Genomic DNA, 56,519 nt, shown 5'->3' on the forward strand with positions numbered 1-56,519 from the left:
GCGGTGGGTGAGGCCGGGGGTGCGGAAGCGGGCGGCGCGTTCGCGTTCGGAGGCGTCGAGGATGGTGTGGGCGTGGGTGACGGGGTGGCCGCCGACGGTGTCGATGGTGGTGTTGAGGGCCCAGACGACGGGTGTGGTGGGGGTGGGTGCGGGTCCGGGGACGGGCGGGCGGGCGCCGAGGTGGTTGATGTACTCGATCACCCGTTTGAGACTAGTCGAGTCGGCCGAGGCTCCGGCTGAGACGGCCGGACGGGCCGGAGGGACGCCCGGCGCCTGATCCGCCGGAGCCCGGATCCCGGATCCCGGAGCCCGCAGCGCCGCCGGCGGCCGTGTATCGGCCGGGCCCGGCTCGCCGCGCACCACGGACCGGCCACGGCTGAGGCCGCGAGCCCGGCTTCCCGGGTCTCGCGGCCTCGTATGCGTCACTGGAACGAGGAACCGTCCTTCCGATGCGGAGGCGGCAGGTGACCGGCGGTCGCTATGCAGAGCGTGCAGAAAGCACAGCCCTTCTTCGGCCGGCCCGCTGCACCTTCCCGCGAGTCGAGCAACTCCATGAACACGGACGACGACCGGGGCGCTGTGGAGCCCGGCGCGGAGATCCTGCTCTTCATGAGGCGTCCTCCCAACATGGGCGATGGAAATTCCCATCCTCTCGGCCCTGGGTGAGAGCGGCCGTCATACGAACGGACGACCCGGCAGGACCCAGCGGGTCCTCCTGCGTCTCCGTGTCGTCCGGCGGACCGTGCGTTCGGCCGACAGAGCGGGCGGCACCGCTACGGCACGGTGGGGGACAGGTGAGCGTGACCCGAGACACCATCGCGAAGGAGCGGGACCATGATCCGCACGGAGAGCCCGGCGCAGTACCAGATCCACCAGATGGCCGACCGCTACGAGGTGCGGACGCGGGAGGGACGGATCCGGGGCGAGTACCTCTCCCTCGACGCCGCCGAGTGGGCGGTGGACCACAGCTTCGCCCCGGTGCCCGCCGCGAACGGCCTCGGAGGGTCCCCCGCGCTCCCGCACCGCTGAGCCACCGGCTCGCCGACCCGCCCGCCCCCGGCCGTCACACCACGTGGACGCCGGGGGCCGGCGCGCCGTCCGCGGGCACACCCAGGCGCCGGGCGTCGCGCTCCGGCCGCAGGAAGACCGCCGCGCACGCCCCCGCGGCCGCCAGCAGTGCGGCCGTCAGCAGCCAGGCCCGCTCGTACCCCGCCACCGCGGTCGGCGCCGCGTCGATCACCCGCCCCAGCAGCACCGGGGAGAGCACACCGCCCAGCGAGGCCACCCCCACGACGAGCCCCAGGACGGGACCGCGCCGACCGGCCGGCACGATCCGCCCGCACGCGGTCTGCGCGACCGTCATCATCACCGCCGACAGCGCCATCGGCCCCACCAGCATCGGCAGCCGCACCCACAGCGGCTCCGCGACGGCGAACACGGCGACGGAGCCCGCCGCGACCAGCATCAGCAGTCCCGCCCCGGCCCCCGAAGGCAACCTCGGCACATGGTCCGGACGCCGCGCCGAGCGCCGCTCCCACAGCCCGTGGCCGAGGAGGACCGCGCCGTTGGCGAGGGCTCCCGCGGCCACCACCGCCCCGGCGAGCGACCCGCTCCAGCCGAGGTCGGTCCGCAGGTAGTCCGGCACCCACGTGAGCTGGGAGCTCATGTGCCAGTAGGCGGCGAAGCAGCCCAGGACCGCGGCGAGGACGGTGGGGGAGCACAGGATCCGGCGCAGCGCCGGACCGGCGGTGCCCACCGCCCCTGCCCCTGCCCCTGCCCCTGCGCCGACGCCCCGGCCCGGCAGAGCGGGCGCCAGCGGCCCCTGCCCCCCGCGCCGTACCCACAGCGCCGCCCACCCGATCCCCGCGAGCCCCACCAGCCCGAACGACCAGCGCCACCCCCACCCGGCGATGACCCACGACAGCACGGGAGCCGCCACCGCCACCCCGACCGCCGCACCCACCATCAGGACGGCCGTCGGCAGGGTCCGGTCCCGCTGCGGGAACCAGCCGTAGAGGTGGTGCACGGCCACCGGTGCGGAGGGGCCCTCCGCGGCGCCGAGCAGGACCCGGGTGGCCACGAGGGTCCCGAAGCCGGCCGCCGTCCACAGCATCGGAAGCTGCGCCGCCGACCACAGCAGCGCCATGACCAGCAGCAGGACCGTCGTGCGCACCCTGCGGGTCAGCAGCGAGACGCCCACCGCGGAGAGCGAGAACAGGGCGAAGAACGCCGACTGCGCCGTGCCGAACTCCTCCCGGCCGAGCCCCAGGTCCCGCATGATGTCCGGACCGGCCAGCCCCAGCACGGCCTTGTCGGCGAAGTTGACGACCATGAACAGCAGGAGCAGCCGGGTGTTCGACCAGGCGCCCCGCTCGGCCGCGGCCGACGGCGGCGCGGGGGCCACGGGGCCGAGAGGGCGCGGCCGCCTCACCCCCGGGGTCCCGCGGCCGCCTCCTGAACCACCCCGCCACCGGTACCGGATTCGGCGTCCGAACGGTCCGTGCCCTCCGCCGCTCCGGCGACCTCCGCCGACGTACCGCCGGGGTCCGACAGCCCGACCCCGATCAGTCCCCCCGCGTGCCGCGCGCCCGCCTCGGTGCGGGCCAGCTCCGTGGCCACGTCCGTCCCCTCCACGACGGCCGCCGATTCCGCGGCCGCCCACGAGAAGACACCCCGGGCCATCGTCGAACTCTCGGATTCGGCCCGGCCGCCGTAGACCCGGGCCCGTACCAGAGCCACCGCGACATCGTCCGGGGCGGCCAGAGCGGCCGTCTCCGCCAGGTGGCAGGCGAGCCGCAGACGCCCCTCCGCGAACAGCGACATGGCCCGCCGGGCCAGTACGTCCGCACCGCCGGCGGCGGCGCACAGTTCGGCGGCGACCTCCGCCTCCGGCGCCGGCTTCAGGTGCGCGGGGTTGAGGTCGTACCAGCCGCCCCACAGCCGCCACAGGTTGCGGACCACGAACTCCGGCTCGTCGTACGCCGGGCGCAGGTACGGCTTCGCCAGCAGGTCCGCCGGGACCCGCACCCGCTGGACGACGGTGTCCAGGCGCGCCCCCTCGTTCATCAGGGCGCGCGTCTGCTCGCACAGGCTCTCCAGCAGCCGCGCCGTGTCCAGGAGTGCCTGACGGACCCGGTCCGCCCCCGTGATCGGTACGCCGTGCCCGGGCAGCAGCACCTCGGCGTCGAGGGCGGCCATGTCCCTCAGGGCCCGGGCCCATTCCTGCGGATACCGCTGGACCTTCTGCGGGTTGCCGGCGTTGGGGGAGTTCCATATGAACAGGTCGCCCGTGCACAGCACGCCGAGTTCGGGAACCCACACGTAGGTGTGGTCGTCGGTCTCGCCCCGTGCGTGCACCAGCTCGAAGGTGAGGGATCCCTGAAGCAGGGTGTGGCGGTCGCGGTAGGTGGTGTCGGGACGGCGGTACTCGGTCGGCCACTCCAGCCACGGCACGCCGAACTGACGCCGGTTGACCCACGCGTTGTAGCCGGCGGTGTCGCGGTACCGGTCGAACCGCGCGGCGACGGCCTCGTGGCCGATCACCTCCGGCGGCGTCTCCTCCTCGTCGAACGGGCCCGTACCGCCGACGTGGTCGACGTGCCCGTGCGTGAACACGACGGCGCGCACCGGCTCGGGGGAGAAGGCGCGTACCGCGGCGTGCCGCGGGGCCGCGCTGATCGCGTCGCCGGAGTCCACCATGACCAGGCCCGAACCGGTGTCGAAGACCACCGAGTTGGCGAATCCCGGGTACATCCCGACGCCGTCGCCCACCTGGACGAGGCGGTCCCCCGAGAAGCGGCCCTCGAGATGGGCGGTGAGGTCCTCCTCACCCCGCCAGACCCGGTCCGCGTACGCGAGGTACTCCTCCGTCCGGTCCGGTCCGGGCGGGTCGGTGGGGTTCGTCGTCGTGCCGTGCATGCCGTTCTCCTTGTCCGTACGGATGGGGTGCTTCTCGTGTGGTGGTCGTGGTCGTGGTGCCGGGGCGGCTCCCGGTGTGACGGATGTGATGGATATGGCGGATCCGTGAGGGGGCGGGGGACGGCGCCGGCGCGCGCGAGCGCACCCGCGCCGCACCCACGCTGTGAGGCGACGGGGGGCGGGGCCGCCTCACCTGCGCCGAGTCTGCGTCGCGGGGACGGGCGGCGACACAGCCCCTCGTCACACCCCGGGGGCGGCGATAGGGTGACGCATCACACCGAGACCCAGGGGGACACGTGGTCACGGAGGACGCCCGCGCTCTGGCCGTGCGCTGCGAGGCGCGGGCCAATTCACTGGCCCGCCGCCTGAGCCGGGAGTTCTTCGAATCGGTCCCGGGCTACGACCGCCTGCCGGCCGACCTGAAGGACCTGGAGATCGCGGCGACCGTCCGCCACGGCGTCCGCACCTTCCTGCGCGGCGTGGTCGCCCCGCCGTCGGCGGCGGACGCGTACCGGATCTTCGCCGAGCGGGCCGGGCAGCGCGCCGAGGAGGGCGTCCCGCTCGACCTGCTCCTGCGGGCCTACGCCGTCGGGGTCCACGGCCTGTGGGAGGTCCTGCGCCGGGAGGCGCGCCCCGGTGAGGAGGCGGCCCTGGCCGAACTCGTCGACCTGCTGCTGCGAACCCAGAGCGAGGTCGTCGGCGTGGTGACCCGCAGCTACCTCGACGCGGCGGCAGCCCTGGCGCAGGAGGACCGCTCGGGCCACGACCGACTGGTCCGCGACGTCCTGGACGGAACGTGCCACCCGGAAGAGGCCCGGGCCCGGGGCCTGTCGCTCGACGGTCCGCTGCTGCTGGTCGCCTTCGCCCCACGGGCTCCCCGCGACGAGGACCCGGGCGGGCACGGGTCCGCAGGCCGCGGCGCCGACGGAGCGCGCGCCCCGCACGGCTCCCCGCACGAGTCCCCGGACGGCCGCGAGGGCGGCGCGGTCGTCCGGAGGCGGCGGCTCCGCGGTGTGCGGGCCGCTCTGGGCCGGTCCTTCGGCACCGACGTGCCCGCCGTCCTGGAACCGGGACACGACGGCCGCGGAACGGTCGGCCGGGCCCTGGTGGCCGGACGGTCCGGGGTCCCCGAGGATCTGGCCGGTTCCCTGTCGCGGGGATACGGCCACCCGGTCCACGTCGCCGCGGTTCCGGCTCCCGATGCCTCCGGGATCGCGGAGGCTTCCCGTACGGCGGTGGAGATCGTACGGATCGCCAGGGCGCGGGGCCTCGCCGCCGAAGGGCCGGGCCACCGCCTGGACGACGTCCTGCTGGAGTTCCACCTGTCCCGGCCGGGCCCGAGCGGCGACCGCATCGCCGCCCTGCTGGATCCGGTGGCGCGCCGGCCCGAGCTGCTCGCCACCCTGCGCACCCATCTGGAACTGTGCAGGGACCGCCGGGCCACCGCGGCCCGGCTCGGCGTCCATCCGAACACCGTGGACAAGAGGCTCGCGCGGCTGACCGCGCTCACCGGTCTGGACCTCGCACTGCCCCACGACTCGGCCCTCGCGCTGGCGGCCCAGCTGCTGCGGGAGGCGCGGGCGGACGGCCCGCGGCGGGACCCGGACGGCGGGTGAGACGAGCGGCGGGGGCGTGGGACACCGGCCGGTGCCGCCCTCGTCCCCCTGCAACCGGTGAGGGCGGCACCGCTTCGCCGCCGCACCGGTACGACGGGCACACCGGCCCGCCGCCTCTCCCCCCGCGGACGAGGCGGCACGGCCGGCCCGGTCCGGAGCGCGACCGGAACAGCTTCGCGGGCCGGCCGCACCGGCACGTGAGTGGTCACCACTCAATCCGGACCCGGTCCGGCCAGGTCCCACCGGGCGGACGCGCCGGCCGGGGGCGGATCGGGATCCGCCCCCGGAACGGCACGGGCGACGCCGGTGCATGCGCTAGCGGGACCGGCCGGCCGCGGCGCGCGGCGGACGGGTCAGGGACGGGTCGGCGGCCTGGGTGCAGAAGACGCAGAAGCAGTTGAAGTCCCGGGGCGGGCCGGACCGGCGGGACGCCACGCCGTCGGGCAGCGGCGTCAGGGAGAGCGCCGGGCCGAAGGCACCGGCGGACGGTTCGGGGAACGTGCTGTTCATGGGAATCCCTCCTCGTCGGAGTGGGTGGACGGGTCGCCTCCAGGACACCGGACGGGCCCGGGAGGACGCGTCATACGGTCGGACGAACCTGGTGGACGAGCGTCGGTACCGCGCGCACGATGTCGCCGGCCACCAGCCGCTCCAGCAGCTCGAGGGCCTCGGCCTCGGGCAGGTCGGCGTCCCGCGCGGCCTCGCGGCCCGTACGGGTGCCGTCGCAGCCGGCCATGAGGAGTCCGGTACCGGCGCCGATCCGGTAGGCCCGCAGCGGCGCGTCCCACGCCCGCTGGAGCAGCACGGTCACCTCCTCGCGGGGCAGCCGGACCGGCGCCCCGGCGTCGGTCACGTCGTGCCCGTACGTCGCCACGCGCACCGCCGGCGACAGGACCAGCGGGACCCCGTCGGCGTGCGGCAGCGGCGCGAGGCGTCCGGGGCGACAGGACTCGGCGGCCGCGGAGTCGTTGAGCAGGAGGTACTGGTCGAGCTCGAACCGGCCGAAGTCGGCCGTCCCGGGCGGCAGTCCGTCGAAGGCCAGCAGGCGCTCGCAGGCCCGTACGATCCCCATGGGCTCGTCCGGGTCCTCGCGGAGCGTGGTCGTGGTCAGGAACGCGTCGAGCACCCGCGGATGGTGCTCGGCCAGCTCCTCCACCGTCCGCGGGATGCCGACCGAGAGGTGGATCCGGCGCTTGGCGCCGCTCTCCTCGGCCATGAACGCGTAACTCTCGCCGTCGACCCCGGCCAGCACCGCCAGTTCCGCGTCGGACAGTCCGAAGCGGGCCTGGACCGCGCCGGGGTCGTCGCGCAGCTCCGGTACCAGGGTCCCGGGGGAGGCGATGACCGAGGCGAACGCCTCGCGCAGGCCCATCACCGCACCCCCGCCCGCGGCCCGCCGGCGCCGTCGAGGATGCGTCGGGCGTGGTCGAGCTCCTCCTGCAGTTCTGCGAAGTCGTCGGGGAAGTTCTGGTCCCGCTCCAGCAGCGTGGCGCGCACCGGGGCCCTGGCCACCAGCTCCGTGAGCAGGTCCCAGACTGCGGGCGGCACCGGTTCGCTGTGCGTGTCCAGGTCCATCCGGTCGTCCTCGCCGCCGGTCCCGCCCGCCAGGTGCACTTGCACGACGCGCTCCACCGGGATCGTGTCGAGGAACTCCATGGCCGAGTAGCCGTGGTTGCGCGCGTTGATGTCGAGGTTCGTCAGGTCCAGCAGCAGCCCGCACTCGCAGTGCTCCATCACCTCGGCGATGAACTGCGCCTCGGAGAGCGGCGATTCCAGATTGATGTAGTACGTGACGTTCTCCAGGATCAACGGCCTGCCGACGGCGGCCTGGACGCGCTGGGCGCGCCGGCCCACCTCACGGGCGATCTCCCGGGTCCGGGGCAGTGGGGTCAGGGTGCTCAGGGCCACGCCCGCGGCGCGGGTGAAGCACAGGTGGTCGCTGAACCAGGGCGCGTCGATCTCGTCGACGAGCCGGGCCAGGGCGTCCACGTACCGGGGCGAGGGCTCGCGCGGGGCACCGATCGACAGCTCCAGGCCGTGCGGCACGACGCGGAACCGGCGGCGCAGACGGTGCAGGACGTCACGGACGTCCGGCGGGGCGAACAGGTAGTGCTCGGTGATCACTTCGAGCCAGTCGACGCGGCTCCCGGGAGAGCCGATGGCGTCCTTGATCTCGGTGCGGTAGCCGATCCCCGAGCCGAGGTAAGGCAGGCCCCCCACCGGCACGGCGGTGGCGGCGGTGGCGGTGACCGGGGCGGCGGGGCGCGAAGGTGCGGTGGTCATGGACGGGTCCTCTCACGGTGCGGGCCGGTGTTCGTACGGCCTCCTGCAGTCACCGTAGGAACGGCGGACCGGCCGCCTCGTCCTGCAGTCGGGCCATCGACGGGACGACGTGCAACGGGACGACGTCCGCGCGGGGCCGGCCGCACACCCCGACGCGGCGGTCGTCCCCCGGTTCGGCCGGTCGGACGACACCGGCGCGGGCCCCCGCGGGCTGCACTGGAGGGGTGGTGCGGCCCCCCGCACCATCCGGCCCGGAGCCCCGGACGCACGCATGCCCGTCCGGGCCCGTGCCGGTCACCGACCTGCGGAGGGACGAAGGACCATGAGGAAGCACCGCAAGCAGACGGACACGACCGCCCCGGACACGACGACCCCGGACACGACCACCCCGGACGGGGCGGACCGCGGCCGGCTCGCCCAGACCGGACGCACCGGCCGCGGCACCCCGCGAGCCGAAGGCTGGCTGTCCTTCTGCGTCGGCCGCGCCATGAACACACCCCCCGCCTCGGCCGACCGGGCCCGCGCCCAGCGCATCGGCATGGCCGTCGCGACGGCTTCGATCGGCCGCTGAGCCGCTGCCCCGGCATGATCACCGCGACGGACACCGGCCCGGCCCCCCGCCCCGCCGACGACAAGGGGCCCGGCCCCGACCACGTGCCGGTCCTCGTCGTCGGCGGAAGCCTCAGCGGCCTGTCGGCCGCCGTGCTGCTCGCCCACCACGGCGTGAAGTGCCTGGTGGTGGAGCGCCGTTCCGGCATCGGCACCCACCCCCGCTCACGCGTGCTCACCGCGCGCTCGGGCGAGGTCTTCCGCTCCGTCGGTCTGGAGCCCGCCATCGACGCCGTGAGCAGCCGCCCCAGCGGCTGGTTCCACGCACGCACCCTCGCCGACGCCACGTACACCCGGCTCGGCGCGCCCGGGGACCCGACCCTGCCCGTCAGCCCCGCCGGCAGCCGGCTCTGCGACCAGAACCGCCTCGAACCGATCCTGCTGGCCGAGGCCCGCCGCCGCGGTGCCCGGGTGCTCTTCGGCCGCGAACTCACCGGCTTCGTCCAGGACCCGTACGGCGTCACCGCCCGGATCCTCGACCGCTCCACCGGCCGGTCCCGCACCGTCCGGTGCTGCTACCTCCTGGCCGCCGACGGCACCCGCAGTCCCGTCCGCGAGGCCCTCGGCATCGCACTGCACGGCCGCCGCGGCGCACCGCGCTTCCTCAGCACGGTGTTCGCCGCCGACCTCGACCCCGTGCTGCACGGCCGCCGCCCCACCGCCGTGGTGTTCCCGGACCGCGAGGTGCTCTTCGCCCGCGGCACCCCGCACGCCCCGCTGTGGGAGTACGGCATCCCCGACATCCCGCTCGCCACCGGAGCACGCGAGGAGGAGCTCGGCCGCTACGCCCGGGACCGGCTGCGCCGGGTCACCGGGCTGCCCGGACTCGAACCCGACGTGCACAGCGTGCTGCGCTGGGGCGCCTCCGCGGTGGTGGCCGAACGGTTCGGCGAGGGCCGGGTGTTCCTGCTGGGCGACGCCGCCCACACCATGCCCGTCATCGGCGGACTCGGCGGCAACACCGGCATCCAGGACGCCCACAACCTCGCCTGGAAACTCGCCGCGGTGCTGCACGGCAGCGCGGACGGCCGTCTCCTCGACACCTACGACGCCGAGCGCAGCCGCGTCGCGGCCCACACCCTCTGGCACGTACTCGCCACCGCCCGCGCCCTGCCGGAAGCCCTGGACCCGGAGACCCTCCAGCTCGGATACCTCTACCCCGACCCCGCCGGAGGTCCGGACGCGGGCCCCTGCGAGGACCCGTACCACCCCACCGGGCGGCCCGGCAGCCGGGCACCGCACCTGTGGCTCCCGCAGGACGGCGACCGCGCCCGGGTGTCGGTGCTCGACCTCTTCGGGGCCGGGTTCACGCTGCTCGCCGGTCCGCTCGGGCAGCGCTGGCTGCCCGCCGGGACGAGGGCCGCGGCCGGATCCGGGGCCCCGTTCCACGCGTACCGGATCGGCGGCCCGCACGCCGGCCTGCGCGATCCGCGCCGGGCCTTCCCCGCCCTCTACGGCATCGGCCCCGACGGGGCCGTGCTGGTGCGGCCCGACGGCTACGTCGCCCGGCGCTGGGAGACGGCGCCCCGCACGGACACCGCCCTGGAACACGCGGTGTGCGAGGCCCTGGCGCGGCCCGCGTACTGCGCCCCGGAGTCCGTCCGCGGCGCGGCGTGAGGCCGCGCCGTCGAAGACGCGACACGCGAAGGGCCGTACGGGCTCCCAGCCCGTACGGCCCTGCTGCGCGCCCCGAGCCGCCTCAGGGGCGTACGCCGGCACAGGCGACGGGCAGCGCGCGCGGGCCGCGCAGGACCGCGTTGCGCCGGTAGGGCGGCGGGTCCGCGAGCAGCCGGGGCCCCTCCAGCCGTGCCGCGAGCCGGCTCAGCGCGATCTGCGCCTCCAGGCGCGCCAGCGGCGCCCCGAAGCAGCTGTGGATGCCGCTGCCCAGGCCCAGGTGCTGCAGGTCGCGCCGGTCGGGGTCGAACCGCTCGGGGTCGGTGAACTGCTCCGGGTCCCGATTGCCGGCGGCGAGCATCAGCCATACCGAGGCGCCCTGAGGGATGGTGGTGCCGCGTACCTCGACGGGGCTGAGCGGCGTGCGCTGCGGCAGCAGCTGGACGGGGGGTTCGTAGCGCAGGAGTTCCTCCACCAGCGGGGCGGCGAACCCGGGGTCCTGCCGCAGGCGTTCGAGCGCCGCGGGATGCCGCAGCAGGGTGAGCATGCCGTTCGCGATCAGGTTGACCGTGGTCTCGTGCCCGGCGACGAGGAGCAGCGCGGAGGTGGTGAGCAGCTCCATCGTGCTCATGGGGCCGTCCGGGCCGTCGCCCGCCGCGAGCCGGGAGATCATGTCCTCACCGGGGTGGCGCCTGCGCTCCTCGATGAGCTCGGCGAGGTATCCGCCGAGTGCGAGCCGGGCGTCGTGGGAGGCGCGCAGGCGCTCGGTCGGGTCGGGTGCGTCCGGGTCGGGGTCGAGGCTCGCCGCGACGGCTTCGGCCCAGACGTGGAACCGGGGTTCATCCTCGCGGGGTACGCCCAGCAGCCGGCAGATCACGGTCACCGGGAAGGGGTAGGCGAACGCGCCGACCAGGTCGATGTCGTCGGGGTCCGCGTCGGACCCGATGCGGTCGATGAGGCCGTCGACGACGGTGGTCAGTTCGGCGCGCATGTCGTGGACCTTGTGCGGCGAGTGCGGCGGGCCGAAGGGGTGGTTGGTCATCCGGCGCAGCCGGTCGTGCTCGGGCGGGTCGAGGCGCAGGAAGCCGGGAGGCAGCACGCCCGAGCGGCCGCCGTCCGGGCCGCCGCTCCCGCCGCTCCCGTCGGCCTCGACCGCCTCGATCAGCGGATCGCCCGTGTCCGTCGTGAGGTTGCGGGCATCGGAGCTGATCCGCGGGTCGTGCAGCAGCAGCCGGATGTCCCGGAACCCGCTGACCACGTACGGGCCGCCGGGCTCGTGCCACACCGGGGTCCGGCGCAGTTCGGCGTACAGCGGGTACGGGTCGGGGCGGCTGGCATGGTCGAGGATGCGGTGCAGCAGGTTCTCTTCCTGGCTCATGGCGGTGCCTTTCCATCGGGCTTCGGGGGAGGGGAGGACGGGCAAGCCCGTCCGGGGCCGCCCGCGCGCCGGCACGGGCGGCCCCGGCGGCCCCGGCCGGGCGTCCTCCTCCAGGGTGGGAACGGCCCCGCTCCGCCCTGTCCTCCGGACGGTCCGTACCGCGACGACACCGTGCCCCGGCCGCCGGCCTCTCGCCGCCCTCGCGCCGATCGAGGACGCCTGGCACCGCACCCCGGTCGAGCAGCCGCGCAAGCCGGTGGGCGGGGTTCCGGGGAGGAACCCCGCCCACCGGCCGGTGCGTGGGCGCGCGGACCGCTCCTCACACGGCGCCCGCGGTCACGGTGTCGCGGCCCGTCACCACGGTGGTGACGCGCGGCACGGGGTGGACCAGCCGGTCCACGCCCGCCGCCAGCGCACCGCCCACCAGCGGGGCCACGAGGAACAGCCACAGCTGGGACAGGGCCGCACCCCCGGCGAACACGGCCGGACCCAGGCTGCGCGCCGGGTTCACCCCGCAGCCCGTCAGCGGCAGTCCGACCAGCACCAGCGCGGAGAGGGTGAGGCCGATCGCGGCGCCGCCCGCACCGGGAGCCGCGCCGCGGCGGGTGACGCCCAGCACCACCAGGACCAGGAGCATGGTCAGGACGGCCTCCGCGAGGAAGGCGCCGGCCCCGTTGATGCCGACGGCGGAGCGGGAGCCCCAGCCGTTGGTGCCGAAGGCACCGTGCACGCTGAACCCGGGGATCGCGCTGACCAGTACGTAGAGCACGCCCGCGCCGACGACACCGCCCGCGCACTGCGCGACGGCGTAACGGACGGCGGTCCGCGGGCCGATCCGCCCGGCCAGGAGCAGACCGAAGGTCACCGCGGGGTTGAGGTGGGCCCCGGAGACCGGGCCGAGGGCGTAGGCGAGGGCCAGCAGGACCAGGCCGAAGACGAGGGCGATGCCGATCGGTCCGATCAGCGGCCCGGCGACGGCGGCGGCCCCCACACCGAAGAAGACGAGCAGGGCGGTGCCGGTGAACTCGGCGGCGATGGCACGGTCGTTCATGATGACGGACTCCCGAAGGTCGTGGAGGGGGCGCGGCGTTGCGCCCTTTCGACTGTGCGGGAGGGGCACGCGCCGGCGCGTCGTCCGGCGGGTCCGGCCACCGAGCGGACCGCCCTCCTCCGCCCTCTCGCCCGAACGAAGGACAACCGGGCGGGCGACGCCCGGATCAGCGCACGGGAGCGGGGATGCCCAGGACACGGTCGCGCAGGACGGGGAGTTCGGCCCGGACGCGGTCCACCTCGTTCGGGTCGATGGCGGAGGTGAGGACCTCCTCGTCCTCGCCCGCCTCGGCCAGGACCGTGCCCCACGGGTCGACGACCATGCTGTGACCGGCCTGCCGGACCCCGCCGTGCTCACCCGCGGCGACACAGGCCAGGACGAAGCACTGCTCCTCGACGGCCCGCGTACGGACGAACAGCCGCAGGTGCTCCAGCCGCCCGGCCGGCCAGGCCGCCGGGACCACCAGGAACCGCGCCCCGGCGTCGAGCAGGGCCCGGAACAGCTCCGGGAAGCGCAGGTCGTAACAGGTGGCCAGACCGATCGGGCCGGAGCCCGTCGGCACGGTCACGATCCGCTCGCCGGCCCCCATCAGGGCCGCCTCCCCGGTGTCGAAGCCGTACCGGTGGATCTTGCGGTAGTGGCCCCGGAGAGCGCCGTCCGGACCGAACACCAGGGCGGTGTTGTAGAGGGTCCCGTCCGGGGCGCGTTCCACGATGGTCCCGGCGTGCAGCCAGACGGCTGCGTCCCTGGCCGCGCCGGACATCGCCCGCGCGGTTGGCCCGTCCAGCGGCTCGGCGTCACGGGACCAGGTGGCATGGTTCCAGGCCCCGGCGGCCCACCCTTCGGGCAGGACCACCAGATCGTCCCCGGCCCGGGCCCGTACGAGGCCCGCCGCCCGACGGCGGCGGGCCGACGCGTCCTCGGTGTCGTCGACGCGGAGCTGGATCAGTGTGGCGCGCATGGCGTCCTCCTCTCGGGACCGCGCTCTCGCGGCCGCGCCAGCGTAGGAAGCGGTCCCGCGCGGGGGCACCACCCGGCCGGGCCGCCCACCGGCCCTACCGGATCCTCCCTCCCGCACCCGTTCGGGGGACACGGCACCCGGCCCGATACGACGACCCGGCCTAAAATGGGACGGTGCACCAGGACGGCAGCGAAGGCGCCGGACGCAACGGGGTCGGGCACTGGCCGCCGGTGGAGCCCGGCGCCGCCGGGGCCGACGCGGTCGCCGCCATCTACCTCGACTTCGACGAACAGGCACAGCGCCTGCGCAGCATCCTGCGGCTCGGCCTCGTGGCCGTCATGGCGCTGGTGGCGTGGGCGGGCACCCCGCCCGACCAGTGGCCCGCACAGTTCGCCCTGGTCGGCGTGTACGGGCTGCTGTCCCTGGTGACCTGGTGGATGTGGCGGCACCGGCCCGTCCGGGCCCGGCGCATCCGTGAGACGACCCCGATGGCGATCATGGACGTGGGTGCCGTGTGCGCCCTGCAGTTCCTGTCCGTCGGCAGCTACCTCTCGCTCGGCCTGCTGGCCTTCCTGCCGTTCTTCACCGCCACCCACCCCGGCCGCAAGGCGCTCCTGCTGTCGCTGGCGGCCATCGCGGGCGGCGGAGCCGTCCTCTCCGACCCGGCCTTCCGCCGGCAGCTCGGCACCGGCCAGGGCCTGGCCATCCTCGCCATGCTGGTCCTGCTGTGCGCCGTCGCGATCGCGGTGTCGCGGGTCCAGGAACGCCGGCTCGCGAGCGTGGCCGCACTGACGATCAGCCGCTCCGTGCTGCTGGAGGACGTCGTATCGGCCGAGAGCCGGGAACGCCGCGCCGTCGCCGAGTCCGTGCACGACGGTCCGCTGCAGACGGTCCTGGCGGTACGCCAGGACCTCGGCCAGGCACGCAAGGCCGCCGACGGCGGCCCCGCGTACGTGGACCGGGCGTACGAGCTGCTCGCCGACGTCGAACGCGAACTGCGCCAGGTCAGCGTGACGCTGCACCCCTCCGTGCTGGAGCAGGCCGGCCTGGCCGCGGCGGTGCGGACCCTCGCGGAGACCGCCGCGGAACGTGGCGGCATCACCGTCGACTGCGCCCTGGACCGCACCCCCAGGACCCCTGCCGACCCCATGCTCTTCGGGGCGGCCCGCGAGCTCCTCGGCAACGTCGTCCGGCACGCCCGGGCCACGCGCGTCCGCGTGGGGCTGCGGGACACCGGGACTGCGGTGATCCTGGAAGTGCAGGACGACGGGGTCGGCGTGGACCCGGGCCTGCTCGCCGACCGGCTGGCCGAGGGCCACATCGGAATGGCCTCGCAACGCGCCCGGATCGAGGCCCTGGGAGGACGCATGGAGCTGCTCCCCGCGGAACGCGGCACCTGGGTACGGGTCACCGTGCCCCTGGACCGCCACCGGGACCCGGACGTCAACCCCGACCCCGCCGCGACCCTGCCCGGCGACTCGGGCGGCGAGACGGCATGACGTACGGACAGAAGGAACGGGTCCGCGTGGTCGTCGGCGACGACCACCCCGTCTACCGGGAGGGCATCGTCTCCGCGCTGACCGGCAGCGGCCGCATCGAGGTCGTGGCGTCCGTCGCCGACGGACGCGCCGCCCTGGAGGCGATCCGTGAGCACGGGCCCGCGGTGGCCCTGCTCGACTACCGGATGCCGGAGCTCGACGGGCTGGAGGTGGCGCACGCCGTCGCCCGGGACGAGTTGCAGACCCGGGTGCTGCTGCTGTCGGCCACGACCGAGAGCGACGTCGTCTACCGGGCCGTGCAGGAGGGCGCCGCCGGATACCTCTCCAAGGGCGCCGACCGCGACGACATCGTCGCGGCCGTCATGGCCTGCGCCAAGGGCGAGAGCGTGCTGCCGCCCGAACTGGTCACCGGACTCGCCTCCGAGGTGCGCTCGCGCGCCCGGTCGGAGGAACCGCTGCTCAGCGCCCGCGAACGGCAGGTCCTCCAGATGATCGCGCAGGGCCTGTCGGTGCCCGACATGGCCAAGGAGCTCTACCTCGCGCCGACCACGGTCAAGACGCACCTGCGCCGGCTGTACGAGAAGCTCGGCGTGTCCGACCGGGGCGCGGCCGTCGCCAAGGCGATGCGGACGCACCTGCTCGAATGACCCCCGGAGCCGGGTGCGCCCGGGGCCGTCCGTGCCCGGGCCACCCCGCCGTCGTCCCGGGCATCGCTCGAACGCATGAAGGGCCCCAGGGGCACCGTGCCTACCGTGAACGCGTCCTGCACGGCGCGACGCGAGGAGGCGCACATGCTGCCGAAGACCCCCCTGCCGGCCGGGCTCCACCCGGCCGCGGCCACCGCCCCGGACCGGGACGCCGGCTACCCGGTCCTGCTCCCCAATGCCCTGGTCGGCCGGTCCCCGGCCGACAGGCTCTGCCTCGTGCGCGGCCGCGGAGCGGTGGTGTGGGACAGCACCGGCCGGGCGCTGATCGACACCCTCGCCGGACTCGGCCAGTGCGCGGTCGGCTACGGCCGCGGTGAACTCGCCGACGCGGCGGCCGCGCAGATGCGCGAACTGATGGCCTACCCGCTGCACGCCGGACCGGTCAACGAGCCGGCGCTGCTGCTGGCCCGCAGGCTCGTGGGCCTCTCACCGGTGCCCGGCAGCCGGGTGTTCTACACCTCCTCGGGCAGCGAGGGCACCGAGACCGCCCTGAAGCTGGCCCGCCTCGCGCACTTCCACCGCGACGGGCGGCACCGGCCGTACGTGCTCGCCCTGGAGGGCTCCTACCACGGCGCGACCGCCGGAGCCCTCGCCGTCACCGCCCGCGACGAGGTCCACCAGGGCCTGGGCGCCGGGTCCTCCCGGTACACCGTCCGGCTCACCCGGCCCGACCCGGCCGCACTCGGCCCGGACGCCGTCCCGTACCTGGTGGCCGAACTGGAGGAGCGGATCCGGAGCGTCGGAGCCTCCCGCATCGGCGCGTTCATCGGCGAGCCGGTCATGGGTGTGGCGGGCAACGTGGTGCCGCCCGCCGGCTACTGGCCCGCCGTACGGCGCGTCCTCGACGCCCACGGCATCCTGCTCGTCGCCGACGAGGTGGCGACCGGATACGGGCGCACCGGCGACTGGTTCGCCTCGCCGGGCCTCGGCCTCGAACCGGACATCGTGGTCACGTCGAAGGCCCTGACGAGCGGCTACATCCCCATGGGGGCGGTCCTGGTCGGCCGCCGAGTCCTGGAAATGCTGGACGGTTTCCCGCTGCGGCACGGTTTCACCGCGAGCGGGCACGCCACGGCCGCGGCCGTGGCGCTGGCCAACCTCGACATCATCGAACGGGAGAACCTGACCTGCCGGGCCGCCGCGACCGGCGCCGCGATACTGGCGGCGCTGCGCCCGTTGGAGGACCTGCCCTGGGTCCGCACGGTGCGCGGCAGGGGCCTGATGCTGGCGGTGGAACTGACCGGCGACCCGGCGATCGCGGAACGGGCCCGCGCGATCCCCGCCCGGGCCGCCGCCGCGGGCGTACTCGTCCCCCGCGCGGTCGGCGCGATCCGGCTGACCCCGCCCCTCGTCCTCACGGACGGCCAGGCGGAGCGGGTGGTGGACGTGGTGAGCGCCGAGGTACGCCGACTGGGCACGCCCCACGTCCCCGCGGCGGGCCCCCGAGTCCCCTGCCCCTGAACGCCGCCTCCGCACGCCCGCCGAAGAACCCCCGGTCCGCGACCGGGGGTTCTTCGGGTCCCGCGGCCCTGCGCCCGTGTCGTCGCCCTGTCGTCCTGGCGGTCCTCCGGTCGGACGACGCCGCGGTGAGCGCCCTGCGGCTTCACTGGACGCATCGGTGCCCGAGGAACCCCCATCTCCCCCCCACGGGACCTGCCGGAACCCGGCACGGCACCGATGGTCCCCCGCATTCGGAGGAACAGACCATGCGCAAGCTCCGTGCTCTCACTGCCACCGCCCTGACCGTCGGCGCCGTCGCCCTGACGGGCACCGCCTTCAACGCACAGGCAGCGACCGTGTCGGCGGCCACCACCGGGGCGAAGGCCCTGCCGGCCGGTGAGAAGGCGATCAACCTGCCCGCAGGCGAGAAGGCCATCAACCTGCCCGCAGGCGAGAAGGCGATCAACCTGCCGGTGAACGGGAAGGCCATCAACCTCCCCGCAGGCGAGAAGGCCATATCCCTCGCCGGCACCACGCTGCCGTCGACCGTGCTCAACGTCCCGTCCACGGTGTTCAAGGCGTAGGGCCAGCCCGCCCGTGAGGGCCCGGTGCCGAACGGCACCGGGCCCTCACGCATGCCGCACGGACCCGCGACCGGACCCCTTCCTTCGATCGGCCGGGAAGAGGACGATTCCGCAGCGGCGCGCGGAGAGGCCGTTCGCCGGACGCGGCCGGAGCCGGTCCGGCCGGAGCGTGGAACGCATGACCACACTGCCCTCACCCACCCCTCCGATCCGGCCGGGCCCACGCCCCCGGACCCCTGCCCGCCACCGCACGGCCGCCCGGATCGGCGGTCTCCTGTGGTTGGCCTCGGCCGTCCAGACGGCCGTCGTGAGCAGGCTCGCCTCCACCCGCATGCACGCGCCGGACCTGGCCCGCGACATGGTGTCGACGCTCGGCGCCGCCGACTGCTCGCACCTGGACGGCCGCTGGGTGTGCTCCCCCCTGTCCACGGCGGTGAACCTGTCCTGGGCCCTGGCCGCGGTCGGCCTGGGCGCCGGGGTGCTGTTCGTCCGCCCGATGCTGCGCCCGGGACGCCGCCGCTCACTGGCGGTCGCCCTGGTCCTCCTGGCCGCGGCGGGCACCGTCGTGATCGCGGCGAGCCCGTACGACGTCCGGCCCGTGCCGCACTACGCGGGAGCCCTCGTCGCCCTGCTGTGCGGGAACGTCGCCGTGACCGTGCTGGCCCCGCTGCTGTCGGACACCGGGGCCCTGCCGCGCTGGTGGGGGCGCTGCGGTCGGACGACCGGCTGTCTGGGGCTGGCGGCCGGCGTCTGCTTCGGCATCGAACTGCACGGGCACGCCTTCCAGGGCGGCTTCGAACGGATCGCCATCTGGCCCCTGGTCCTGTGGGTCCTCGCCAGCGGCCTCCGGCTCGCCCTCCACCGCCCCCGCCGTCCGGCCTGAACCTCCCGGCCGACACGGGACACCGCCGAAAAGGCCGGCCCGAGAGGGCCGGCCTTCGCGCGAACCAGGTGCCGTGCTCAGCCGCGGCGGAACGCCCGCGAGGCCGCCCACAGCATGCACGAACCCGACGCCAGGACCAGCAGCAGCTCCAGCCAGACCGGCACCAGGTAGCCGCCCCACGTCACACCGGGAGCCGCGGTCGCCGCCCCGACGGTGCCCAGGACAGCCCGGCGGATCGGGTCCACCGCGTACGTCAGCGGGTCGAACCGGGTGGCGACGGCCAGCCAGCCCGGCAGCCGGGACAGCGGGAACAGCGCCCCGGAGAGGAAGAACAGCGGCTGCACGACCATCTGGGTCAGCGCCATGAAGGACTGCACCGAACGCATCCTCGCCGCCACCAGCACACCGAAGCAGGAGAAGGTGAACGCCAGCAGGGCCATGTACACGAGCAGCGTGAACATCAGCCGGGGGTCGTAGGGGACTCCGACCGCACCGGCGAGCGCGAGCACGAGCGTGCCCTGGAACAGGCCCGTGGTCATCCCGCCCAGGCACTTGCCCGCCACCACCGCCGTCCGGCTGACGGGAGCGACCAGCATCTCCCGCAGGAAGCCGAACTCGCGGTCCCACACGATCGAGGAGGCCGCCCCGATGGAGGCGAAGACCACCGGCATGGCGAGCGCTCCCGCGTAGACGAAGGTCTGGTACGGGACCCCGTACGCGGACCGGGTCAGCGAGCCCAGTCCGCCGCCCAGCGCGAACAGGAACAGCAACGGCTGGAGCAGCGCGGTGGCCACGCGTACGGGTTCGGACAGCAGCCGGAGCAGGTCGCGGTGCCACACCACGCCCACGGCCCGCAGCTGGGCCCGCACCCCCGTGACCGGGAGCCGGGTGAAGACGGCCGGGGGAGCCGTCACCGCCGGCGCACGCAGGCCGGCGGCGCTCACCGGGCCGCCCTCCTGCTCGCGGCCCACGCCTCCCGCTCGTTCCGGGCCGGCGGCCCGCCCTCCGCGGCCGGCCCGCCGCCCGAGCGGGCGGTCAGGGCGAGGAACACGTCGTCCAGGGTCGGCCGCGACACTTCCATGGACCGGACCGGCACGCCCAGTTCGCAGGCCAGCCGGGGCAGGAACGCCGGCCCGTCCGGTACGAGCACGACCACCGGGCCCCCGCTCGGGTCCGCGCGGCCGGACAGCCCGAAACGGCTCCGCAGGGCCGCGACCGCGGCACCCGGGTCCGGCGTGGTGAACGTGACCACGTCCGCGCCCGTACGGGCCTTCAGCTCCGCCGGGGTGCCCAGGGCCACGACGACGCCCTTGTCCATGATCGCGATCCGGTCGCAGACCTCCGCCTCGTCGAGGTAGTGCGTGGTCATGAAGACGGTGACGCCCTCGGTGCGCCGCAGTTCGCGGATGCAGTCCCAGAGGTGGCGGCGCGTCTGCGGGTCCAGTCCGACGGTGGGTTCGTCGAGGAACAGCACCCGGGGGGCGTGCAGCAGGCCGCGCGCGATCTCCACGCGCCGCCGCATGCCGCCCGACAGCTCCTTCACCCTGCTGCGGCGCCGTTCGGCCAGGCCCACCAGGTCCAGGACGTGGTCGACGCGCGGGGCCACGGCGGACCGGGGCATCCCGTACATCCGGGCGTGGAAGCGGAGGTTGCGTTCCACGGTCAGCTGCGAGTCGAGCGTGGACTCCTGGAAGACCAGGCCGATCCGGCGCCGGGTCGCGTCCCGGTCGCGCACGACGTCGTGTCCCGCGACGGTCGCGGTCCCGGCGGACGGCTCCACGAGCGTGCACAGCATGCCGATGGTCGTCGACTTGCCGGCGCCGTTGGGGCCGAGGAAGCCGTAGATCTCCCCGGGCCGCACGCTCAGGTCCACCCCGCGTACGGCCTCGACGGACCCGTAGGTCTTGCGCAGGCCGCGCGCCTCGACGGCCGGCGCCGCGGGCGGACCCTGCGGTGGGGGTGCGGACACGGGCGGAGACGCCGGGCGCGGGGGCGAGGGTGCTGTGGTCACGGTGGGCTCCTCGGGAGGGTCACGTGCCGGGCCGGAGCCGGGCACGGGGAACGGGAGGCCGGGTCCTGGTCGGACCCGGCCTCCCGCGGCCGATCAGCGGTTCAGTGCCGGACCCGCGTGCTGCAGGACGGCGGGGGCGGCGGCGGACCGGCACAGGAGATGCAGCGCATCATCGGGTCGGCGTGGCGACGGGTGGCCCAGGGGACCACCGCGAAGCCGAGCTCCGCGGCGGGACCGGTGGCCGGGCCGTCGGCGAGCACGGGGGAAGAGGACGTAGGGGACATCGAATGGCTCCTCTCGGGGGTGTCCGGTGCGGACGCTCAGCGGCGCGGCCGGGGCGACGGGTGGGTACGGCGGGTCCGCACGTCGGCGTCCGGGGTGACGGTGAGGCAGTCGACACAGGACTGCTGACAGGCGGCTGCGGGTCCCTCGACCGTCGCCGGCAGCGCTTCGAATCCGAACGAGCGAGCGGCGGTCGCGGTGGTGGTGCGGGTCATGGGAACTCCCGATCGTCTGAGGCGGGCCCCGGGTCACCGGGACGGCCGGGGCGCTGCCTGCTGGATGGTGCACGGGCCGGAGGCGGGGGTCGCCGCCGCGGCCGGCTTTCCGTGCGGGGGGCCGGAGCCCGGCGCGGGGGTGGTGCGCCGGTCAGCGACTGCCACCACGTTAGGAACCCGCGCGGACCGGAACTGTCCTGCGATCGGACGTCCGTCCGGACGAACCGGCCCGCGTCCCCGGCGGCTCCTCCCGGAGGATCGACCGTTCGCAGGACGGGGCCTGCCCGGCCGGTCCCTAACGTCGTGAGGGACCGCTGCGGGAAGGGCCGCGTCCGCCGCCCGGCCCGCGACCGCCGTCCGAGGAGACCCCATGACCGCACACCTGCCGCACCTCGGTTCCGGGCTCGGGTACCGCCGTGAACTGGCCGACGGGATCGCCGCGTCGGGCAACGCCGTCGACTGGCTGGAAGTCATCACCGAGCACTACCTGTTCGCGCCCCCGGACAGCCGTCAGGCCCTGCGCGAGCTGCGCCGCGGTCATCCGCTGGTCCCGCACGGCCTGGAACTCTCGCTGGGCTCGCCCCGGCCCCCCGACCCGCACTACGTGGCGGCGCTCGCCGAACTGGTCGCGGAGATCGACGCCCCCTGGTTCAGCGACCACCTCTGCTTCACCCGGTCCGAGGACATCTCCGTGGGCACGCTGACGCCGCTGCCGCGCAGCCGCACCGTCGCCCGGGACGTCGCGCGGCGCGCCCAGCAGGTCCAGGACGAGGTGGGCGTCCCCCTGATCCTGGAGAACATCACCTATCACATCGACCTGCCGAACCCGCTGTCGGAGGCCCAGTTCATCGCCGAGGTGATGGAGCACTGTACGTGCGGCCTGCTGCTGGACCTGACTAACCTCGACATCAACTCCCGCAACCACCACTACGACGTGGCCGACTTCCTCGACACCATCCCGCTGGAGCGTGTCGTCCAGGTCCACCTCGCGGGCGGCACGCAGGACCCGGACGGCACCGCCCGCGACACCCACAGCGCACCCGTCCCCGAACGGGTGTGGGCGCTCCTGGCCGAACTCTCCGCCCGCACCGACATCAAGGCCACCCTGCTGGAGCGGGACCAGGACTTCCCCGAGGACTTCGCGGAGATCACCGCCGAGATCGACCGGGCCCGCGACACGGTCGGGCCCCGCTTCGCACCGCCGGTGCCCCGGGCTGTGCCCGGCACGGCGGCCCCGGCGGCCGGACGGGGGAGGGGTTCGCGATGACGGTGATCGACGCCCTCGCGGCCCTCCTCGCGAGCCCCCTGCTGACCGCCGCCGAACTGCACGAGGATCCCGAGGCGGTACGCGCCCGCTTCGGCCTGAGCGAGGACGAGCTGGAACTGCTCGCCCGGGTCCCCGACGACGCGTACGCCAGGGTGGCCCTGGACGTCGCCGCGAAGCACCGACTGGTGGTCGCCCAGGCCTTGCCGGAGACGGTGACGGAAGTGACGGAACACCATCGTGGTTTTCTGGAACGGCACTTGACCGCGACGGTGCGCCGGCCGCACCCGGACGACCCGGTCGGCGCCCAGCGGGCGGCGGAGGCGTTCCTGGAGGACGCGGCCGGCCGGATCCCCGCGGGGCTGGTGGAGTTCGGCCGGTTCGAGCTGGAGCGCTTCCGGCTGCGCCGCGACGAGATCGCCGCCGATGCCGCCCGGTACTGGGACGGGGACGGGGCCCGCCGGCAGAGCCGACTCGGCGGGGAATGGATCGACCACGGTGTCCCCGTCGTTCCGGCGACCGTCCTGGTCGTCTCCTACGGCCACGACGTGACCGCACCGGAAGCGCCCGCGCACCTCCCCGAGGTCCCGGTCACCGTGGCCCTGCAACGGGTGTGGCGCGAACCCGTGCGCGCGTTCCGCCTCGACCCCGGGACCAGGGACCTGCTCGCGCTGTGCGACGGCACCCGCACCGCCCTGCGCGCCGCCGCGGAGGCCGGTGCCCACCCCGCCCAGGCGGGAGAGGTGCTGCTGTCACTGGCGCGGGCGGGGCTCATCGTCCCGCGCGGGGGACCGGACGCGTAACCGATCGGACGAACGGCGCGTGGCCCCGGTCACGCCCCGGTCGGAGGATCCGGGGGGCCCGGACGGATCCGTAGGGTCGATGGCGTGCACAGGGAAGACCAACAGAACAGCAGGGACACCATCCGGAACGTCCGCGACATGGGGAGCATGCGCGGCTGTGACGGCAACCGCTCACCGGGCATGCGGACCGGCGGTTTCAATCCGTGAGTAGACCCCCACAGCACATTCCGGAAACGTACCTGCGCACCACCGGGCCGGCGACCAGCCGGCCCTTTTTCCTGCGCCCGTGCGACCCCTGCGGCCCGCGGCCGCCCGCGCACACCGCGCACACCGCGCATACCGCGCGCTCCGCGCGCCCGGACCCGGTGATCGGGGTTCACTGGTGAGGTGAGCGCCGGAAAGGGCGGGACACGCTCACCGGACGGGGCGCGGAGCGCCGTCCGGCACCTGCTCCACGCCACCGACCCCGGGCTGGTCAGGCTCGTGGGGGCCGCCCACACCGTCGGCGCGATCTGTCTGACCCTCGCCGTGCTGTGGGCCCTGGGGTTCGCCACGCCCTTCCTGGTCGCGGCCGGTTCCTCCGCGCTGGTGTGGTCGATGGTGCTGACCGGTCCGCGGGAGGCGGAACAGGCCGTCACGCACGCGCTCGGCCTGCCGGCCGCACTCCTGTCGGCCACGGTGGCCGTGCTCCTCGCCCCCTCTCCGCCGGCGTCCGGGGCGGTCTTCGTGGCGCTGCTCTTCGCGACGGTGTACGTCCGCCGCTACGGGCCCCGGGGGACGGCCCTGGGCATGAACGCCTTCCAGATGTACTTCGTCATGCAGTTCGTGCCCCTGCCCGCGGACGAACTGCCCCTGCTGTGGGCGGCCCTGGCGGTGGCGTTCGGCTGCGGGGCCTTCGTCCGGTTCGTCCTGCTGCGGACCTCGCCGGACCGGTCCTTCGTACGGCTGCGCAGGTCCGTACGGGCCTGCCTCGACGACGTGGCCCGGGCGCTGGCGGCGCTCGCCGGCGCCCCCGGCGGCACCGCGCGGGAGGGGCGCCGCGCCGGCCGGACCACCGCGCTGCGGCGCCGGCTGAAGCGGCTGCACACCTGCGCACTGATGCTCCAGGACAGTGTCGAGGGGTGCGCCGGCCCGGCGGTCGCCGCTCGGGTGCGGACCCGGACGACCGAGGCGGACGTACGGGCCGAACGCCTCGCGGTGATGCTGCTGCGGGCCGGACAGGACGCCGGCACGTCCGCGGAGGACTTCGCCCACCACCTGCACCTGCCGGGACCCGGCACCCGCACGGCCGGGACCGCCGCGGGCGGCGACCTGCTGGCGGCCCGGCTCCGGGCCCTGCCCGAGACGCTGGCCCGCGGCGGAACGACCACGGCGCCCCCGGCCTCCACGCAGACCCCGTCGGCCGTCGCCGACGCCCATCAGGCGCTGACGGACTTCGAGCAGGCGGCGGCCGCGCTCCGCGAGGCGTTCCGCTGGTCCCCGGGAACCCCGGCCGACCCGGAGGAGGCGCCACCGGCCCCGGAGTCCCCACCCGCCGAGCCCGCCGCACCCCCGGCCGCCACGCCTCCGGCCCCCATGTCCCCGGCTCCCGCACCCCCGGAGCCCGAGCCCGGCGGGCTGCGCCGGCCGACCACCCGCGCGGCCGTCCAGGTGGCCTGCGGCGCCGCCGTCGCGACCGTGGGCGGGCAGCTGATCTCCGCGGACCACTGGTACTGGGCGGTCCTCGCCTGCTGGATGGTCTTCTTCAACACCTCCTCCACCGGCGAGATCGCGCTCAAGGGGTCCCGCAGGGTCGCCGGGACCCTGGTGGGGGCACTCGTCGGCCTGTTCGTCGCCTCCCCCCTCGCCGACCACCCCTGGCCGGCCTTCGCCCTCACCCTGGTCTGCGTCTTCGGCATGGCGTACACGGCGGCGCTGTCCTACACCGCGGCCACCTTCTTCATCACACTGATGATCGCCCTCCTCTCCGACCTGCTCGGCAGCTACACGGACGGTCTGCTGCTCATCCGGATCGCCGAGACGGCGTTCGGCGTGCTGTGCGGGGGCGCCGCCGCCGTCCTCGTCCTGCCACGTGCCACAGATCAGCGCACCGACGCCCTCCTCGCCGACGCACTGCGGGCGCTGGCGGACTCGGTCACCGCGAGCACCCGCCGGCTGACCTCGCCGATGGCGGACCCCGCTCCTGACGGCCCGGTCCGCGCCGCGCACGCCGCCGACCGCAGCGTCGAGGAACTGGCGCGTTCGCTGACACCCCTCGTGCACCCCGTCGCCCCCCACCGGAGCAGGCGCCGGACCTCGCTCTACGTGCAGGGGCTGCTGGAGACCTGCGCCTACCACGCCCGGGTGCTCGCGGTGGAGGCCGGCCGCGGCGCACCCGGCAGCTGGTCCGGTTCACCGGCCCGGGTGGTGCTGGAGGAGCGGGCGCGGACACTCGCCGTCCGGCTGGAGGAGCTGGCCGAGCGGCGGCCGGACGGGGCTCCCGCGCCGACGGGCGGCGCGCCGCAGGCCGGGACCCCCACCCCCGAGCAGGCCCGTGTGCTGTTGCACGTGCGCCGCATGGACGACGACGTACGGGCGATCGCCGGGGCCCTGCCCGGGCCCGTGCACGATCCGGACGCCCCGGCCGCCGCGGCCCGACGACCCGGGAGGGAGTCGCGGTGAACGGATACGCGGCCGTCCACGAGGCGGTGGCGCGACCACCGCACCGTCCGGCCGGCCCGACCGCCCGGGACCGCATCGGAAAGGTCCACGCGGCGGAGACGGACGACAGCGGACTGCGGGCCGGCCCGGTGACCCTGTGCGGGCGCAGCACGGCGGGGATGCCGGCGGTACCCGGCGACCGGCCCACCGAGCCGGGCGACGCCTGGTGGCCGCAGATCAGCGGCATCCGCATCTGCGCGGCCTGCGACCGCGAGACCTGAGGCCCGGCGCGGTCCGCGGGCGGCGGGGAGCCGTGCGGACGGGCGCCGCGGGGGCGCGCACCGGGCCGGTCGTCACGACCGGCGGCCCGTGCTCTCGGACAGCCAGGGCAGCCGGTGCCCCATCCGGTCGCGCTTGGTCACCAGGTAGCGGATGTTGTCGGCTCCGGCCGGCGCGGGCAGCGGCTCCACGGCCGTGACCGGCACGCCCAGCGAGGCCAGTGCGCGCGCCTTGTCCGGGTTGTTGGACAGCAGCCGGCAGGACCGGACGCCCAGGTCGCCGAGGATGCGGGCGGCCGCGGTCCAGTCCCGGGCGTCGGCCGGCAGTCCCAGCTCCAGGTTGGCGTCCACGGTGTCCCGTCCGGTCTCCTGCAGCGCGTACGCGCGCAGCTTCTGCACCAGCCCGATGCCCCGCCCCTCGTGGTCGGCGAGGTAGACCACGACGCCGCGGCCGCCCGCCGCGACGCGCCGCAGCGCCTCGCCCAGCTGCGGTCCGCAGTCACAGCGCAGGGACGCGAAGACGTCCCCGGTCAGGCAGCCGGAGTGGAGGCGGACGGGGACGTCGGCGCCGTCGGGCACGCGGCCCCGCTCGTCGAGCCCGTCGGCGACGAGGGCCACGTACTCGCAGCCCGTCGCCCCGTCGCGGTAGCCCACCGCGGTGAAGTTCCCGTGCGTCGTCGGCAGGGAGACGGTGGCGGCGCGCCGGACGCCGGCGGCGTCGTGCCGCCGGTGCGCGATCAGGTCCTCGATGGAGATGATCGCCAGCCCGTGCTCCCGGGCGAAGGCGAGGAGCCGCGGCAGCCGCGCCATGGAACCGTCGTCGTCGACGATCTCGGCGATCACGCCGACGGGCGGCAGACCGGCGAGCCGTGCCAGGTCCACGGCGGCCTCGGTGTGCCCGGGGCGCTCCAGGACCCCGTTCGCGACGGCCCGCAGCGGGAAGACGTGGCCGGGCCGGGTCAGGTCGGACGGTCCGGTGCGGGGGTCTGCGAGCAGGCGTACCGTCCTGGCCCGGTCCGCCGCCGAGATGCCGGTCGTGACACCCGTGCGGGCGTCGGCGGACACGGCGTACGCGGTGCCCTTGGGGTCCTCGTTGACGGCGGTCATCGGGGGCAGCCGGAGGGCGTCGAGCAGCGCACCCGTCATGGGGGCGCAGATCACCCCGGAGGTGTGCCGGACGGTGAAGGCCATCAGCTCGGGCGTGGCGTGGGCCGCGGCGAAGACCAGGTCGCCCTCGTTCTCGCGGTCCTCGTCGTCCACCACGACGACGGGACGGCCCGCGGCGATCTCCGCGACCGCCCGGTCGACGGTGTCGAGCGCGGGGCGGACGCCCGGCCGGGGAGTCCCCGTGTCACCGCCGTGGGCGGCGGGGTCCGGGCTGGGGGCGGGGTGACGGTTCATGGGGGCGGCCTTCCGGTGACGGGCGGCGGGTCGCGGGTGGCCGCCGGTCCCACGAGTAGCCCACGGACGCGGGGCCCGGCCTGTCCTCCGTTCGGACGGGAGGCGGGCCGAATTCCACCAGACCCGGAATGAAAGTCGTATCACCGCTGCGCGGTATTCGGTCGTCGTGTCGCTCATTTCCGATAACCCTCGCCGCACTGCGGGTCATTGGGCGGCTTTTCCGGCCCGGGGCGGCATGATGGCGCGGAATCGGCCCCGGTGGCCGTGTTGTTCCCTCTTTTTTCTTGCGGAGAGTCCGGATGATCAGACACCCCTTCGGCAGGTGGACCGCGGTCGGGTCCCTCCTGGTGGCCCTCGCCTTCGCCTCCGGCTGCGGCACGACGGGGAAGGACACCGGCCAGGCCGCCCCCTCGGCCGCCACCTCGGCTCCCACGGGCTCGCCGTCGCCCGCGCTGACCGCCGCGTCCACCGAGGACCTGCGGGACCCCGCCGAGGTGGTCAGCGAGGACGGTCTGCTCAAGACCCGGATCGTGGTGGAGCGCAAGAAGGTCCGGCTGGCCGGGAAGGACCTGTGGGCGCTGACCTACAACGGTCTCTACATGCCGCCGACCCTGCGCCTGAAGCCCGGTGACCGGATGGAGATCACCTTCGAGAACAAGCTCGACAAGTTCACGAATCTCCATGTGCACGGAATGCACGTCTCGCCCGGCGGGAATTCCGACAACATCTTCCTGAGCATCGATCCGGGCAAGACCTTCGATTTCAAGTACCAGTTCCTGAAGTCGCTGGAGCCGGGCACGTACTGGTACCACCCGCACCCCCACACCCTGTCCGCCGCGCAGGTCGCGGGCGGAATGGCGGGTCTCATCGTCGTCGACGGGCTCGACCGGTACATGCCGCCGCAGCTGCGCGGGATCACCGAACACGCCATCGCCCTGAAGGACTTCCAGATCGTCGGCGACCAGATCAAGACCGCCGACCTGAAGATGGGCGCCCCCACCACCCGCACGGTCAACGGCCAGCTCAACCCCCGCATCCGGATCAAGCCGGGCGAGACCCAGTTGTGGCGCATCGCCAACATCGGGGCGAACATCTTCTACAAGGTCGCGCTGCCCGGCACCACCTTCCACGTGGTGGCGCAGGACGGCTACCCGGTGAACAAGGTGATCCCCGTCGACTCGATCGTGATCCCCGCCGGCGCCCGCTACGACGTGCTCGTGCAGGGCGGCAAGGCCGGCACCACGGAGCTGATCACCCAGCCGTACAACAGCGGCAAGGCCGGCAACCAGTTCCCTCAGGCCACCCTCGCCACCGTGGTGACCTCCGGGGACCCCGTCGAGCAGGCCGCCCTGCCGACGACCTTCGCGCCCGTGGACGACCTGGCCGACGAGCCGGTCGCCGGCCGCAAGACGATCGTGTTCACCGAGAACGCGGACGGCACGCTCTTCTACATCAACGGCAAGCAGTTCGACCACAACCGGATCGACTTCAGGGCCAAGCTGAACACGGTCGAGGAGTGGACGATCCGCAACGACAGCGACGAGGTGCACTCGTTCCACGTCCACACCAATGACTTCCAGGTCATGAGCCTCAACGGCAAGCCCGAGGTGAACTACGGCTTCCAGGACACCGTGGACGTCCCGGCGCGGGGGAACATCGTGATCCGGACCCGCTTCCTCGACTTCCCGGGCAAGACCGTCCTGCACTGCCACATCCTCAACCACGAGGACGCGGGCATGATGGCGACGCTGCAGATCGACAAGTGACGCCGCCGCGGTGACGCCCGCGCGAGCGGCGTCACGCAGGAGCCCGCCCCGCTTTGGCCTCACGTATCGCCCCGCATCTCGGTCGATCGGAGTAAGCGGGGCGGGCTCCTGCCGTCCTTCGCCGGAGGTATGACCACCCTCCGCACCCCGCCCCCACCACCCTCCCCGCCGGCGGGCGAGGACGCCGGGGACGCGGGCTACAGCAAACGGCTCCGGCCCCGCCACATGACGATGATCGCCATCGGCGGGGCCATCGGCACCGGGCTCTTCCTGGGCACGGGCGGCCGCCTCGCCACCACGGGCCCCTCGCTCGCCCTCGCCTACGCCCTGTGCGGGCTCTTCGCCTTCCTCGTCGTGCGCGCACTGGGCGAACTGGTCGTCCACCGCCCGTCCTCCGGCGCCTTCGTCAGCTACGCCCGCGAACTCATGGGGGAGAAGGGCGCCTACGCGGCCGGCTGGACGTACTTCCTCTGCTGGGCCACGACCGGGATGGCGGACATCACGGCCGCCGCCACCTACGCGCGCTTCTGGTCGGTCTTCACGGCCGTCCCCCAGTGGGTCCTGGCGCTCGCCGCACTGGCTCTCGTGCTCGGCGTCAACCTGGTCTCTGTGCGCTGCTTCGGGGAGACCGAGTTCTGGTTCTCCGTCGTCAAGGTGGGTGCCCTCACCGTCTTCATGGCCGTCGCGGTCTTCCTCGTGGCCACGCGCCACCCCGTCGGCGGACAGGTGCCCGGACTTGCGACGATCACGGATCACGGCGGCTTCCTCCCCGCCGGACTCCTGCCGATGCTGCTGGTCATGCAGGGCGTCGTCTTCGCCTACGCCGGCCTCGAACTGTGCGGGATCGCGGCCGGTGAGACCGAGAACGCCCGCACGATCGTCCCCAGGGTCATCCGGACGATCATGTGGCGCATCCTCCTCTTCTACGTCGGTTCCGTGCTGCTCCTCGCCCTGCTCCTGCCCCACACCGCCTACTCGGCGGACCAGAGCCCCTTCGTCACCGTCTTCGCCCGGCTCGGCGTCCCCGGCGCCGCCGCCGTCATGAACCTCGTCGTGCTCACCGCGGCCCTGTCCCCGCTCAACTCCGGTCTGTACGCCACCGGACGCGTCCTGCGCTCGATGGCCGTGGCCGGCTCGGCCCCGCGGTTCACCGCCCGGATGAACCGCGGGCGTGTGCCGTACGGCGGCATCCTGCTCACGGCCTCGTTCGGGGTGCTCGGTGTGGTCCTGAACTACGTCATGCCCGCGCAGGCCTTCGAAGTCGTCCCCAACCTCGCTTCCGTCTGCGTGCTCGGCACCTGGGGCATGATCATGATCTGCTCGCTGCTGTTCTGGCACCGGGCCCGCCACGGCCTCGCCGTCCGCCCCGCCCACCGGCTGCCCGGAGCCCCGTACAGCCAGGCCGTCACCCTGCTCTTCCTGCTCGGCGTGTTCGCCCTCATGTGCGCCGACCGCGGGGTGGGGACGATGACCGCGCTGGCGGTACCCGTCATCGCGGTCGCGCTCGTCGTCGGATGGTCCCCGGTCCGGCGGCGGGTGGCCGAGGCCGCTGCCGGGGCGGCAGGCGGGACCGGCCGCGGGTCCCGGCGGGGGCCTGGCGTGTCCTGAGACCCGGTGGGCGGTTCGTCTCGTAAGTTCGGCGTGCCCGGGTTCGCCCCGGTTCCGTTCCGTACGGCCGCCCCCTGAACACCCGTCGCCGTCCGGCCCGTCCGCGAGGCCGCCGGGCCACGGGGGCCGGCCTCGGCCTGATGGGGAGATCGCGTCCGATGACTCGGCTGCAGGGGATGCTCGGCCTTCTCGTGATCTACGGCCTGTGCTTCGCGATCTCGCGCAACCGCAGCCGGATCAACTGGCGCACCCTCGGCATCGGCTTCGCCCTGCAAGTGGGCTTCGCCCTCGTGGTGCTGAAGTGGGAGCCCGGCCGCGAGGCACTGCGCTGGTTCGCCGACCTGATCGCGAAGCTGATCGGCTACACGACCGCGGGAACGGAGTTCCTGTTCGGCTCGCTGGCCAAGGGCTCCTCGGTCCCCTTCGCCATCGCCGTGCTGCCGGTCATCATCTTCCTCGGCGCACTCGTCGGGCTGCTCTACTACCTCCGCGTCATCCAGTGGGTCGTGTCGATCGTCGGCGGGGCGATCTCCCGGCTGCTCGCGACCAGCCGGGTCGAGTCCATCTGGGCGACCACAGTGATCTTCCTCGGGCAGTCCGAGGCCCCCCTGCTCATCGCCCCGTACCTGCGGCGGCTCACCCGCTCCGAGCTGTTCACTTGTATGACCGGCGGGTTCGCCTCCGTGGCCGGCTCCACGCTGGTCGGATACTCGCTGCTCGGCGCTCCACTGCCCTACCTGCTCGCGGCGAGCGTCATGAACGCGCCCGCCATGCTCGTCATCGCCAAGGCGATCTACCCCGAGACCGAGGAGCCGGAGCAGGAGGGCGACGTCCGCAGCGTGCGCGACACCGAGTCGGCCAACGCCATCGACGCCCTCGCCCGCGGCGCGCTGAGCGGCGGCCGCCTCGCGGTCATCGTGGGCTGCCTGCTCATCGCCTTCGTGGCGCTCATCGCCCTGGCCAACGGCATCCTCGGCGTGATGGGCAGCTGGTTCGGCATCGACGACCTGACGTTCCAGCGGGTACTGGGGTGGCTCTTCGCGCCGGTCGCGTGGCTCATCGGCGTGCCGTGGGACGAGGCCTCGACGGTGGGCAGCCTCCTCGGGCAGAAGACGGTCATCAACGAGTTCGTCGCGTACGCCTCCTTCGGCCCGCAGATCCCCTCCCTCGAACCCAAGACCGTGCTCATCACCACCTTCGCCCTCGCCGGCTTCGCCAACTTCGGATCGATCGCCATCCAGCTCGGCTCCTTCGGCGCGCTGGCCCCCGAACGCCGGCCCGACGTCGCCCGGCTCGGCCTCCTCGCCCTGCTGGCCGGCACCCTGGCCAACCTCAGCAACGCCGCCATCGTCGGCATCGTCGGCTGACCGGTACGGATCCGGGAGTCCCTGACGCGACCGTTCCTCCGCGCTCTCCTCCGGTCGGTCGTGGTGGCCGGGCTCCGGCCCCTGGTGTGCTGGCGGTGGCGCCCGGCCCCGCACGCCGCGGGCGGCGCCACCACCACGGCAGCCGGACGGAGGACGGCCATGGCAGACACACCACAGCCCGACCACCGCGACGTGGACCTCTGGGAGGAACACGCCGCCCTGTACGTACGGACGCTCGGCGCCGCCTGCGCCGGGCCGGCCGTGCCCCTCCTCGACGCCGCCCAAGTGGGCCCCGGGACCAGGGTGCTGGACGTCGGCACCGGCCCCGGCACCGTGGCCGCGGTGGCAGCGGACCGCGGGGCCGCGGTGACGGCCGTCGATCCCTCGCCGGCCATGCTGCGGCTCGCCCGCGCGGCGGCCCCGCGGGCCCGGACCCTGGTCGCGGCGCTGCCCCGGCTCCCGTTCCCGGACGCGTCCTTCGACGTCGCCGTCGGCAATTTCGTCCTCGGGCACGCCGGTCCCGCGCAGGCCGTCGTCGCCGAGCTGCGCCGGGTCGTACGCCCCGGGGGACGGGTCGGCCTGACCTGCTGGACGGACGTACCGGCGGCCGGTCAGACCCTGGTCGGCCGGGCCCTCCACGCAGCCGGTGTCCCGCGCGTACCCCTCGAACACCTGCGGCCGCCGCGGTCCGGCCACCCCGGAGACCCCGCGGGGATGGCCCGCCTGCTGGGCGGGGCCGGGCTGCGGACGGCCCTCTGCCGGGTCGTGGCCTGGGACCACCGGGTCGACGCCGCCGCCTGGTCGGAAGGGCTCGCCCGGCTGCTGGGCACCGGACTGCTGACGGCGCCCGCGCCGGACCGCGCGACGGTCGACCGCGTCCTGGGGCACGCCGCCGCGCTGAGTACGCCGTTCCTGTCCCCGGAGGGGGACCTGAGGCTGCCGCACGTCGCACTGCTGGCCCACGGCTGGCGCTGACGCGGAGGCCCGCGGTCGGCAGCCGGCGTCCGGCGTCCGGCAGCCCGTAGCCCGCAGCCTGCAGCCCGCGGACCCGGCACCCTGCCGGGACTGCGGGCTGCGGGCCGCCGGCGCGCTCAGGCCGGCCAGTGCACGCCGGTCAGTTCCTGCGACACCGCCCACAGGCGGGCCGCGGCCTCCCGGTCGCGGGCGGAGGCGGCGGTGACCTGCACCGCCGGGGGGCCCTTCAACGAGCCGGGCCCGCGCGGGCCGAAGTACTGTCCGCCGAGGGCGTCCGGGTCGGTGGCCGCGCGGACCACGGGCCAGGCGCCGCGGTCCTTGCCCTGCGCGAGCAGGGCCAGCGGGGCGCCGCGCAGCGCGGCGAGCGGGCCGGGCGACCACATCGGCGGCCGGGCCGGTGTCAGACCCTGGACGGCCCACCCCGGGTGCGCGGCCACGCTGCGCACGGTGCTGCCGTTCGCGCGCAGGCGGCGGTCGAGTTCGGCGGCGAAGAGCAGCACCGCCAGCTTGGACCTGCCGTAGACGGCCATGGAGCGGTATCCGTCGCGGCTCTGCAGGTCGTCGAAGTCCAGGCGGGCCCGGCCGTGGGTGAGGCTGCCCAGGGAGACGACCCGGGCGTCCGGACCGAGGGCCGGGGTCAGCAGGAGGGTCAGCGCGAAGTGTCCCAGATGGTTCGTGCCGAACATCAGCTCGAACCCCTGGGCCGTCTCGGCGCGCTTGCCGGAGGAGGTGACCCCGGCGTTGTTGACCAGCAGGTCCACGGGCCCGGCCGCGGTGAGCTGTTCGGCCGCGCGGTGCACGGAGTGCAGGTCCGCGAGGTCGAGCCGTACGTCCGTCGCCGAGGCGCCGGGCACGGCCGCACGCAGTGCGTCGAGGGCGGTGCGCGTGCGTTCGGGGCTGCGGCCGGCGAGGACGACGTGCGCCCCCGCACGCGCCAGTTGCTCGGCCACGAAGTAGCCGATCCCGGCGTTTCCTCCGGTGATCACAGCGGTTCGGCCGTCCTGCGCGGGGACGGCGAGGGGATCCCACGTCATCGGGCTGCTCCTTTCACTGTCCGGGCCGCACGGCCCGGGGGCGTTGGCGGCCGGCGCTCCCGCGGTCCGTCCCCGCACGGCAGCGCCGGCCAGGACGTACACGCTAGGCGGGGGGACGGGGCCGCCATGTCCTTCCATCGGTCGGTCCGGGGGACCGGCCGGACCGACCGGTACGGGGACAGCCGGTGCGGGGACGGCCGGTGCGGGGACGGCCGGTGCGGGGACGGCCGGTGCGGCGTAGGCCGGCCCGTTCAGGCCTCGGCCGTGGCGGGCCGGCGGGCCGCGGCGATCCCGGGGCGGAGCCGTGCCTGCCGGGTGACCGTCCGGGCGCCGTGCCGGGTACGGACCACGGCGACGAGGGCCAGGGCCGCCACGCCCACGCAGGAGGCGCCCGCGAGCGCGAACGCGGAACGTGCCCCGAGGGCTTCGGCGAGCGCGCCGGCCAGCGGGGCGCCCACCGTGGTGGCGCCCAGGGTCACCAGCATGGCCAGTCCGGCCACCCGGCCCTGCAGCCCGGGTCCGACACCCATCTGGACGGCCGTCGCGGCGGTGGTGGTGAAACACAGCGCGGCGATCCCGACGGGGACGAGCAGCGCGCCGAGGGCCGTCATCGACGGGGCGAAACCGGCGGTGATCTGGAGCGCGCCGATCGCCACGGCGCAGACGGCGAGGGTGCGCAGCGGACAGGTCCGCAGCCGGGCGGCCAGCAGGGCGCCGAGCAGGGACCCGACGGCGACCAGGGCGCTGAGCACTCCGAAGGACTGCGGGGCGGCTCCGAAACCGTCGGTGGCCAGGGCCGGCAGGAGCACCGGGAGGTTCATCCCGAACAGGGCCATGCATCCGCTCAGCAGCAGGGTCCACCGCAGCCGCGGGTGGGTCGCGACGGTCCGCAGGGCGGCGTGCCGGCGGTTCTGGGTGCCCGGATGCGGTGCGGGGGCCCGGTCCAGTGCGCGGACGTGTCGCAGGGCGCACAGGCCGGCCGCGCAGAGCACGGGCATGACGGCGCAGATGAGGAAGGCCCAACCGGTGCCCAGGAAGCCGATGACGACACCCGCGGCGGCCGGGCCGACGATGCGGGCCAGCTGGTAGGTGGCGGTGGCGAGCCCGGTCGCGGTGCGGCGGTGCTCGGGATCGACCAGACGGGGGATGAGTGACTGCCGGGCCGGGCCCTCGACCGTCGTGATCACCCCGAGCGCTCCGGAGAGTACGCACACCGACCACAAGCGGGCGCTGTCCGTGCCGACCAGGACGGTCATGACGAGCGCCAGTGCGGCGGCGGCCCCGTTGCACAGCATCATCAGGCGCCGCGGCCGGTAGCGGTCCGCGACCGCACCGCCCCAGAGCCCGAGCAGCAGGGTGGGCAGGCACTGGACGGTCACCACCAGACCGACCGCCGCGGCACTGCCGGTGAGCTGCAGCACCAGCCAGTCCTGCGCCGTGCGCTGCACCCAGGTTCCGGTGCCCGCAACGGACTGGGTGAGCAGGAACAGCCGGAAGGCCCGGGAGGCGAGCGGGCCGCTTCCCCGCCCGGGTCCGCCCGGCGGGCGTACGGCGCGCCGGAGGGCGGCGGAGCCGGTGGGGACCGTCGGTGCGGCGGGGGCGGTGCTGCGCGGGAGGGTGGACATGGAAGTTCACTCCTGGGCGTGGCGGGAGGTCTGCCGAGGCGTCCGCCACGAACGCGGCGCGGTCCGCCTGCTCCTTCTGATGTGCCTCCTCGACGCTAGGCGGGAGGCACCGGCTCCCGGGTCCTCCCAACGGTCGGTGAGGGGGAGGAAGCACGCGGCCGGTCAGCCGGCCAGGAGCAGGCAGTCCCACGGCACCGGGGACGACTGCGGCAACAGCCCGGCGTACTGCGCCAGCGCCAGGGCGGTACCCGCCGCTCCGCCGAGGAACCCGCACCGCGACGCCGCCCCCGGTGTGGGGGCATCCGGGGATCCGGCACGCGCCGTCGGCGGACCCGGGGCGAGGCGCAGCGTGAGCCGCGCGGCGCTCTCCACGAGCGACCGGTGGCCGGCGCGCATCGCGCACACCAGGACGCCCGCACTGCCGTGGCACAGGCCGGCCCCGTCGGTGTCCCAGGTGGTACCGGGCCGCCCGGCCAGCGCGGTCAGGGCGAGGCCGGCCACCCGGGCGTACGCCGGATCGCCGAGCGCGGTCGAGGCGAGGGCGAGGGCGCGGGCCACGCCGGGGGAGCCGTAGCACCACGCGTCCCGGCGGCCGAAGCCCCTGCCGGGGCCGGGGCCGGGGCCGGGGCCGTGTCCGGGGTCGGTGCGCCGGGCGGCGCCGTAGGGGGTCCGGGGCGGCCAGGAACCGTTCTCCTGCACGGACACCAGCCAGTCGGCCGCGGCCCGTACCGCCTCCCGTCGCCCGGCCACCGGCGGACCGGTGCTCTCACCGAGCGCCAGCAGGGCCAGGGGCCCGGCGATCCCGTGTGCCGCACCGGTGAGGGCGGCCCCCTCGCCCCGGTCCGGCGCGCGCCCGGGCAGGTGCCCGGCGGGCTGCCACCAGCCCGGTCGGTCCGGAGTCCCGCCGAGGACCATGCGGGTCAGGACGGACTGCGCGGCCAGCAGCCCGGGTGCCGCCTCGGCGGCCCAGCCGGCCCCGTACGCCGCCAGCAGGACCCGCCCCGTGCCGCTGAGGCCGCTCATCACGTCGTAGACGGTCCAGGGAAGGGCGAAGGACCTCGGCACGGTGCCGGGCCACGGGCGGCCCGCGATCACTTCGGTGCGCGCCGACAGCCAGCGCACCCCGTCCCGTACCGCGTCGCTTACCGTGTCGGCGCGCCCTTCGCCCCGGGACACCACTGCGGCGCCGGCCAGCAGCGACGCGGCCAGTCCTCCCGGCCCGCGGAACACCCCGTCGGGCCGGGCGTCCCCGAGCGTCTCGGCGGCGAGCCGCCAGTGCGCCCGTGCACGGGCGGCCGCCCCGGGTACGGCCCCGGCGAGCAGCGCGTGCAGCAGGCCCGTGCCGGCGAGGCCGTCGCCCAGGGTGTGCCGCCGCTCCGCGGGCAGCGTCCGGGCCACCTCGGCCGGGTCGGCCAGCGCGTCCGCGATCCGGAGGGCGACGGCGGCCGCGACTTCCCTGCCGCCCGTCATGACGGGCGGTGGAGCCGGTCCGCGGCCAGGGAACGCACCAACCGCTCCACCGCCGGATCGGGCCCCAGGAGCCGGTTGACGTGCAGATGGATCAGGTCGGAGGCGCACAGCGACGCCACCTCCTGCCACCGCGACGGTTCACCGTGGTCGCGCAGCACGGTCCGGTACGCGGCCAGGGCCCGCTCACGGTCACGCCACCGACCGGCCAGGCCGGCCGGGACCGGGCCGTCGTCCGCAGCGGAGCGGAACCGGGCGCGCAGCGCCTCGCGCCACCTGCGGCCCGTGGTGTCGAGCGGGGTCCGGCCGACTGCCGCGGGCGCCGCGTCGGCCAGTACGCGGGCCACGGACACCGCCCCGGCGGCGGCGAGCAGGATGCCGTCCGCCGCCCGTCCCGGGCCGGCGGGGCCGTCCGGGTCGAGGCCGGGGACGCGGTGGTCGAGGACGGTGAGGGCGTCCAGCACCAGGGAGCTGTCCGCCACGAACATGTCCTCTGCCGCAGCGAGTCCGGCGGGCCCGCCGTAGCGCTCGGTCTCCGGCAGGTACGGTTCCCAGCGCGCCGCGCCGGCCAGCCCGAGCGCGGCCATCCGGGCGGCCCACTCCTCCGCGGCCGGGCGCACCACCCGTTCGAGTTCCTCGCGTGCGCCACGGAAACGGATCCGCAGGTGGGGGCCGAATTCCGGTGAGGCGTACCGCAGCCAGAAGCACCGCGGCGGCTGTGCGGCGAGATGGCGCAGCACCGCGTCCTGCCGGTGGTCGGGCACCTGCACGGCCAGGGACAGCCAACCCCGGGTCCCGGCCCGGCCCTTGGCGGGGCCAGGACCCGGTCGCGCCCTGGCAGGGGCAGGCCCCGACGCTTCCGGATCGCCTCCCGGACCAGGACTCGGACCCGGACCCGGACTCGGTCCTGCGGCGGCGGGCCGGACCGCGCACCGGGGATCGAGCCGGACGGCGACCGCGGGCACCGTGCTGCGCAGGGACACCACCAGTTCCAGCAGGTGGCCGCCGTCCGGCCCGCGCACGACGGCGGGATCGGTGTCCGGCCCGCCCAGCGGTTCGAGGACGGCCCGCACCCCGCGGCACACCCGGCTGCGCAGCACCTCCCGGTCACGGGCGTCGTCGAGATCGACCGGGAGCAGGCGGTCCGCCTCGTCGACGAGGACGGTGCGCGGCGGGGCCGGCCGGGACGCGGACCGCCACGCGGCCAGCCGGGCGTCGAACTCCCGCGGTCGGCGGGCCGCCGCGCGTACGTCCTCGGGAAGGTTCCACCGGGCCGGCGCGAGCAGCACCTCCCGGTACCGCACCCGCGGGGTGTGGGGGAGCGCGTCGTAGGGCCCGAAGGACCACGTCCGCCAAGGCCGGGTCCCGGCCTGCCCCAGCAGCCGCAGCAGGCGGGCGGCGGGAGGCAGCAGCCCGGGTGCGGCCCGATGGCCGACCACGGGCCGCACCGCCCGGCCGTACCGCGGTGCCCAGAGCACGAGTTGTCTCCCGTCGGACGTCAGGTACAGGTCGGCGGGCCCGAGGTCGCCCGGCCGCGGCGGCACGTCCAGGGCGATCCGGTACGGCGCGATGCCGGCCGGGGCGGTCAGCGCGGCGGCGGCCCCGTCGACCGGCCGGCAGACGACCTCCGCGACCATCGGCCCCGTCCCGTCCGACGGCGGGTCGTCCGGGTGGCGGGGCCACTTCAGCCCGGCGGCGTACCGGCCGGCCGCCGAACCGGCCTGCTGCGAACCGGAGTACGGGCACACGGCCAGTCGCAGCGCACCCGACTCCGCACGCACCAAGCGGACATGGATCTCCGCCGACCGCGGAGGAGGATCCGGTGCGGGGCCGGCCAGACGGTCGACCAGAGCGTCGGTCAGGACGAGTTCACCGTCGGCGCCCCCGCCCTCACCCCCGTACGGGGCCTCGGCGGCGAGTCTGGCCAGCAGGAGGTCCCGGTCCGGGTCGGGATCGGACCGGACCCCGAGTCCGTCGTCGGCGCCGGGCGGGCCGAGGCCGACGGCCGGGTCCAGTACCTCCCTGAGCGGTACCAGGCGCTGCGTGCCGTACGCGGCGACGAACCGCCGGTGGTAGTCGGCCAGCGGCGGGCGCGTCGCCGCCGTGCGCCACAGAACGGTGGCGGCCGTGGCCGCCTGTTCACCGAGGTGCGCGGGCAGCTCGATCCGGGCATCGGCGAACGCGTCGGCCACCAGCGGCCGTTCGGGGGGAGCCGGATCCCGCATCAGCCGGGTGACCCGGCGCAGCAGGGCCGACCGCCCGGGATCACCGGGCGGCAGCGTGTCGGCCCGCGCCAGGAGGTCCAGGACGCGGCGCAGGACGTTGCCGTCGCGGGTCCGCGGTGCGCGACGGGCGAGGCGGCGCAACGCCTCGTCGGGCCGTCCGTCGGGGGCGAGGTCGGTCAGCAGCAGACCCGACCGGACCAACGCGCGGACCACGCGCTCCGCGGCCGACCGTGCGGCCGCAGTCGCAGCCGCGGACGCGGTCCCGGACGCCGGGGCATCCGCCGCGTCCGAGTCCGCCACAGCCCGGGCCGTGAGTTCGGCAAGGACCTCGGCCGCGGAACGGCCGGCACCCGTACAGGCGTCGAGCAGCCACCGGGACACCACGGTGTCCCGGACGCTGCGCAGGGCCAAGGACCCGGCGGGAGGGGCGTGTTCCACCTCGAACCGGCCGTCCACCGCACGGACCATGGCATGGGTGGTCAGGGTGAGGCCGGCGAGCACCACCGGATCGTCGAGCAGCCGGTCGTACACGGCGGCGAGCCATTGCGGTCCGGGCGCCGTCACCGTGCGGTGCGCGGGCCCCAGGGACAGGACGGCGAGCCCCGCCCCGTCACTCCGGTCCGGCGGCGCGGCCCGGAAGCGGGCCGTGGCCACGCCGCTGAAGACGCCGTGCGGTGTCGGCCGGGTCCGCGAGCGGATCTCGTACGACCGCAGGGCCCTCCCGGCCCGTGGCTCCGCGCAGTCGGTGGCCGCGAGCCCCGGGCTGGCCAGCAGGATCCCCTCGGCCAGCAGGCCGCGGCCGGCGCCCGGCCGCTCCGCCGCCCTCAGCGGGATCCTCGCGAGGGCGACGGCTTCGGGTGCGAACAGTCGCTTCGGCGCCATGGGTGGCGGGTCCGTCCGGGGGCGGGCGGTCAGTTGCCGGCCGGCGGCCGTCGGTCGGCCGACGGCTGCGGAACGGGGTCCGCACAGCCGGTGGTCATCCAGTCGGGCACCGTCAGGTCCCGACCCCGGACACCGTGGGCACCGGTCTGTCCGCCGCCGGATTCCTCCGTGCGGGGGTCGAGCCGGAACGCGTCGCTGAGGAAGTGCGTGCTCATGGGGTCTCCTTCCCGATCCGCCCGGTGAGGCGGTCCCACCGGGCGCGATCACTCTAGGAACGGACGGTTCCGGCAGCTGTCCTACGATCCGACGGTCCCCGGGACGACAGAAGGCGATCCGGCCCCGCACCGCCGCCCACATCCCGTCGGCTGTCCGCCGGCCCGCCCGGCCGGCCGGCTGTGCTCCTCACGTTCATCCGGTCGCATGACCGTGACCGGTCGCGGCGGGAGGAACGATGGCTGCATTTCCGCTCGCCCTGTTGGGAGGACCCCTCATGGACAACACTCTTGCCGTCGCCGGTGGCCTGTGGCCCGGCCAGTCCCTCGCCTTCGAACCGCTGGAGGTACCGGCGGCCGAACAGGACGCCTGGACGAAGACCTTCTGCGTCTTCTGCATGGGCACCTGCATGAAGGCGAAGACGGACGTGCCGCCGCGCCGCGAGCGCCGCACCTAGGGGGTGTCCTACCGTTCAAGCGGGTGCATCACCACTGCGTGGTGATCGACGCCCGGGGCAACCGGCTCCTGTCGCGCCGGGTCCTGAACGACGAGACGGTACTCCTGGACCTGATCGCCGACGTGCTCGCGATCTCCGAGGACATCTTGTGGGCGGTGGACATCAACCACGGCGGCGCGGCCCTGCTGATCGGACTGCTGCTCGACCACGGCCAGCCGATGGCATGCCTAACCGGCCTGGCGGTCCACCAGGCATCCGCTGGCTACCGCGGGCAGGGCAAGACCGACGCCAAGGACGCCTTCGTCATCGCCGACCAGGCTCGGATGCGCAACGACCTTGGCCGCCTGCGGCCCGGCAACGAGATCGCGGTCGACCTGCGAACCCTGACCAGGCGCCGCACCGACCTGGTCTGCGACCGCACCCGGCAGATCAACCGACTCCGGGGCCGACTACTGGAGATTTTTCCGGCGCTGGAGCGGACACTGACGGTGACGACCCGTGGCCCGGTCCTTCTGTTGACCGCCTACCAGACCCCGGCCGCGATCCGCCGCAGCGGCGTCAAGCGCATCGAAACCTGGCTCAGGAACCGCAAGGTCAGGAACTCCTCGGCCATCGCCGCGACCGCAGTGGAGGCCGCTGCCGGCCGGCAAACGGCTCTGCCCGGCGAGAAGCTGGCCGCCGCCATGGTGGCCCGTCTCGCGAAGGGAATCATCGCCCCGTACTCGCCCTGCCCCGCCGACGGGCCAACGTTCTCCGGGCGATGATCTGTGACGGAGCGTTCTATCAACCGGCACCTGTTGGCGTACACATGAACTTGCCCAGTCACGTACGGATGAACGCGCCCACCTGGTGATGTGCTGGACCGGTGGATCGCCCGCGCAGCACCCGCGCCCACGACGAAGGCCCGACAGGTGGCTGGGCCCCCTTGTGCCCGACTACACCTCGTTGAAGCCACGCGACGCGTCCTAGATGTCAGCCTCGATGACGACCACCCAGAAGCTCGTCACTACGTAGTGGACCATTACGCGGTCTTCCCAGGCCGAGCGCGTCACAGCGTCGCTCGTGTAGGCAAGGTGACTGTCGGGGCCTTCGGGCTCGGCTGCGATCCTGGCAACGAGATGCAGGAACTTCTCCCGGTCCGCCGCCGGCATGTAGTCACGGAACCGCACAACCTGCTCGGTGAACTGCACGCGTCTCTTCATCAAAGCAGGATTCTATGGACATGGTGAGGTCCCCTGCCAGGAATATCGGCCGGGGCCTACAGGCCGGAGGTCGGAGACGAGGCCAGATTTGTCGAGCGCCAGGATGGTGCGGCAGTCGCAGCAAGAGTCACCAAGGTCCACCTGGCCGCAGACGGCCGGGCACGACCGTTGGCCCTGACTGTCACCGCGGGCCAGGCCGGCGACGCACCGGCCTTCGAAGCGGTCATGTCCCGCATCCGCGTGCCGCGAGGCGGCCCGGGCAGGCCCCGGACACGGCCGTTGGCCGTGCTCGCGGACCGGGCCTGCTCCTCACGCGCCATCCGGTCCCATCTGCGACGACGCGGGATCCGCGCGGTCATTCCGCAGCCGTCCGACCAGGTCGGCCACCGCCTGTGGCGAGGTCGTCGAGGCGGCCGCCCGCCCGGCTTCGACGCCGAGGTCCACAACCAGCGGAACACCGTCGGACGCTGCATCAACCGGCTCAAGCAGTGGCGCGGCCTGGCCACCCGATGCGACAAGCTCGCCATCGCGACCCGCACCCCGATCACGCACGTGAGCCGGTACCCGCAGGTACCGGCTCACGCACGTGCTGCGCTCAGCGGTCCGTGCGCGCGGCCTCGCCGGAGTCGCTCGCCGGCGGTTCGACGAAGGTCGCCGGAGCGCTGAAGCAGTAGATGCAGGAGCAGCCGCGTTCCCTGGTCCCGGTGCGGGGCAGCGGCGTCGGCAGGAAGCCGAAGTCGGTCGTGCCCGCTGCGGCGGTCGGCATGAGCGTGGTCTCGGACATGATTCCTCCTGAGATGAGAGGGAGATGGGGTCCGGACCAGCACAACAGGCCCGGGCCGCGGACCCGGTCCTCCGATCGGACCACGTGGGGGACGTATCGCCGCGCACCCCGAGACCTCGGCCGCGCCCCGGATCCCCCGGAGTCCGACGACGACACCCCGCGTCGTCCCATCGGAGGACCCCGGGAACACGCCCGGTCCCTTTACTGGCCCGATGACCGACACCCACGGCTCCGGCGCCACCTGGCCGTTGACCGGGCGGGGTACGGAACTGGAGCAGTTCGCCGCCGCGCTCGACGACACCTCGCTCGGCGCCTTCCTCGTCTTCGGACCGCCCGGCGCGGGACGGTCCCGGCTGGCCGCCGAGTGCCGGCGCCGGGCAGCGGACGCCGGGCACCCGGTGTCCGTCGCCCGCGCCACGGCCGCCGCCGCACGGGTGCCGCTCGGAGCCCTCGCGCACCTGCTGCCACCGGACGTCTCCCCGAGGCGGCCGGCGCAGCTGTACGCCCGGGCCTCGGCCCATCTGCCCCGGCCGGCCGGGCTCCGCGGCCGGCCGGTGCTGTGCGTGGACGACCTGCACCTGCTCGACACCGCCTCGACGGTCCTCGTCCGCCAACTGCTGGACGCGGGAAAGGTGTTCGTACTCGGTACCGTCCGCAGCGACCTCCACGACACCCCCGGTGCGGCGGCGACGGCCGTCATGGCCGAGCAGGACTCCGTCCGGCGCGTGGACCTCGCACCGCTCGACGAGGCACGGACCGCCACGCTGCTGAGGGACGTCCTGGGACGGCCCGTCACCGGCCGGGCGGTCAGCCGGCTCCACCACCTGTCCGGAGGCATGCCCCTGCCGCTGCGGGAACTCGTCCGAGCGGCCCTCGCCCGGTCCACCCTGACCAGCGACGGGACCGTGTGGGACCTGACCTCCCCGGACGTCCCCCTCACCCCGCACCTGGCAGGACGCCTCCGCGCGCAACTCCGGGCCGTCGCACCGACCCGGAAGCTGGAGGTGCTCGCGGCCTGCGGCCCCTGTCCCCTGGCGTACGCGCTGGAACACCTCGATCACGAGCAGCTCACGGCGCTGGAACGCGCGGGGCTGGTCACCGTGACGCGCGACGGACGACGGACCTCGGTCCGGCTGGCCCAGCCGCTCCACACGGTCGTCCTGCAACACGACATGCCGGAGGTCCGCAGCCGCCGCCTCCTGCTCCACTACCTGGCGTGGAACGAGGAGCACGGCTCCCGCAGGAGCGGCGACCGCGGCATGCGGGCCACCCTCACGCTCCGGGCCACCGGCCACAGCCTGCCGGGTGCCATGGCCGAGGCGGTCCGGCACGCCGCCGACCTGGAGGACCTCGACCGGGCGCGCCGGCTCCTGGAGTCCGTACCAACCACCCAGCGCGACTACGAGGCCCTGCACCTCCTGGGCCAGGCGCTGTTCAGAGCCGGGGACTGCACCCGGGCGGAATGGGCCCTCGCCCAGGCCGCCGCGCTCGCCGACGACGAGCGGGAGGTCCGTGACACCCTCGCCGCGCGCGTGCACAACTTCGTCTACGGGCTGGGCGGCGCCACGGACCGCTGCCGGGCGGCCATCGAGGAGTGCGGCTCGCGCGTCACCACGGCGGTCGGCCGTGCGGAGCTGTCCCTGCTGAGGGGCGCGGCCGCCTTCGGGGCCGGCGAGTTCCGGAGCACGCTGGACCTGTGCACGGCCTTCGAACGCTCCCGGGCGGCCCTCGAACCCGCGACGGCACGCCTCACGGTGCGCGCCCAGCTCCTCGAAGCCCTGTCCCTCGCCTGCCTGGGCCGTGCCGACGAGGCGGTGGCGGTGGCCCGCGCAGCGGCCGGTACGGCGATACCGGTGTCCGCCCGCGACCCGTACGCGGAAGTGACCGCGGCCGTGGCCCGGGACACGGTTCTGGTCAACGCCCTGACCGCCGCCGGACGGTACCGGGAGGCACTGGCCCACGGTCAGCGGCCCCGGCCCTGCGGCGGACGGCGCCCGTTCGATCCGTACGAGAGCAGATGGCTGGCGATGGCGCTGGGACGGGCCGCGCTGGCCGGCGGCCGGCTGGAGCAGGCGCGCCTGCTGTTCGCCGAGGTGGTCCGGGCCACCCGCGCCCAGCACGCGGCCCTGTATACCGAGGCCCTGTTCCTGCAGGCCGCCGCCGCGGCCCAGCAGGGCGACCTGGAGGCCGCGACCTCGGCCCTGGAAGAGGGCCGGCGGGCCGTGCCGTCGGACGCCGCCCCGGACCACGCCTTCGCGGCCGCCCCGGACCACGCCTTCGCCGCAGCCTGGACCGCCGCCTGCCGGGGCGAGGTCGGCCGGGCCCGGCACCTGCTCACCACCGCCGCCGAACAGGCGCGCAGCCGCGGCCACACCTGGCGCGAATCGGTCCTGCTGACCGATCTGACCCGACTGGGCGGAGCGGCCGAGGCGGCTCCACGGCTGTCGGAGATCGCCGCGGAGCTGCCCGAGCCCCGCCACCTGGCCCGCTCCGCACTCGCCCGGGCATGGCGCGACCGCGATCCCGACGGCCTGCTGGAGCTGGCGGACCGCTTCCACGCCTGCGGGGCCGACCTCCTCGCCGCGGAAGCGGCCTGCACCGCCGCGGCGTCACTGCGCACCCAGGGTCGTGAACGCCTGGCCCGGGCCGCGGCCCGGACCGCCTCGACCTTCCTCGACCGGTGCCAGGGAGCCCTCACCCCCGTGCTGCGCGTCGCCCAGGCGGCCACCCGCCTGAGCGAGCGGGAGACCGAGATCGCCCTGCTGGCCTCCCGCGGCGTGTCCAACAAGCAGATGGGCGCCGACCTGCACATCTCCCCGCGCACCGTGGAGAACCACCTCAACCGCATCTACCACAAGCTCGGCGTCGGCGGCCGTGGGGACCTCGCGGCCGTACTCCGGCCGAACGGGCACGCGCCGTAGCCGGCCCGTTCGGCCGGCCGCCGCTTTGGGTGGTGGGTACTCACGACCGGCGGACCCCGCCGCCCCTAGTTTTCGACCGGGCGGCACGGTGCCGCCGTACCAGCGGCACCAGCCGCGCCCGTCCCGAACCGTGGCGATCCGGCCCCGCACACCCGAACGGAAGTACGCGACATGCCCCGTATCCTCCTGGTCGAGGACGATCCGGCGCTGCGCGAGATGACCTGGCTGAGCCTGGTGCGCCGCGGGCACGAGGTGGCGGCCTTCGGCACCGGGGAGGAGGCGCTGGCGGCCCTCACCAGGTTCGGGCCCGACCTCGTCCTGCTCGACGTGGGGCTGCCGTGCCTGGACGGGTTCGCGCTCTGCCGGCGGATACGCGAACGCCATCCCGTACCGGTGATCATGGTGAGCGGGCGCGGTGAGGAGAACCACGTCGTCGAGGGCCTCGACACGGGCGCCGACGACTACCTCGTCAAACCGGCCTCGGCGGACGTCGTCGAGGCCCGGATCAGGGCGGTGCTGCGGCGCACCGGGCCGATGGCCGCGGCGCCGCAGCACGAGGTCCACGGCGGACTCGTCATCGACCGCGCCGGGCTGACCGTCCGCAAGGACGGCAGGCCGCTGTCCCTGACCCCCTCCGCACTGCGTCTCCTGCTCCACCTGACGGAGTTCCCGGGCCGGGTCTTCAGCCGCGCCCAGCTCCTCGACCACATCGGCAACCACGAAGGCGCCGCGGACACGCGCATGGTGGACGCCTGCGTGCGCCGCCTGCGCCACGCGGTGGAGGACGAGGGCCAACACCCCCGCTACGTCCAGACGGTCCGCGGCTTCGGCTATCGCTTCGGCCCCCTGTGACCTCCTCCCGCCCATCGTCCGAAGGCAGGACACCCGGCACCGGGGGCCGGTGGTGTGCTGGACGAGGCGGAAACCCGCACCCACCCCTCACGGGAGGAACCATGAACGCCGTTACCACCAGGACACCGGCCGCCCCGGGCCGGTCCACCGAAGACCTCGCACTGATCCCGCTGCCCCACTGGCAGATGATGGCCGAGAGCGTCCTGCGCAAGGACGCCTGCGGCGGCCTGTGCATCCACGCCTGCTTCACCCGGGCGTCGTCCGTCCCCGTCCGCCGCCACGCGGCATAGCCGTCGACAACCGTGCCCGGGCCGTCTCGGCCCGGGCACCGTCGCGCGCCGACGAAGCCGGGCAGGAGAGGACGCCAGGACGCGCGGGGGGCTGGTCGGGCGAACTCCGCGGGGTCACCCGCCCGTGTTCCGCGCCTCGTCGTCACGAGGTGATATCTGGAGCTGGAACACCGGACGAACCCCCGAGGAGAGACCGAAATGCGGCCCCGACTGACAGCGTTCTGGGCGACCGTCTTCCTGCTTGCCGCCTTCTTCACCACGGCCCAGGCACCCCCTGCCGACGCGGCACTCGCCGGCGCCGGTGTGCGAACGGACCGGAATCCTCCCTCACCGCTGGGGCCCCGTCTGGAGGACCCGCCCGAAATCGTGAGCCACCACGGGATCCTGCGGGCGTCCATCACGGTGGAACGCAAGCGGGTGCAGGTCGGCGACCAGATGCTGTACGCGCTCACGTACAACGGCCGTTACATGCCACCCACGCTCCGGGCCCGGCCCGGCGACGTCATCGAACTGCGGATGACGAACCGTGTGGACCAGGACACCAACATCCACCTGCACGGACTGCACGTGTCCCCGCGCCCTCCGGCCGATGACATCTTCATCGCCATCCCGTACGGGCAGTCGCGCGACTACCGGTACGAGCTGCCGAAGAGCATCCTGCCGGGTACGTACTGGTACCACTCCCACGCGCACTTCTACTCGGCCGCGCAGGTGGCGGGCGGGCAGTCCGGCGTGCTCATCATCGACGATCTCCGCCAGTACCTGCCGGACGATCTCAAGGACATCACCGAGCACACCATCGGCCTGAAGGACGACCAGGTCGACGGAGACTCGATCAAGACCTCGCCGCTGAGCATCGGTGCCGCCACCAACCGGACCGTCAACGGGCAGCAGAACCCCGTCATCCACATGCGCCCGGGGGAGACGCAGCTGTGGCGGCTGGCCAACATCGGCGCCAACATCTACTACAAGCTCCACCTCCCCGGCTCCACGTTCCACGTGATCGGCCAGGACGGGCACCCGGTGAGCCGGGTGTACTCCGCGAGCAGCCTGGTCATCGCCGCCGGAGCCCGGTTCGACGTCCTGGTGCAGGCCGGGCAGGAGCCGGGGGTCGCCCGGCTCGAGACGCTGCCCTACGACACGGGGCCGGCCGGCAACCAGTTCCCGCAGGCGGACCTCGCCACGGTGCTGACCGAGGGCAAGCCGATGAAGCCGGCGAGGCTGCCGTCCCGGTTCGGCCCGGAAATGGACCTGTCCCACGCGGAGGTTGCCGCCCGCAAGACCGTCACGTACACGGAGAACGCGGACGGGACCGAGTTCTACATCAACGGCAACACCTACGATCCCGACCGGATCGACTTCACCTCACGCCTGAACACGGTCGAGGAGTGGACCGTCCAGAACAACACCGACGAGCAGCACTCCTTCCACGTCCACACCAACCAGTTCCAGCTGATGAGCGTCAACGGGGCACCTGTCAGTGCGTCGCGCGGCTGGTACGACACCGTGACGGTGCCCGTCAGGGGCACGGTCGTCATCCGTACCAAGTTCCTCGACTTCACCGGAAAGACGGTCCTGCACTGCCACATCCTGAACCACGAGAACATGGGAATGATGGCCGTGCTGGACATCGTCCGCCACGGTGTCCCGAGCCAGGCCCCCTCGGGCCCGGGCGCCGCCGGTCCCAAGGGACCGGGCCACACCCCCTCGGGTCACCAGCCCTCGGGTCACGGCATGCAGCACGGCGGATGACCCCCGGGGAGTAGGTCCCCGGCGCGACGGAGCCCCCTGCCACAGCTACGCGGCAGGGGGCTCCGTCGCGTTCGTCCGGGATCCCGCCGGTTGCGCAGCGTGACGGCCGCGATGCGTCCTCCCCCCGTTCGTCCGGACGGAGGGAGCGCCGGACCGGCCCGGATTCCTAGCGTGATCGGGTCACCGGCCAGAACTCCCGATTGCGAGAGTCACCAGCGATGAGTCGTCCCGACACACCTTCGTCCCTCCCGTCCGACACCACCTTCCCGGGTCTCTTCGAGGGGCAGGTCGCGCGTACGCCGTGCGCGACGGCGGTCTCGGGCCCGGACGGTGCGTTGACCTACGCCGAGTTGAACGGGGCGGCGAACCGGCTCGCGCACCATCTGATCGGTGCGTACGGGATCGGTCCGGAGGACGTGGTGGCCCTGGCGGTGCCCCGTTCCACTCTGACGGTCACGGCGCTGCTCGCGGTGCTGAAGGCGGGAGCAGCGTACCTGCCGCTCGATGCCGCCCATCCGGTGCAGCGTACGTCCGCGATCCTGGAGGCGACGCGCCCCCGGCTGTTGCTGACCACCACGGAGCAGGCCGGCCTGCTGCCGCGGACCGGTACGCCCCTGCTCCACCTCGACACGCTCCTGCTCGCGGGTCTGCCTGCCACCGACCCCACCGACGACGACCGCACCACACCCCTGCACCCCCAGCACCCCGCCTACCTCATCCACACCTCCGGCACCACCGGCACCCCCAAAGGCGTCGTCATGCCGGCCGAAGCCCTGCTGAACCTGCTCCTGTGGCACGCCGAGGAAGAGGAGACGAGGGAGGCCGGGAACACCGAAGCTCCGCCCGTGGTGGCGCTGTTCACCTCACTGAGCTTCGACGTCTCGGTGCAGGAGATCCTCTCCGCCCTCACCACCGGCAAGTCCCTGGCCATCCCGGACGAGGAGACCCGGCGGGACCCGGACGCCTTCGCGAGGTGGCTCGACAAGGAGCAGGTGGGCGAACTCTTCGCCCCCAATCTGGTCATCGACTCGACCGCCGAAGCCGCCGAGCGCGCAGGACTGTCCCTGCCGTCCCTCCGCACGATCGTCCAGGCGGGGGAAGCACTGGTCCCGGGACCCGCCCTCCTCCGGTTCCTCGACGAGGAGCCCTCCCGCCGCCTGCACAACCACTACGGCCCGACGGAGACGCACGTGGTGACCGCCTGCGAGGTCCCGTCCGACACGGCACGCCGTCCCCAGGACATCCCGCTGGGCGACGCCCTGAGCAACGTACGGGTGTACGTCCTGGACGAGGGGCTGTGTCCGGTGCCGCCCGGTGCGGTCGGTGAGGTGTATCTGGCGGGCACGGCTCTGGCGCGTGGCTATCACGATCAGCCGGCTCGTACGGCGGAGCGGTTCGTCGCCGACCCGTACGGTCCGCCCGGTACCCGCATGTACCGCACCGGCGACCTCGCGGTGCGCCACGCCGACGGCACCCTGTATCACCGCGGCCGCAGCGATCACCAGGTCAAAATACGCGGGTTCCGGATCGAGCCCGAGGAGATCCGGCACACCCTGCTCCAGCACCCCGACGTCCTGCAGGCCGCGGTCGTGCCCCACACCACCCCCGACGGCGACACCCGCCTCACCGCCTACACCGTCACCACCATGACCACCGACGCGAGCACGGCCACCGCGGAGTTGCGGGGTTGGCTGGAGGACCGGCTGCCCGCGCACATGGTGCCGGCTGGTTTCGTGGTCTTGGACGCCCTGCCCCTGACCCCGCACGGCAAGCTCGACCGCAAGGCCCTTCCCGCGCCCCCGACTCCCGCCACCAACCCCCGGGGACGTCTGCCCGGCACCCCGGAGGAGAGCGTCCTCGCCGGCCTCTACGCCGAGGTACTCGGAGTTCCCGCCGTCACGATCGACGACAACTTCTTCGAACTCGGCGGCCACTCACTCCTCGCCACCCGACTCATCAGCCGCATCCGCACCACCCTGCACACCGAACTCCCCCTCACCACCCTCTTCCAGCACCCCACCATCGCCGGCCTCACCCCCCACCTCCACCACCCCTCCACCGGAACCCACGCCACCGACGTCCTGCTGCCCCTGCGCCAAGAGGGCTCCCTGCCCCCGCTGTTCTGCGTCCACCCCGGCGCCGGACTGAGCTGGTGCTACGCACCCCTGGTCCCGTACCTCGACCCCGACCGGCCGGTGTACGGCCTCCAGAGCCCCGCCCTCACGGACCCCGGCTTCGCCCCCACGAGCGTCGAGGAACTGGCCCGTCGGTACACCGTGCACCTGCGCAGCATCCAGCCCAGCGGCCCCTACCACCTCCTGGGCTGGTCCTTCGGCGGCCTGGTCGCACACGCCATCGCCACCGAACTGCGTGCGGCAGGCGAGGACGTGGCGTTCCTCTGCGTCGTCGACGGCTACCCGGCCGAGGCGTTCCCCGAGGAAACCGGACCGCGCACGGCAGGACCGACCGAGGACGAGGGGCTGACGGCCCTCCTCGCCGCGACCGACCGCGCACTGTGGCCGTCGCTGCGCCGCGGCTTCGCCCACCACCTCCGGGTGGCCCGCACGTACCGGCCGCGGCGGCTCGCCGGCGACCTGCTGCTGGTCTGCGCAGCCCACGACGGCCCGTGGCGACGGCTCCACGAAGCCTGGTACCCGTACGTCGCCGGCGATTGCACCACGGCGCGCGTCCCCTGCGGACACCACGACCTGTTCTCACCCGGCTGGATCGGCACCACCGGACCCCTCGTGGCCGACGCCCTGCGCACGGCCACCACCCCCCGCACCGACCGCGAAAGGTGACACCCCCATGAACCCCTTCGACAACGAGGACACCGACTACGCCGTGCTCGTCAACGACGAGGGCCAGTACTCCCTGTGGCCCCGCTGGAAGGCCGTGCCCGCGGGCTGGAGCGTGTCCCTGGAACGGGCCGGACGGCAGCAGTGCCTGGACCACGTCGACGCCCGGTGGACGGACATGCGGCCCACCAGCCTCGTGCGGTGGACGGGGGGCTGACCGTCCGCGCCCCGCGCGGCAGGGTCCTCCGGCCGATGGTCCGATGGCAGGACCCCCGGGGTGGCCGGCCGCTGGTGTGCTGGTCCCGACCGTGTCGCCCGCCCGCCCGCAAAGGACCCCGCATGGACCGCCCCGGCCCCCGCGCCGCATCACGTGCCGTGCGCCGGTACCTCCCCGGAACCGAAACCGTCCGGGCGGCCGTCGCGCTGGCCGCGCCCCTGGCCGTGGGACTGGCCTTCCACCACCCCGAGTACGGTGCGCTCGCCTCCCTGGGCGGCCTCTTCGGCGTACTCGCCGCCATGGCGCCCGCCCGCCGGACCCGGCTGCGCACCGTCACGGCCTGCCTCCTGCTCGGCGCCGCGGGCGCTGCCCTCGGCGGACTCGTCGACGGCCGCGGCTGGACGGCGTTCGGGGTGCTGACGGCCCTGGCCCTGCTGTCCGGGATGCTCTCGTCACTCGGACGCACCGCCTCCCTGGCGGGGCTGATGCTCCTGCTGAACGCCGTCCTGGCGGCCGGAGTACCACCGTCCACCGCACCGTGGTGGCTCCCGCCCCTCCTGACGGCCGGCGGCGGCCTGCTGGTCCTGGTCCTCTGCGCCCCCACCGGGCCCCCGGAGCCCCGCACCCGGCACGCCCTCACCGGCGTACCGGCCCGCCGGTTGCGCGCCTTCCTCCGCTCGCCCGCACCGTGGCGCTACGGACTCCGGCTCGCCGTGTGCGTGGGGCTCGCCGAGGCCCTCGTGCTGCTGATGCCGTACGAACGGGCCTACTGGGTGCCCGTCACCGTGGTCTTCGTCCTCAAGCCGGACCTCGGTTCGGTCTTCTCCCGCGCCCTGCTGCGGGCCGTCGGCACCGCCGCGGGACTCGTGGCGGCCGTAGCCGTGTTCGCCGCCGTACCGCGCGGCTGGTGGGAGGTGCCCGTGCTGATGCTGCTGGGCGCGCTGCTCCCCGTCCTCTCCCGCCGCGGCTACGGCTTCCAGACGGCGGCCATCACCCCCGTGATCCTGCTGCTGTCCGACCTGAGCAACCTGGAGGGCACCGAGCTGGCCGGGCAACTGATGGCGGACAGCCTGATCGGCTGCGCGATCGCACTGGTCGTCGGCCACGCCCTCTGGCCGGGAGCCCGGCGTACCGCCCGCGACACCGCGGGTGCCGGCGTCGGGTTCGTTCGTCCGGCCGGGGGACCGATCGGATGACACCGCGGGAGGAGCCCGGCAGGTTCAGTGGAGGGACCGGCGCAAGCGGATGCGGGGGCCGGCCCCCGCCCGTTCGCAACGCAGCCGCCCCGACCGCCCCGACCGCCCCGACCGCTCCCGCGGGCGGGGCGGTCGGCATCCCCACCGGAAAGGCGACGAGACCCATGAAGTACGAGACGGGCAACGAAGCCCCCAACAGCGTGTCGGCCGAGCGGGCGACCGATGACGGCGCCGCCGTGGCACGGACCGCCGTCGCCGTCGGCCGCCATGTCCACACCGCCCTCGCCGCCGGTCCGCACGGCGGCGAGAAGGTCCTGCTCCTGCACGGGTTCCCCCAGTTCGCGGATTCGTGGACGGAGCAGCTCACCAGCCTCGCCCGGGCCGGGTACCGGGCACTCGCCGTCGACCAGCGCGGCTACGCGCGAGGTGCCCGTCCCCACCGCGTGGCCGACTACACCGTCGACCGGCTCGTCGCCGACGCCCTCGCGTTCTCGCAGGCCCTCGGAAGCGGACCGTTCCACCTGGTGGGCCACGACTGGGGCGGACTGGTCGCCTGGGCCTTCGCGACCGAGCACCCGGAACTCCTGGCCTCGCTCACCATCCTGTCCACCCCGCACCCGCAGGCCATCGCCGCAGCCCTGCGGTCCGATCCCGACCAGGCCCGCCGCAGCGCATACGTCCGGCGTTTCCGCCGTCCCGACGGCGTCGCGGAGGCCGACCTGCTGGCCGACGGCGCCGCCGCCCTGCGGCGGGCCTACGGAGACTCCCTGCCACCCGGCCTGGTCGACTCCTACGTCGACCGGTTCTCCGAGCCCGGCGCGCTCACGGCCGCACTCAACTGGTACCGGGCGCTGCCCGAAGCCCTCACCCTGCCCGGCGGCCGCATCCGCGTGCCCACGCTGTACCTGTGGGGCGACCAGGACGGCGCCCTGGGCCGGACGGCCGCCGAAGGCACCGGCGCCTGGATCGACGCCCGCTACCGCTTCGAGGTCCTGAAGGGCGCCGGCCACTGGCTGCCCGACGGGCACGCCGACCGCGTCGACCCGCACCTCCTGACGCACCTCGCGGACCACGCGGCCGGCTGACCCGCACGGCCGCAGGGTGCGTTCACCCGGGCCGTCGTCCGCCTGGAGGACCCGGCCCGTCCCGCCCGGTTCCTAGGCTGAGGGGGCATCCCGCGGGGCCGGACCGGACGGCCGGTGAGGAGCCCCGCACCCCCTTCACCCGAAAAGAGGAGAGCCATGTCCGCGAACCGAGCCACCCTGTCGTCCCACCTCGGATTCAGCCCGGTCCCCGTCGGCGCCACGAGCCGGCCGGCCCTGCTGTGCCAGCCGTGTTCCCGCGTGTCCACCGTCCGGCGCGCCACGGCCCGCCGCGCCGCCGCGGAAGCGACGGGGACCCGTTCCTGAACGGAACATCGAGTGGGCTGTCGGGGCCGGAAGTCGGCCCCGACAGCCCACTTCCCATGGGCGCTCCGCCTCACCCGGCGAGCAGCGCCGCCTCGTACACCTCCATGACCTCACGGGCGAACTCCAGGGTGCCGGTGGTGGCGGGCCGGCCCTCCAGCACGCTCCGGCAGAAATGGTCCAGCTCGGCGTGGATGCCCTGGACGAAGTCCGACCGGTTCTCCAGCGAAGCCCGGCTGTGCTGCGGCTCCCACGTGAGCAGACCGCCGTCCGTGCCCTCGGGCGCGAAGCCGGTCGTCCCGCCGTACTCGTAGGGGATGCCCCGCTGGAACGTGACCCGGCTGCCGTTGAGGATCTCGGCCGTGCCGTGCTCGGCGACGAACGTGTACTGCTCGAACGGCTGGGACATGCTCAGGTGCTCGCTCATCTGGAGCACCCCCAGAGCGCCGCCCGCGAAGCGCAGGACGCACACGCAGTCGCCCAGCCCGCCGCGATGCACCTCGACCCCCTCCACCGGCCCGCCCGCGGCCAGCAGCAGCGACAGCGGGTGGCAGCCCTCGGCGAGCCAGTGGCTGGAGTCCCGCCGTGACGGCAACTCCGCGCCGGTCTCCGGAACGGACAGCGCGTACCGGGCGTACAGGCTCGTTAGCCGTCCCGTGCCGGGCAGCGCCAGCAGCTCCAGGGCCTTGCGCGCCGCGGGCATGAACACCTTCTTCAGGCCGACCACGACGACCCGGTCGCCGCGCGCGGCGATCACGGGATCGAGATCGGCGGCGCGTACCGCTGGGGGCTTCTCCATCCACACGTGCATTCCGTGGTGCAGGGCCTCGACCGCCAGCGCGGGATGTTCCCGGGGTGGCGCCGCCAGCAGGACGGCGTCGAGCTCCTGCCCCGCGAGCATGTCGCACTGGCGGGTGTAGGGGGCGGCGCCGTACTGCCGCGCCGTCTGGACGGCCAGGCCGGCGTCCAGGTCGCACACCGCGTCGAGGCGGACCGGCAGGTTGTTGAGCGCGGGCAGCAGGGTCCGGTAGCCGTGTCCGCCGAGGCCGACCAGGCCGACGCGCAGCCGCCGTTCGTATGAGCGCTGGTAGGACATCTCCTTCTCGCCTTTCTCTCAGGCCGCGGGCCGTTCCGCGGCGCGGTCCGCGGCGGCGGTCCGTGCCGTCGAGACCCACTGGTGCAGGAGCGCCACGTGCTCCATGCAGTGCCGGGCGGGTGCCGGGTCGGGTCCGGCTCCCGCGAAGTACCGCAGGATCCGCCGCAGATGGCGGCCCAGCGGGTCGTCGTACACCGCCCGCGGCGGTGCGAGCGGCAGCCCGTCGCGCAGTACGGCGAGCGTGCCGCTGTCGCGCTCCTGGAGTCCCGTCGGGGCGAACGCCCCGAGCACCGTCCACACACGGCCCTCCCGGTCCGTGGCCTCGACCTCGAGGACCCGGTGGCGGCGCCGCGAGCCGTAGGGGATCGAGGGCTGCGTGCGGTGCCGGGTGCGGCCGACGAGCGAGGTGCTCAGGACCACCTCGCATCCGGCGGCGGCGCGGTACGACACCTCGGCCCCGTCCTGGGGCGGGGAGCCGTCCGCGCCCCACGCCCCGTCGAACCCGCAGACGGCGGGGGAGGCAGGGGCCAGGGACACGCCGAGCAGCCGCCCGAGCGCGTCGAGGACGCCCAGCAGGTGCGGTCCCTCGTACCCGAGGGCGCCGAGGGCCCGGTCCTCGAACCGCCCCCGTGCCGTGTCGAGCCCCCGGTGCTTCGTCATCTCCACGACGACGCGGGTGACGGTGGCACCGGGCACCGCCAGCACCGCCTCCGCCACCGCTTCGGGGACCGCGGAGGAGAGGTAGAGCTCGTCCACGCTGACCCGGCCCCGGTGGGCGTCGAGCGCGCGGCACATCTCCGGTACGTCCTGCGGGAGGCAGACCGGCTTCTCCACGATGACGTCCGCCCGCGGTGCCAGCAGGGCGATCCGCCGGAACGCCGCGGCGTGCGCGGCCGTCGGGGTGCACACGCTCCACAGGCCCACCGACGCGGGCGCGGGCACCTCGTCG

At 74.6% G+C, this 56,519-nt stretch carries 49 protein-coding genes and 3 pseudogenes (1 of these 52 running past the window's edge); 29 read left to right on the forward strand and 23 right to left on the reverse strand.

Annotated features, from left to right (window positions below; translation table 11 throughout):
• A pseudogene (locus AB0O53_RS29385) lies at positions 1-201 on the reverse strand (4'-phosphopantetheinyl transferase family protein); the annotation flags it as partial.
• Between the two features lie 633 nt (positions 202-834).
• On the opposite strand from AB0O53_RS29385, the gene AB0O53_RS29390 reads away from it, so the two are divergent.
• Entirely contained in the window at positions 835-1,029 is a 195-nt protein-coding gene (locus AB0O53_RS29390) for a hypothetical protein (RefSeq protein ID WP_365199650.1), read from the forward strand.
• Between the two features lie 34 nt (positions 1,030-1,063).
• Here AB0O53_RS29390 and AB0O53_RS29395 read toward each other — a convergent pair whose 3' ends face one another.
• Entirely contained in the window at positions 1,064-2,404 is a 1,341-nt protein-coding gene (locus AB0O53_RS29395) for an MFS transporter (protein WP_365199653.1), read from the reverse strand.
• Between the two features lie 23 nt (positions 2,405-2,427).
• Positions 2,428-3,918: an alkyl sulfatase dimerization domain-containing protein gene (locus tag AB0O53_RS29400; RefSeq protein ID WP_365199656.1), complete on the reverse strand. Its 1,491-nt coding sequence runs from the start codon at positions 3,916-3,918 to the stop codon at positions 2,428-2,430.
• Between the two features lie 296 nt (positions 3,919-4,214).
• On the opposite strand from AB0O53_RS29400, the gene AB0O53_RS29405 reads away from it, so the two are divergent.
• Positions 4,215-5,534, forward strand: coding sequence for a PucR family transcriptional regulator (locus AB0O53_RS29405; protein ID WP_365199658.1), 1,320 nt, complete (start codon positions 4,215-4,217; stop codon positions 5,532-5,534).
• Positions 5,535-5,849: 315 nt separating this feature from the next.
• On the opposite strand, the gene AB0O53_RS29410 is transcribed toward AB0O53_RS29405, so the two are convergent.
• The 3 genes from AB0O53_RS29410 to AB0O53_RS29420 form a co-directional block, all read right to left on the reverse strand.
• Entirely contained in the window at positions 5,850-6,044 is a 195-nt protein-coding gene (locus AB0O53_RS29410; RefSeq protein ID WP_350999675.1) for a hypothetical protein, read from the reverse strand.
• A 70-nt stretch (positions 6,045-6,114) separates the two neighbouring features.
• Positions 6,115-6,906 carry a hypothetical protein gene (locus AB0O53_RS29415; RefSeq protein ID WP_350999676.1) on the reverse strand — a complete coding sequence of 264 codons (792 nt, stop codon included), beginning with the start codon at positions 6,904-6,906 and terminating at the stop codon, positions 6,115-6,117.
• A complete protein-coding gene (locus AB0O53_RS29420; RefSeq protein WP_350999679.1) occupies positions 6,906-7,817 on the reverse strand; it encodes an MbnB/TglH/ChrH family RiPP precursor modification enzyme in 912 nt (303 codons plus the stop codon). Before AB0O53_RS29420 ends, AB0O53_RS29415 begins: the two co-directional genes overlap by 1 nt.
• Before the next feature lie 322 nt (positions 7,818-8,139).
• On the opposite strand from AB0O53_RS29420, the gene AB0O53_RS29425 reads away from it, so the two are divergent.
• Both AB0O53_RS29425 and AB0O53_RS29430 read left to right on the forward strand, forming a co-directional pair.
• Positions 8,140-8,388: a hypothetical protein gene (locus tag AB0O53_RS29425; RefSeq protein ID WP_365199661.1), complete on the forward strand. Its 249-nt coding sequence runs from the start codon at positions 8,140-8,142 to the stop codon at positions 8,386-8,388.
• Positions 8,389-8,402: 14 nt separating this feature from the next.
• Complete coding sequence (locus AB0O53_RS29430; protein ID WP_350999682.1) at positions 8,403-10,043, forward strand: FAD-dependent monooxygenase; 1,641 nt, start codon at positions 8,403-8,405, stop codon at positions 10,041-10,043.
• Between the two features lie 82 nt (positions 10,044-10,125).
• On the opposite strand, the gene AB0O53_RS29435 is transcribed toward AB0O53_RS29430, so the two are convergent.
• The 3 genes from AB0O53_RS29435 to AB0O53_RS29445 form a co-directional block, all read right to left on the reverse strand.
• On the reverse strand, positions 10,126-11,418 hold the full coding sequence (locus tag AB0O53_RS29435) for a cytochrome P450 (RefSeq protein WP_365199665.1): 1,293 nt from the start codon (positions 11,416-11,418) through the stop codon (positions 10,126-10,128).
• A 319-nt stretch (positions 11,419-11,737) separates the two neighbouring features.
• A complete protein-coding gene (locus AB0O53_RS29440) occupies positions 11,738-12,469 on the reverse strand; it encodes an aquaporin (RefSeq protein WP_350999688.1) in 732 nt (243 codons plus the stop codon).
• A gap of 166 nt (positions 12,470-12,635) precedes the next feature.
• Positions 12,636-13,430, reverse strand: a complete 795-nt coding sequence (locus AB0O53_RS29445) for a nitrilase-related carbon-nitrogen hydrolase (protein WP_350999691.1) — start codon at positions 13,428-13,430, stop codon at positions 12,636-12,638.
• A 173-nt stretch (positions 13,431-13,603) separates the two neighbouring features.
• On the opposite strand from AB0O53_RS29445, the gene AB0O53_RS29450 reads away from it, so the two are divergent.
• The 5 genes from AB0O53_RS29450 (at position 13,604) to AB0O53_RS29470 (ending at position 18,543) form a co-directional block, all read left to right on the forward strand.
• A complete protein-coding gene (locus AB0O53_RS29450; protein WP_350999694.1) occupies positions 13,604-14,929 on the forward strand; it encodes an ATP-binding protein in 1,326 nt (441 codons plus the stop codon).
• Positions 14,926-15,576, forward strand: a complete 651-nt coding sequence (locus tag AB0O53_RS29455) for a response regulator (RefSeq protein ID WP_350999697.1) — start codon at positions 14,926-14,928, stop codon at positions 15,574-15,576. Before AB0O53_RS29450 ends, AB0O53_RS29455 begins: the two co-directional genes overlap by 4 nt.
• Positions 15,577-15,720: 144 nt before the next feature.
• Entirely contained in the window at positions 15,721-17,097 is a 1,377-nt protein-coding gene (locus AB0O53_RS29460) for an aminotransferase family protein (protein ID WP_350999698.1), read from the forward strand.
• 245 nt (positions 17,098-17,342) lie between these two features.
• Positions 17,343-17,660, forward strand: a complete 318-nt coding sequence (locus AB0O53_RS29465; RefSeq protein WP_350999700.1) for a hypothetical protein — start codon at positions 17,343-17,345, stop codon at positions 17,658-17,660.
• A gap of 178 nt (positions 17,661-17,838) precedes the next feature.
• Positions 17,839-18,543 carry a hypothetical protein gene (locus AB0O53_RS29470; protein WP_350999702.1) on the forward strand — a complete coding sequence of 235 codons (705 nt, stop codon included), beginning with the start codon at positions 17,839-17,841 and terminating at the stop codon, positions 18,541-18,543.
• Positions 18,544-18,620: 77 nt separating this feature from the next.
• Here the strand turns inward: AB0O53_RS29470 and AB0O53_RS29475 are convergent, their stop codons facing one another.
• From AB0O53_RS29475 to AB0O53_RS29490, 4 genes are all read right to left on the reverse strand, one after another.
• Positions 18,621-19,514, reverse strand: coding sequence for an ABC transporter permease (locus AB0O53_RS29475; protein WP_350999703.1), 894 nt, complete (start codon positions 19,512-19,514; stop codon positions 18,621-18,623).
• Positions 19,484-20,554, reverse strand: a complete 1,071-nt coding sequence (locus AB0O53_RS29480; RefSeq protein WP_350999705.1) for an ABC transporter ATP-binding protein — start codon at positions 20,552-20,554, stop codon at positions 19,484-19,486. The genes AB0O53_RS29475 and AB0O53_RS29480 overlap by 31 nt, the downstream gene beginning before the upstream one ends.
• Positions 20,555-20,655: 101 nt before the next feature.
• Positions 20,656-20,838, reverse strand: coding sequence for a hypothetical protein (locus tag AB0O53_RS29485; RefSeq protein WP_350999707.1), 183 nt, complete (start codon positions 20,836-20,838; stop codon positions 20,656-20,658).
• 36 nt (positions 20,839-20,874) lie between these two features.
• Positions 20,875-21,051 carry a hypothetical protein gene (locus AB0O53_RS29490; RefSeq protein WP_350999708.1) on the reverse strand — a complete coding sequence of 59 codons (177 nt, stop codon included), beginning with the start codon at positions 21,049-21,051 and terminating at the stop codon, positions 20,875-20,877.
• 370 nt (positions 21,052-21,421) lie between these two features.
• Here AB0O53_RS29490 and AB0O53_RS29495 point away from each other — a divergent pair, with 370 nt between their 5' ends.
• The 4 genes from AB0O53_RS29495 to AB0O53_RS29510 all read left to right on the forward strand — a co-directional run bounded on the left by AB0O53_RS29495 (position 21,422) and on the right by AB0O53_RS29510 (position 26,039).
• The gene (locus AB0O53_RS29495) at positions 21,422-22,318 is read left to right on the forward strand and encodes an MbnB/TglH/ChrH family RiPP precursor modification enzyme (protein ID WP_350999710.1); all 897 of its coding nucleotides are present in this window, start codon (positions 21,422-21,424) and stop codon (positions 22,316-22,318) included.
• Entirely contained in the window at positions 22,315-23,118 is an 804-nt protein-coding gene (locus tag AB0O53_RS29500) for a hypothetical protein (protein WP_365199673.1), read from the forward strand. Before AB0O53_RS29495 ends, AB0O53_RS29500 begins: the two co-directional genes overlap by 4 nt.
• A gap of 387 nt (positions 23,119-23,505) precedes the next feature.
• The gene (locus AB0O53_RS29505) at positions 23,506-25,779 is read left to right on the forward strand and encodes an FUSC family protein (protein WP_365199675.1); all 2,274 of its coding nucleotides are present in this window, start codon (positions 23,506-23,508) and stop codon (positions 25,777-25,779) included.
• Positions 25,776-26,039, forward strand: coding sequence for a hypothetical protein (locus AB0O53_RS29510; protein ID WP_350999716.1), 264 nt, complete (start codon positions 25,776-25,778; stop codon positions 26,037-26,039). The genes AB0O53_RS29505 and AB0O53_RS29510 overlap by 4 nt, the downstream gene beginning before the upstream one ends.
• 72 nt (positions 26,040-26,111) lie before the next feature.
• On the opposite strand, the gene AB0O53_RS29515 is transcribed toward AB0O53_RS29510, so the two are convergent.
• Complete coding sequence (locus AB0O53_RS29515) at positions 26,112-27,437, reverse strand: bifunctional 3,4-dihydroxy-2-butanone-4-phosphate synthase/GTP cyclohydrolase II (RefSeq protein WP_350999718.1); 1,326 nt, start codon at positions 27,435-27,437, stop codon at positions 26,112-26,114.
• 299 nt (positions 27,438-27,736) lie between these two features.
• Between AB0O53_RS29515 and AB0O53_RS29520 the strand changes: the two genes are divergently transcribed.
• The 4 genes from AB0O53_RS29520 (at position 27,737) to AB0O53_RS29535 (ending at position 33,153) form a co-directional block, all read left to right on the forward strand.
• The gene (locus AB0O53_RS29520) at positions 27,737-29,203 is read left to right on the forward strand and encodes a multicopper oxidase family protein (protein ID WP_350999721.1); all 1,467 of its coding nucleotides are present in this window, start codon (positions 27,737-27,739) and stop codon (positions 29,201-29,203) included.
• 129 nt (positions 29,204-29,332) lie between these two features.
• Positions 29,333-30,811, forward strand: coding sequence for an amino acid permease (locus AB0O53_RS29525; protein WP_365199679.1), 1,479 nt, complete (start codon positions 29,333-29,335; stop codon positions 30,809-30,811).
• A 158-nt stretch (positions 30,812-30,969) separates the two neighbouring features.
• The gene (locus tag AB0O53_RS29530; protein WP_350999723.1) at positions 30,970-32,178 is read left to right on the forward strand and encodes a NupC/NupG family nucleoside CNT transporter; all 1,209 of its coding nucleotides are present in this window, start codon (positions 30,970-30,972) and stop codon (positions 32,176-32,178) included.
• A 159-nt stretch (positions 32,179-32,337) separates the two neighbouring features.
• On the forward strand, positions 32,338-33,153 hold the full coding sequence (locus AB0O53_RS29535; protein WP_365199682.1) for a class I SAM-dependent methyltransferase: 816 nt from the start codon (positions 32,338-32,340) through the stop codon (positions 33,151-33,153).
• Between the two features lie 116 nt (positions 33,154-33,269).
• Here the strand turns inward: AB0O53_RS29535 and AB0O53_RS29540 are convergent, their stop codons facing one another.
• The 5 genes from AB0O53_RS29540 to AB0O53_RS29560 all read right to left on the reverse strand — a co-directional run bounded on the left by AB0O53_RS29540 (position 33,270) and on the right by AB0O53_RS29560 (position 40,601).
• Positions 33,270-34,187 carry an oxidoreductase gene (locus AB0O53_RS29540; RefSeq protein WP_350999728.1) on the reverse strand — a complete coding sequence of 306 codons (918 nt, stop codon included), beginning with the start codon at positions 34,185-34,187 and terminating at the stop codon, positions 33,270-33,272.
• Positions 34,188-34,438: 251 nt separating this feature from the next.
• A complete protein-coding gene (locus tag AB0O53_RS29545) occupies positions 34,439-35,812 on the reverse strand; it encodes an MFS transporter (RefSeq protein ID WP_350999731.1) in 1,374 nt (457 codons plus the stop codon).
• 162 nt (positions 35,813-35,974) lie between these two features.
• On the reverse strand, positions 35,975-37,282 hold the full coding sequence (locus tag AB0O53_RS29550) for a lanthionine synthetase LanC family protein (RefSeq protein ID WP_365199686.1): 1,308 nt from the start codon (positions 37,280-37,282) through the stop codon (positions 35,975-35,977).
• Positions 37,279-40,386 (reverse strand): lantibiotic dehydratase, encoded by a 3,108-nt coding sequence (locus AB0O53_RS29555; RefSeq protein ID WP_365199689.1) that lies wholly within the window; start codon positions 40,384-40,386, stop codon positions 37,279-37,281. Before AB0O53_RS29555 ends, AB0O53_RS29550 begins: the two co-directional genes overlap by 4 nt.
• A gap of 29 nt (positions 40,387-40,415) precedes the next feature.
• On the reverse strand, positions 40,416-40,601 hold the full coding sequence (locus AB0O53_RS29560; protein ID WP_350999739.1) for a hypothetical protein: 186 nt from the start codon (positions 40,599-40,601) through the stop codon (positions 40,416-40,418).
• 275 nt (positions 40,602-40,876) lie between these two features.
• Here AB0O53_RS29560 and AB0O53_RS29565 point away from each other — a divergent pair, with 275 nt between their 5' ends.
• Positions 40,877-41,056 carry a hypothetical protein gene (locus AB0O53_RS29565; protein ID WP_350999741.1) on the forward strand — a complete coding sequence of 60 codons (180 nt, stop codon included), beginning with the start codon at positions 40,877-40,879 and terminating at the stop codon, positions 41,054-41,056.
• A gap of 23 nt (positions 41,057-41,079) precedes the next feature.
• Positions 41,080-41,772, forward strand: a pseudogene (locus AB0O53_RS29570) (IS110 family transposase); the annotation flags it as partial.
• A 249-nt stretch (positions 41,773-42,021) separates the two neighbouring features.
• Here the strand turns inward: AB0O53_RS29570 and AB0O53_RS29575 are convergent.
• Positions 42,022-42,246 (reverse strand): hypothetical protein, encoded by a 225-nt coding sequence (locus tag AB0O53_RS29575; protein ID WP_365199692.1) that lies wholly within the window; start codon positions 42,244-42,246, stop codon positions 42,022-42,024.
• 138 nt (positions 42,247-42,384) lie between these two features.
• Here AB0O53_RS29575 and AB0O53_RS29580 point away from each other — a divergent pair.
• A pseudogene (locus AB0O53_RS29580) lies at positions 42,385-42,789 on the forward strand (transposase); the annotation flags it as partial.
• A gap of 64 nt (positions 42,790-42,853) precedes the next feature.
• Here AB0O53_RS29580 and AB0O53_RS29585 read toward each other — a convergent pair.
• A complete protein-coding gene (locus AB0O53_RS29585; RefSeq protein WP_359123714.1) occupies positions 42,854-43,042 on the reverse strand; it encodes a hypothetical protein in 189 nt (62 codons plus the stop codon).
• Between the two features lie 212 nt (positions 43,043-43,254).
• On the opposite strand from AB0O53_RS29585, the gene AB0O53_RS29590 reads away from it, so the two are divergent.
• The 9 genes from AB0O53_RS29590 (at position 43,255) to AB0O53_RS29630 (ending at position 54,477) form a co-directional block, all read left to right on the forward strand.
• Positions 43,255-45,963 carry a helix-turn-helix transcriptional regulator gene (locus AB0O53_RS29590; protein ID WP_365199695.1) on the forward strand — a complete coding sequence of 903 codons (2,709 nt, stop codon included), beginning with the start codon at positions 43,255-43,257 and terminating at the stop codon, positions 45,961-45,963.
• Positions 45,964-46,134: 171 nt separating this feature from the next.
• The gene (locus AB0O53_RS29595) at positions 46,135-46,815 is read left to right on the forward strand and encodes a response regulator transcription factor (protein ID WP_365199698.1); all 681 of its coding nucleotides are present in this window, start codon (positions 46,135-46,137) and stop codon (positions 46,813-46,815) included.
• A 101-nt stretch (positions 46,816-46,916) separates the two neighbouring features.
• Positions 46,917-47,105, forward strand: a complete 189-nt coding sequence (locus tag AB0O53_RS29600) for a hypothetical protein (RefSeq protein ID WP_350999752.1) — start codon at positions 46,917-46,919, stop codon at positions 47,103-47,105.
• Between the two features lie 198 nt (positions 47,106-47,303).
• On the forward strand, positions 47,304-48,857 hold the full coding sequence (locus tag AB0O53_RS29605) for a multicopper oxidase family protein (RefSeq protein WP_365199701.1): 1,554 nt from the start codon (positions 47,304-47,306) through the stop codon (positions 48,855-48,857).
• A gap of 218 nt (positions 48,858-49,075) precedes the next feature.
• The gene (locus AB0O53_RS29610; protein ID WP_365199704.1) at positions 49,076-51,658 is read left to right on the forward strand and encodes an amino acid adenylation domain-containing protein; all 2,583 of its coding nucleotides are present in this window, start codon (positions 49,076-49,078) and stop codon (positions 51,656-51,658) included.
• Between the two features lie 7 nt (positions 51,659-51,665).
• Positions 51,666-51,872, forward strand: coding sequence for an MbtH family protein (locus AB0O53_RS29615; protein ID WP_365199707.1), 207 nt, complete (start codon positions 51,666-51,668; stop codon positions 51,870-51,872).
• 122 nt (positions 51,873-51,994) lie between these two features.
• Positions 51,995-53,068 carry an FUSC family protein gene (locus tag AB0O53_RS29620; RefSeq protein ID WP_350999761.1) on the forward strand — a complete coding sequence of 358 codons (1,074 nt, stop codon included), beginning with the start codon at positions 51,995-51,997 and terminating at the stop codon, positions 53,066-53,068.
• Positions 53,069-53,232: 164 nt separating this feature from the next.
• Positions 53,233-54,153 carry an alpha/beta fold hydrolase gene (locus tag AB0O53_RS29625; protein ID WP_350999764.1) on the forward strand — a complete coding sequence of 307 codons (921 nt, stop codon included), beginning with the start codon at positions 53,233-53,235 and terminating at the stop codon, positions 54,151-54,153.
• A gap of 156 nt (positions 54,154-54,309) precedes the next feature.
• The gene (locus AB0O53_RS29630; protein WP_350999766.1) at positions 54,310-54,477 is read left to right on the forward strand and encodes a hypothetical protein; all 168 of its coding nucleotides are present in this window, start codon (positions 54,310-54,312) and stop codon (positions 54,475-54,477) included.
• A gap of 70 nt (positions 54,478-54,547) precedes the next feature.
• Here the strand turns inward: AB0O53_RS29630 and AB0O53_RS29635 are convergent, their stop codons facing one another.
• The gene (locus AB0O53_RS29635) at positions 54,548-55,570 is read right to left on the reverse strand and encodes a Gfo/Idh/MocA family protein (protein WP_365199712.1); all 1,023 of its coding nucleotides are present in this window, start codon (positions 55,568-55,570) and stop codon (positions 54,548-54,550) included.
• Between the two features lie 18 nt (positions 55,571-55,588).
• Positions 55,589-56,519 carry the 3' portion of a Gfo/Idh/MocA family oxidoreductase gene (locus tag AB0O53_RS29640; protein ID WP_350999771.1) on the reverse strand. It continues 203 nt past the right edge of the window, so the window shows 931 of its 1,134 coding nt (coding positions 204-1,134); its start codon lies off the right edge, out of view; the stop codon is at positions 55,589-55,591.

This window comes from Streptomyces erythrochromogenes (genome assembly GCF_040684695.1).
GTDB lineage: Bacteria > Actinomycetota > Actinomycetes > Streptomycetales > Streptomycetaceae > Streptomyces > Streptomyces erythrochromogenes_C.

Coding starts and splice junctions, on each gene's coding strand:
- AB0O53_RS29390 (WP_365199650.1), top strand. CDS start 835: ATGATCCGCACGGAGAGCCCGGCGCAGTACCAGATCCACCAGATGGCC.
- AB0O53_RS29470 (WP_350999702.1), top strand. CDS start 17,839: ATGACCACACTGCCCTCACCCACCCCTCCGATCCGGCCGGGCCCACGC.
- AB0O53_RS29615 (WP_365199707.1), top strand. CDS start 51,666: ATGAACCCCTTCGACAACGAGGACACCGACTACGCCGTGCTCGTCAAC.
- AB0O53_RS29515 (WP_350999718.1), bottom strand. CDS start 27,437: ATGAACCGTCACCCCGCCCCCAGCCCGGACCCCGCCGCCCACGGCGGT.
- AB0O53_RS29455 (WP_350999697.1), top strand. CDS start 14,926: ATGACGTACGGACAGAAGGAACGGGTCCGCGTGGTCGTCGGCGACGAC.
- AB0O53_RS29585 (WP_359123714.1), bottom strand. CDS start 43,042: ATGTCCGAGACCACGCTCATGCCGACCGCCGCAGCGGGCACGACCGAC.
- AB0O53_RS29535 (WP_365199682.1), top strand. CDS start 32,338: ATGGCAGACACACCACAGCCCGACCACCGCGACGTGGACCTCTGGGAG.
- AB0O53_RS29605 (WP_365199701.1), top strand. CDS start 47,304: ATGCGGCCCCGACTGACAGCGTTCTGGGCGACCGTCTTCCTGCTTGCC.
- AB0O53_RS29625 (WP_350999764.1), top strand. CDS start 53,233: ATGAAGTACGAGACGGGCAACGAAGCCCCCAACAGCGTGTCGGCCGAG.
- AB0O53_RS29635 (WP_365199712.1), bottom strand. CDS start 55,570: ATGTCCTACCAGCGCTCATACGAACGGCGGCTGCGCGTCGGCCTGGTC.
- AB0O53_RS29590 (WP_365199695.1), top strand. CDS start 43,255: ATGACCGACACCCACGGCTCCGGCGCCACCTGGCCGTTGACCGGGCGG.
- AB0O53_RS29545 (WP_350999731.1), bottom strand. CDS start 35,812: ATGTCCACCCTCCCGCGCAGCACCGCCCCCGCCGCACCGACGGTCCCC.
- AB0O53_RS29430 (WP_350999682.1), top strand. CDS start 8,403: ATGATCACCGCGACGGACACCGGCCCGGCCCCCCGCCCCGCCGACGAC.
- AB0O53_RS29520 (WP_350999721.1), top strand. CDS start 27,737: ATGATCAGACACCCCTTCGGCAGGTGGACCGCGGTCGGGTCCCTCCTG.
- AB0O53_RS29420 (WP_350999679.1), bottom strand. CDS start 7,817: ATGACCACCGCACCTTCGCGCCCCGCCGCCCCGGTCACCGCCACCGCC.
- AB0O53_RS29595 (WP_365199698.1), top strand. CDS start 46,135: ATGCCCCGTATCCTCCTGGTCGAGGACGATCCGGCGCTGCGCGAGATG.
- AB0O53_RS29425 (WP_365199661.1), top strand. CDS start 8,140: ATGAGGAAGCACCGCAAGCAGACGGACACGACCGCCCCGGACACGACG.
- AB0O53_RS29610 (WP_365199704.1), top strand. CDS start 49,076: ATGAGTCGTCCCGACACACCTTCGTCCCTCCCGTCCGACACCACCTTC.
- AB0O53_RS29445 (WP_350999691.1), bottom strand. CDS start 13,430: ATGCGCGCCACACTGATCCAGCTCCGCGTCGACGACACCGAGGACGCG.
- AB0O53_RS29460 (WP_350999698.1), top strand. CDS start 15,721: ATGCTGCCGAAGACCCCCCTGCCGGCCGGGCTCCACCCGGCCGCGGCC.
- AB0O53_RS29600 (WP_350999752.1), top strand. CDS start 46,917: ATGAACGCCGTTACCACCAGGACACCGGCCGCCCCGGGCCGGTCCACC.
- AB0O53_RS29565 (WP_350999741.1), top strand. CDS start 40,877: ATGGACAACACTCTTGCCGTCGCCGGTGGCCTGTGGCCCGGCCAGTCC.
- AB0O53_RS29400 (WP_365199656.1), bottom strand. CDS start 3,918: ATGCACGGCACGACGACGAACCCCACCGACCCGCCCGGACCGGACCGG.
- AB0O53_RS29410 (WP_350999675.1), bottom strand. CDS start 6,044: ATGAACAGCACGTTCCCCGAACCGTCCGCCGGTGCCTTCGGCCCGGCG.
- AB0O53_RS29495 (WP_350999710.1), top strand. CDS start 21,422: ATGACCGCACACCTGCCGCACCTCGGTTCCGGGCTCGGGTACCGCCGT.
- AB0O53_RS29530 (WP_350999723.1), top strand. CDS start 30,970: ATGACTCGGCTGCAGGGGATGCTCGGCCTTCTCGTGATCTACGGCCTG.
- AB0O53_RS29560 (WP_350999739.1), bottom strand. CDS start 40,601: ATGAGCACGCACTTCCTCAGCGACGCGTTCCGGCTCGACCCCCGCACG.
- AB0O53_RS29485 (WP_350999707.1), bottom strand. CDS start 20,838: ATGTCCCCTACGTCCTCTTCCCCCGTGCTCGCCGACGGCCCGGCCACC.
- AB0O53_RS29550 (WP_365199686.1), bottom strand. CDS start 37,282: ATGACGGGCGGCAGGGAAGTCGCGGCCGCCGTCGCCCTCCGGATCGCG.
- AB0O53_RS29415 (WP_350999676.1), bottom strand. CDS start 6,906: ATGGGCCTGCGCGAGGCGTTCGCCTCGGTCATCGCCTCCCCCGGGACC.
- AB0O53_RS29500 (WP_365199673.1), top strand. CDS start 22,315: ATGACGGTGATCGACGCCCTCGCGGCCCTCCTCGCGAGCCCCCTGCTG.
- AB0O53_RS29435 (WP_365199665.1), bottom strand. CDS start 11,418: ATGAGCCAGGAAGAGAACCTGCTGCACCGCATCCTCGACCATGCCAGC.
- AB0O53_RS29490 (WP_350999708.1), bottom strand. CDS start 21,051: ATGACCCGCACCACCACCGCGACCGCCGCTCGCTCGTTCGGATTCGAA.
- AB0O53_RS29555 (WP_365199689.1), bottom strand. CDS start 40,386: ATGGCGCCGAAGCGACTGTTCGCACCCGAAGCCGTCGCCCTCGCGAGG.
- AB0O53_RS29620 (WP_350999761.1), top strand. CDS start 51,995: ATGGACCGCCCCGGCCCCCGCGCCGCATCACGTGCCGTGCGCCGGTAC.
- AB0O53_RS29440 (WP_350999688.1), bottom strand. CDS start 12,469: ATGAACGACCGTGCCATCGCCGCCGAGTTCACCGGCACCGCCCTGCTC.
- AB0O53_RS29630 (WP_350999766.1), top strand. CDS start 54,310: ATGTCCGCGAACCGAGCCACCCTGTCGTCCCACCTCGGATTCAGCCCG.
- AB0O53_RS29465 (WP_350999700.1), top strand. CDS start 17,343: ATGCGCAAGCTCCGTGCTCTCACTGCCACCGCCCTGACCGTCGGCGCC.
- AB0O53_RS29540 (WP_350999728.1), bottom strand. CDS start 34,187: ATGACGTGGGATCCCCTCGCCGTCCCCGCGCAGGACGGCCGAACCGCT.
- AB0O53_RS29525 (WP_365199679.1), top strand. CDS start 29,333: ATGACCACCCTCCGCACCCCGCCCCCACCACCCTCCCCGCCGGCGGGC.